65 protein-coding genes, 3 tRNA genes and 1 pseudogene (1 of these 69 only partly in view) are annotated in these 52,709 nt (G+C 68.1%); 25 read left to right on the top strand and 44 right to left on the bottom strand.

Translation table 11 applies throughout. The features are described 5' to 3' along the window. On the bottom strand, positions 1–800 hold the 5' portion of the coding sequence (locus tag DOS48_RS23105; protein ID WP_127117963.1) for a hemolysin family protein. Its footprint begins 652 nt before the window's first position; the window shows 800 of its 1,452 coding nt (coding positions 1–800); the start codon lies at positions 798–800; its stop codon lies off the left edge, out of view. A 136-nt stretch (positions 801–936) separates the two neighbouring features. On the opposite strand from DOS48_RS23105, the gene tmk reads away from it, so the two are divergent. Further along, the gene (gene tmk, locus DOS48_RS23100) at positions 937–1,530 is read left to right on the top strand and encodes a dTMP kinase (protein WP_127117962.1); all 594 of its coding nucleotides are present in this window, start codon (positions 937–939) and stop codon (positions 1,528–1,530) included. Between the two features lie 33 nt (positions 1,531–1,563). Here the strand turns inward: tmk and DOS48_RS23095 are convergent, their stop codons facing one another. The 3 genes from DOS48_RS23095 to DOS48_RS23085 all read right to left on the bottom strand — a co-directional run bounded on the left by DOS48_RS23095 (position 1,564) and on the right by DOS48_RS23085 (position 2,970). Continuing rightward, the gene (locus DOS48_RS23095; protein ID WP_127117961.1) at positions 1,564–1,887 is read right to left on the bottom strand and encodes a hypothetical protein; all 324 of its coding nucleotides are present in this window, start codon (positions 1,885–1,887) and stop codon (positions 1,564–1,566) included. Between the two features lie 65 nt (positions 1,888–1,952). Beyond that, complete coding sequence (locus DOS48_RS23090) at positions 1,953–2,495, bottom strand: DUF5813 family protein (RefSeq protein ID WP_127117960.1); 543 nt, start codon at positions 2,493–2,495, stop codon at positions 1,953–1,955. A 196-nt stretch (positions 2,496–2,691) separates the two neighbouring features. Next, complete coding sequence (locus DOS48_RS23085; RefSeq protein ID WP_127117959.1) at positions 2,692–2,970, bottom strand: amphi-Trp domain-containing protein; 279 nt, start codon at positions 2,968–2,970, stop codon at positions 2,692–2,694. A gap of 305 nt (positions 2,971–3,275) precedes the next feature. Here DOS48_RS23085 and DOS48_RS23080 point away from each other — a divergent pair, with 305 nt between their 5' ends. The 6 genes from DOS48_RS23080 (at position 3,276) to DOS48_RS23055 (ending at position 7,649) form a co-directional block, all read left to right on the top strand. After that, positions 3,276–4,187 carry a hypothetical protein gene (locus DOS48_RS23080; protein ID WP_127117958.1) on the top strand — a complete coding sequence of 304 codons (912 nt, stop codon included), beginning with the start codon at positions 3,276–3,278 and terminating at the stop codon, positions 4,185–4,187. 1 nt (position 4,188) lies between these two features. Continuing rightward, positions 4,189–4,980 (top strand): hypothetical protein, encoded by a 792-nt coding sequence (locus DOS48_RS23075; protein ID WP_127117957.1) that lies wholly within the window; start codon positions 4,189–4,191, stop codon positions 4,978–4,980. A gap of 3 nt (positions 4,981–4,983) precedes the next feature. Beyond that, positions 4,984–5,142: a hypothetical protein gene (locus DOS48_RS23070; protein ID WP_168654256.1), complete on the top strand. Its 159-nt coding sequence runs from the start codon at positions 4,984–4,986 to the stop codon at positions 5,140–5,142. Next, positions 5,139–5,558 carry a metal-dependent transcriptional regulator gene (locus DOS48_RS23065; RefSeq protein WP_127117956.1) on the top strand — a complete coding sequence of 140 codons (420 nt, stop codon included), beginning with the start codon at positions 5,139–5,141 and terminating at the stop codon, positions 5,556–5,558. The genes DOS48_RS23070 and DOS48_RS23065 overlap by 4 nt, the downstream gene beginning before the upstream one ends. 180 nt (positions 5,559–5,738) lie before the next feature. After that, positions 5,739–6,065: a NifU family protein gene (locus DOS48_RS23060; protein WP_127117955.1), complete on the top strand. Its 327-nt coding sequence runs from the start codon at positions 5,739–5,741 to the stop codon at positions 6,063–6,065. Positions 6,066–6,410: 345 nt separating this feature from the next. Further along, a complete protein-coding gene (locus DOS48_RS23055; RefSeq protein ID WP_127117954.1) occupies positions 6,411–7,649 on the top strand; it encodes a PAS domain S-box protein in 1,239 nt (412 codons plus the stop codon). A gap of 99 nt (positions 7,650–7,748) precedes the next feature. Here DOS48_RS23055 and DOS48_RS23050 read toward each other — a convergent pair whose 3' ends face one another. The 5 genes from DOS48_RS23050 to DOS48_RS23030 all read right to left on the bottom strand — a co-directional run bounded on the left by DOS48_RS23050 (position 7,749) and on the right by DOS48_RS23030 (position 10,257). Beyond that, positions 7,749–8,639 carry a DMT family transporter gene (locus DOS48_RS23050; protein ID WP_127117953.1) on the bottom strand — a complete coding sequence of 297 codons (891 nt, stop codon included), beginning with the start codon at positions 8,637–8,639 and terminating at the stop codon, positions 7,749–7,751. Positions 8,640–8,742: 103 nt separating this feature from the next. Continuing rightward, complete coding sequence (locus DOS48_RS23045) at positions 8,743–8,952, bottom strand: hypothetical protein (protein ID WP_210755376.1); 210 nt, start codon at positions 8,950–8,952, stop codon at positions 8,743–8,745. A 239-nt stretch (positions 8,953–9,191) separates the two neighbouring features. Beyond that, positions 9,192–9,276, bottom strand: a tRNA-Leu gene (locus DOS48_RS23040). Between the two features lie 92 nt (positions 9,277–9,368). Then, positions 9,369–9,719, bottom strand: a complete 351-nt coding sequence (locus DOS48_RS23035; RefSeq protein ID WP_127117952.1) for a ferredoxin — start codon at positions 9,717–9,719, stop codon at positions 9,369–9,371. 79 nt (positions 9,720–9,798) lie between these two features. Beyond that, positions 9,799–10,257, bottom strand: a complete 459-nt coding sequence (locus DOS48_RS23030) for a DUF5796 family protein (RefSeq protein ID WP_127117951.1) — start codon at positions 10,255–10,257, stop codon at positions 9,799–9,801. Between the two features lie 142 nt (positions 10,258–10,399). On the opposite strand from DOS48_RS23030, the gene DOS48_RS23025 reads away from it, so the two are divergent. The 5 genes from DOS48_RS23025 (at position 10,400) to DOS48_RS23005 (ending at position 14,157) form a co-directional block, all read left to right on the top strand. Then, complete coding sequence (locus DOS48_RS23025; protein WP_127117950.1) at positions 10,400–11,761, top strand: hypothetical protein; 1,362 nt, start codon at positions 10,400–10,402, stop codon at positions 11,759–11,761. Beyond that, positions 11,761–12,222 carry a hypothetical protein gene (locus DOS48_RS23020; RefSeq protein WP_127117949.1) on the top strand — a complete coding sequence of 154 codons (462 nt, stop codon included), beginning with the start codon at positions 11,761–11,763 and terminating at the stop codon, positions 12,220–12,222. Before DOS48_RS23025 ends, DOS48_RS23020 begins: the two co-directional genes overlap by 1 nt. Positions 12,223–12,224: 2 nt before the next feature. Further along, positions 12,225–12,854: a hypothetical protein gene (locus DOS48_RS23015; protein WP_127117948.1), complete on the top strand. Its 630-nt coding sequence runs from the start codon at positions 12,225–12,227 to the stop codon at positions 12,852–12,854. 98 nt (positions 12,855–12,952) lie between these two features. After that, a complete protein-coding gene (locus DOS48_RS23010) occupies positions 12,953–13,858 on the top strand; it encodes a shikimate kinase (protein ID WP_127117947.1) in 906 nt (301 codons plus the stop codon). A gap of 5 nt (positions 13,859–13,863) precedes the next feature. Further along, positions 13,864–14,157, top strand: a complete 294-nt coding sequence (locus DOS48_RS23005) for a chorismate mutase (RefSeq protein ID WP_127117946.1) — start codon at positions 13,864–13,866, stop codon at positions 14,155–14,157. Position 14,158: 1 nt separating this feature from the next. On the opposite strand, the pseudogene DOS48_RS23000 reads toward DOS48_RS23005, so the two are convergent. The 3 genes and pseudogenes from DOS48_RS23000 to DOS48_RS22990 form a co-directional block, all read right to left on the bottom strand. After that, a pseudogene (locus DOS48_RS23000) lies at positions 14,159–14,323 on the bottom strand (type II toxin-antitoxin system PemK/MazF family toxin); the annotation flags it as partial. A 335-nt stretch (positions 14,324–14,658) separates the two neighbouring features. Then, positions 14,659–15,843 (bottom strand): MFS transporter, encoded by a 1,185-nt coding sequence (locus DOS48_RS22995; RefSeq protein WP_127117945.1) that lies wholly within the window; start codon positions 15,841–15,843, stop codon positions 14,659–14,661. Between the two features lie 119 nt (positions 15,844–15,962). Beyond that, positions 15,963–16,205, bottom strand: coding sequence for a HalOD1 output domain-containing protein (locus DOS48_RS22990; RefSeq protein ID WP_127117944.1), 243 nt, complete (start codon positions 16,203–16,205; stop codon positions 15,963–15,965). Between the two features lie 44 nt (positions 16,206–16,249). Between DOS48_RS22990 and DOS48_RS22985 the strand changes: the two genes are divergently transcribed. Further along, a complete protein-coding gene (locus DOS48_RS22985) occupies positions 16,250–17,005 on the top strand; it encodes a methyl-accepting chemotaxis protein (protein ID WP_244629327.1) in 756 nt (251 codons plus the stop codon). A gap of 157 nt (positions 17,006–17,162) precedes the next feature. Here DOS48_RS22985 and DOS48_RS22980 read toward each other — a convergent pair whose 3' ends face one another. From DOS48_RS22980 to DOS48_RS22960, 5 genes are all read right to left on the bottom strand, one after another. Continuing rightward, positions 17,163–19,349 carry a PAS domain S-box protein gene (locus tag DOS48_RS22980; RefSeq protein ID WP_127117943.1) on the bottom strand — a complete coding sequence of 729 codons (2,187 nt, stop codon included), beginning with the start codon at positions 19,347–19,349 and terminating at the stop codon, positions 17,163–17,165. Then, positions 19,346–20,827, bottom strand: a complete 1,482-nt coding sequence (locus tag DOS48_RS22975; protein WP_127117942.1) for an ATPase domain-containing protein — start codon at positions 20,825–20,827, stop codon at positions 19,346–19,348. Before DOS48_RS22975 ends, DOS48_RS22980 begins: the two co-directional genes overlap by 4 nt. A 120-nt stretch (positions 20,828–20,947) precedes the next feature. Further along, positions 20,948–21,247, bottom strand: a complete 300-nt coding sequence (locus tag DOS48_RS22970; RefSeq protein ID WP_127117941.1) for a DUF3006 family protein — start codon at positions 21,245–21,247, stop codon at positions 20,948–20,950. Next, a complete protein-coding gene (locus DOS48_RS22965) occupies positions 21,244–22,695 on the bottom strand; it encodes a lamin tail domain-containing protein (protein ID WP_127117940.1) in 1,452 nt (483 codons plus the stop codon). Before DOS48_RS22965 ends, DOS48_RS22970 begins: the two co-directional genes overlap by 4 nt. A 68-nt stretch (positions 22,696–22,763) precedes the next feature. Then, the gene (locus DOS48_RS22960; RefSeq protein WP_127117939.1) at positions 22,764–24,833 is read right to left on the bottom strand and encodes a helicase HerA domain-containing protein; all 2,070 of its coding nucleotides are present in this window, start codon (positions 24,831–24,833) and stop codon (positions 22,764–22,766) included. A 125-nt stretch (positions 24,834–24,958) separates the two neighbouring features. Between DOS48_RS22960 and DOS48_RS22955 the strand changes: the two genes are divergently transcribed. Then, the gene (locus tag DOS48_RS22955; protein WP_127117938.1) at positions 24,959–25,330 is read left to right on the top strand and encodes a DUF5518 domain-containing protein; all 372 of its coding nucleotides are present in this window, start codon (positions 24,959–24,961) and stop codon (positions 25,328–25,330) included. Between the two features lie 46 nt (positions 25,331–25,376). On the opposite strand, the gene DOS48_RS22950 is transcribed toward DOS48_RS22955, so the two are convergent. Further along, entirely contained in the window at positions 25,377–26,954 is a 1,578-nt protein-coding gene (locus DOS48_RS22950) for a tryptophan--tRNA ligase (protein WP_127117937.1), read from the bottom strand. 163 nt (positions 26,955–27,117) lie between these two features. Here DOS48_RS22950 and DOS48_RS22945 point away from each other — a divergent pair, with 163 nt between their 5' ends. The 3 genes from DOS48_RS22945 (at position 27,118) to moaA (ending at position 29,553) form a co-directional block, all read left to right on the top strand. Continuing rightward, positions 27,118–27,543 carry a universal stress protein gene (locus DOS48_RS22945; protein WP_127117936.1) on the top strand — a complete coding sequence of 142 codons (426 nt, stop codon included), beginning with the start codon at positions 27,118–27,120 and terminating at the stop codon, positions 27,541–27,543. 82 nt (positions 27,544–27,625) lie between these two features. Continuing rightward, on the top strand, positions 27,626–28,414 hold the full coding sequence (locus tag DOS48_RS22940) for an MBL fold metallo-hydrolase (protein ID WP_127117935.1): 789 nt from the start codon (positions 27,626–27,628) through the stop codon (positions 28,412–28,414). 137 nt (positions 28,415–28,551) lie between these two features. Further along, positions 28,552–29,553, top strand: a complete 1,002-nt coding sequence (gene moaA, locus DOS48_RS22935) for a GTP 3',8-cyclase MoaA (RefSeq protein ID WP_127117934.1) — start codon at positions 28,552–28,554, stop codon at positions 29,551–29,553. A gap of 65 nt (positions 29,554–29,618) precedes the next feature. Here moaA and DOS48_RS22930 read toward each other — a convergent pair whose 3' ends face one another. The 3 genes from DOS48_RS22930 to DOS48_RS22920 all read right to left on the bottom strand — a co-directional run bounded on the left by DOS48_RS22930 (position 29,619) and on the right by DOS48_RS22920 (position 31,168). Then, positions 29,619–30,017: a DUF1648 domain-containing protein gene (locus tag DOS48_RS22930; protein ID WP_127117933.1), complete on the bottom strand. Its 399-nt coding sequence runs from the start codon at positions 30,015–30,017 to the stop codon at positions 29,619–29,621. 64 nt (positions 30,018–30,081) lie between these two features. Continuing rightward, complete coding sequence (locus tag DOS48_RS22925; protein WP_127117932.1) at positions 30,082–30,972, bottom strand: mechanosensitive ion channel family protein; 891 nt, start codon at positions 30,970–30,972, stop codon at positions 30,082–30,084. Between the two features lie 121 nt (positions 30,973–31,093). Continuing rightward, a tRNA-Arg gene (locus DOS48_RS22920) sits at positions 31,094–31,168 on the bottom strand. A gap of 106 nt (positions 31,169–31,274) precedes the next feature. On the opposite strand from DOS48_RS22920, the gene DOS48_RS22915 reads away from it, so the two are divergent. Then, positions 31,275–31,886, top strand: a complete 612-nt coding sequence (locus DOS48_RS22915; RefSeq protein ID WP_127117931.1) for an AAA family ATPase — start codon at positions 31,275–31,277, stop codon at positions 31,884–31,886. Then, positions 31,883–32,335, top strand: coding sequence for an RNA-binding domain-containing protein (locus DOS48_RS22910; RefSeq protein WP_127117930.1), 453 nt, complete (start codon positions 31,883–31,885; stop codon positions 32,333–32,335). The genes DOS48_RS22915 and DOS48_RS22910 overlap by 4 nt, the downstream gene beginning before the upstream one ends. 48 nt (positions 32,336–32,383) lie before the next feature. On the opposite strand, the gene DOS48_RS22905 is transcribed toward DOS48_RS22910, so the two are convergent. The 4 genes from DOS48_RS22905 to DOS48_RS22890 form a co-directional block, all read right to left on the bottom strand. After that, positions 32,384–32,962: a transporter gene (locus DOS48_RS22905; RefSeq protein ID WP_127117929.1), complete on the bottom strand. Its 579-nt coding sequence runs from the start codon at positions 32,960–32,962 to the stop codon at positions 32,384–32,386. An 82-nt stretch (positions 32,963–33,044) separates the two neighbouring features. Next, positions 33,045–33,638 carry a GNAT family N-acetyltransferase gene (locus DOS48_RS22900; RefSeq protein WP_127117928.1) on the bottom strand — a complete coding sequence of 198 codons (594 nt, stop codon included), beginning with the start codon at positions 33,636–33,638 and terminating at the stop codon, positions 33,045–33,047. An 89-nt stretch (positions 33,639–33,727) separates the two neighbouring features. Further along, positions 33,728–34,648, bottom strand: coding sequence for a DMT family transporter (locus DOS48_RS22895; RefSeq protein ID WP_127117927.1), 921 nt, complete (start codon positions 34,646–34,648; stop codon positions 33,728–33,730). An 85-nt stretch (positions 34,649–34,733) separates the two neighbouring features. Further along, the gene (locus DOS48_RS22890; RefSeq protein WP_127117926.1) at positions 34,734–35,405 is read right to left on the bottom strand and encodes an ArsR family transcriptional regulator; all 672 of its coding nucleotides are present in this window, start codon (positions 35,403–35,405) and stop codon (positions 34,734–34,736) included. A 141-nt stretch (positions 35,406–35,546) separates the two neighbouring features. Here DOS48_RS22890 and gpmI point away from each other — a divergent pair, with 141 nt between their 5' ends. Together gpmI and DOS48_RS22880 are read left to right on the top strand one after the other, a co-directional pair. Further along, a complete protein-coding gene (gene gpmI / locus DOS48_RS22885; RefSeq protein WP_127117925.1) occupies positions 35,547–37,109 on the top strand; it encodes a 2,3-bisphosphoglycerate-independent phosphoglycerate mutase in 1,563 nt (520 codons plus the stop codon). A gap of 69 nt (positions 37,110–37,178) precedes the next feature. After that, positions 37,179–38,321 carry a thiolase family protein gene (locus DOS48_RS22880; protein ID WP_127117924.1) on the top strand — a complete coding sequence of 381 codons (1,143 nt, stop codon included), beginning with the start codon at positions 37,179–37,181 and terminating at the stop codon, positions 38,319–38,321. Positions 38,322–38,389: 68 nt separating this feature from the next. On the opposite strand, the gene eif1A is transcribed toward DOS48_RS22880, so the two are convergent. Next, the gene (gene eif1A, locus DOS48_RS22875; protein WP_127117923.1) at positions 38,390–38,674 is read right to left on the bottom strand and encodes a translation initiation factor eIF-1A; all 285 of its coding nucleotides are present in this window, start codon (positions 38,672–38,674) and stop codon (positions 38,390–38,392) included. Positions 38,675–38,912: 238 nt separating this feature from the next. After that, complete coding sequence (locus DOS48_RS22870) at positions 38,913–39,485, bottom strand: AAA family ATPase (protein ID WP_127117922.1); 573 nt, start codon at positions 39,483–39,485, stop codon at positions 38,913–38,915. 139 nt (positions 39,486–39,624) lie between these two features. Here DOS48_RS22870 and DOS48_RS29560 point away from each other — a divergent pair, with 139 nt between their 5' ends. The 3 genes from DOS48_RS29560 to DOS48_RS22860 all read left to right on the top strand — a co-directional run bounded on the left by DOS48_RS29560 (position 39,625) and on the right by DOS48_RS22860 (position 41,939). Next, complete coding sequence (locus DOS48_RS29560; protein WP_256370852.1) at positions 39,625–39,759, top strand: hypothetical protein; 135 nt, start codon at positions 39,625–39,627, stop codon at positions 39,757–39,759. A 196-nt stretch (positions 39,760–39,955) separates the two neighbouring features. Continuing rightward, complete coding sequence (locus DOS48_RS22865; protein WP_127117921.1) at positions 39,956–40,657, top strand: carbonic anhydrase; 702 nt, start codon at positions 39,956–39,958, stop codon at positions 40,655–40,657. 46 nt (positions 40,658–40,703) lie between these two features. Then, the gene (locus DOS48_RS22860; RefSeq protein WP_127117920.1) at positions 40,704–41,939 is read left to right on the top strand and encodes a PQQ-binding-like beta-propeller repeat protein; all 1,236 of its coding nucleotides are present in this window, start codon (positions 40,704–40,706) and stop codon (positions 41,937–41,939) included. Between the two features lie 155 nt (positions 41,940–42,094). Here the strand turns inward: DOS48_RS22860 and ndk are convergent, their stop codons facing one another. Genes ndk through rpl7ae form a run of 4 tightly spaced genes read right to left on the bottom strand, consistent with a single transcriptional unit; the run spans position 42,095 to position 43,360 of the window. Then, positions 42,095–42,574, bottom strand: coding sequence for a nucleoside-diphosphate kinase (gene ndk / locus DOS48_RS22855; RefSeq protein ID WP_127117919.1), 480 nt, complete (start codon positions 42,572–42,574; stop codon positions 42,095–42,097). Beyond that, on the bottom strand, positions 42,575–42,763 hold the full coding sequence (locus DOS48_RS22850; protein ID WP_008008468.1) for a 50S ribosomal protein L24e: 189 nt from the start codon (positions 42,761–42,763) through the stop codon (positions 42,575–42,577). 3 nt (positions 42,764–42,766) lie between these two features. Beyond that, complete coding sequence (locus tag DOS48_RS22845) at positions 42,767–42,991, bottom strand: 30S ribosomal protein S28e (RefSeq protein WP_004046478.1); 225 nt, start codon at positions 42,989–42,991, stop codon at positions 42,767–42,769. A gap of 6 nt (positions 42,992–42,997) precedes the next feature. Continuing rightward, positions 42,998–43,360 carry a 50S ribosomal protein L7Ae gene (rpl7ae, locus tag DOS48_RS22840; RefSeq protein ID WP_127117918.1) on the bottom strand — a complete coding sequence of 121 codons (363 nt, stop codon included), beginning with the start codon at positions 43,358–43,360 and terminating at the stop codon, positions 42,998–43,000. Positions 43,361–43,645: 285 nt separating this feature from the next. Here rpl7ae and DOS48_RS22835 point away from each other — a divergent pair, with 285 nt between their 5' ends. Continuing rightward, positions 43,646–45,073 (top strand): bifunctional UDP-sugar hydrolase/5'-nucleotidase, encoded by a 1,428-nt coding sequence (locus tag DOS48_RS22835; RefSeq protein ID WP_127117917.1) that lies wholly within the window; start codon positions 43,646–43,648, stop codon positions 45,071–45,073. Between the two features lie 8 nt (positions 45,074–45,081). On the opposite strand, the gene DOS48_RS22830 is transcribed toward DOS48_RS22835, so the two are convergent. The 13 genes from DOS48_RS22830 to DOS48_RS22770 form a co-directional block, all read right to left on the bottom strand. Next, positions 45,082–45,399: a DUF5785 family protein gene (locus DOS48_RS22830; RefSeq protein WP_127117916.1), complete on the bottom strand. Its 318-nt coding sequence runs from the start codon at positions 45,397–45,399 to the stop codon at positions 45,082–45,084. A 121-nt stretch (positions 45,400–45,520) separates the two neighbouring features. Continuing rightward, entirely contained in the window at positions 45,521–45,847 is a 327-nt protein-coding gene (locus DOS48_RS22825; RefSeq protein WP_127117915.1) for a hypothetical protein, read from the bottom strand. After that, positions 45,844–46,887: a P-loop NTPase gene (locus tag DOS48_RS22820; protein WP_127117914.1), complete on the bottom strand. Its 1,044-nt coding sequence runs from the start codon at positions 46,885–46,887 to the stop codon at positions 45,844–45,846. Before DOS48_RS22820 ends, DOS48_RS22825 begins: the two co-directional genes overlap by 4 nt. Before the next feature lie 45 nt (positions 46,888–46,932). Continuing rightward, positions 46,933–47,715: an isopentenyl phosphate kinase gene (locus tag DOS48_RS22815; RefSeq protein WP_127117913.1), complete on the bottom strand. Its 783-nt coding sequence runs from the start codon at positions 47,713–47,715 to the stop codon at positions 46,933–46,935. Then, entirely contained in the window at positions 47,712–48,728 is a 1,017-nt protein-coding gene (gene mvk / locus DOS48_RS22810) for a mevalonate kinase (protein WP_127117912.1), read from the bottom strand. Before mvk ends, DOS48_RS22815 begins: the two co-directional genes overlap by 4 nt. Positions 48,729–48,857: 129 nt before the next feature. Further along, positions 48,858–49,643, bottom strand: a complete 786-nt coding sequence (gene rpsB / locus DOS48_RS22805) for a 30S ribosomal protein S2 (RefSeq protein WP_127117911.1) — start codon at positions 49,641–49,643, stop codon at positions 48,858–48,860. Between the two features lie 16 nt (positions 49,644–49,659). After that, on the bottom strand, positions 49,660–50,862 hold the full coding sequence (eno, locus tag DOS48_RS22800; RefSeq protein ID WP_127117910.1) for a phosphopyruvate hydratase: 1,203 nt from the start codon (positions 50,860–50,862) through the stop codon (positions 49,660–49,662). Then, a complete protein-coding gene (locus DOS48_RS22795) occupies positions 50,862–51,041 on the bottom strand; it encodes a DNA-directed RNA polymerase subunit K (RefSeq protein ID WP_127117909.1) in 180 nt (59 codons plus the stop codon). The genes eno and DOS48_RS22795 overlap by 1 nt, the downstream gene beginning before the upstream one ends. 2 nt (positions 51,042–51,043) lie before the next feature. Next, complete coding sequence (locus DOS48_RS22790; protein ID WP_127117908.1) at positions 51,044–51,238, bottom strand: DNA-directed RNA polymerase subunit N; 195 nt, start codon at positions 51,236–51,238, stop codon at positions 51,044–51,046. Positions 51,239–51,250: 12 nt separating this feature from the next. Further along, positions 51,251–51,649, bottom strand: a complete 399-nt coding sequence (locus DOS48_RS22785; protein ID WP_127117907.1) for a 30S ribosomal protein S9 — start codon at positions 51,647–51,649, stop codon at positions 51,251–51,253. Next, entirely contained in the window at positions 51,643–52,092 is a 450-nt protein-coding gene (locus tag DOS48_RS22780) for a 50S ribosomal protein L13 (RefSeq protein WP_127117906.1), read from the bottom strand. Before DOS48_RS22780 ends, DOS48_RS22785 begins: the two co-directional genes overlap by 7 nt. Beyond that, a complete protein-coding gene (locus tag DOS48_RS22775; protein WP_127117905.1) occupies positions 52,089–52,442 on the bottom strand; it encodes a 50S ribosomal protein L18e in 354 nt (117 codons plus the stop codon). The genes DOS48_RS22780 and DOS48_RS22775 overlap by 4 nt, the downstream gene beginning before the upstream one ends. A gap of 39 nt (positions 52,443–52,481) precedes the next feature. Further along, positions 52,482–52,566 (bottom strand) — tRNA-Leu (locus DOS48_RS22770). Between the last annotated feature and the right edge of the window lie 143 nt (positions 52,567–52,709).

Genomic DNA, 52,709 nt, shown 5'->3' with positions numbered 1-52,709 from the left:
CCGACCACGCGGTCCGCGTCGTCGGCCGCCACCACCGGGTACCGGGTGTGCCCGGCTTCGAGGACGGTGGCGCGGATCGCGTCGAGGTCGGCGTCGGCGGGGATGCTCGCCACGTCAGGCCGGGGGACCATCGCCTCCCGGACCACGGTGTCGTCGAGTTCGAAGACGGCGTTGACCATCTCCACCTCCTCGTCGTCGACGTGCCCCGCTTCTCCGGAGCGCGCGAGCACGCGACGGATCTCCCGCTCTTCCATCGTCTCGTCGGTCTCGGAGGCCGGCGGCACGCCGATGGCGCGCGTAAACAGGTTCGCCGTCCCGTTGAACACGACGATTCCGGGGGCAAAGAGGTAGTAGGCGAGCTTCATCGGGGGCGCGAGAAGCATCGCGACGCGCTCGGCCTGCGCGATGGCGATGGTCTTCGGCGCGAGCTCCCCGAAGACGACGTGGAGGAACGTGATGACGCTGAACCCGATCGCGAACGCGACGAGGTGGACGATGTTCGCCGGCAGCAGCGATCCCAACACCGGCTCGATCAGCGCCGCGACCGCCGGTTCGCCGATCCACCCGAGCCCGAGCGAAGCGATCGTGATCCCGAGTTGCGTCGCCGCGAGGTAGTCGTCGAGACTCCCCATCACGTCCGCCAAGGCGTTCGCTCCCGGACGCCCGTCGGCGACCAGCTGGTCGACCGAGGTCGAGCGGACGCGGACGAACGCGAACTCGGAGGCGACGAAGAAGCCGTTCAACACGACCAACACGAGCGCCGCGACCACCCGCGAGACGGAGAGCGCGACGGCTACCATCGGCGCCTCCGGGGCGTTCGAGCGCGACGGGTGCGGTCCACGTTGGTGACCATGCCGGCCGGTTCTCCCGGCGCCGTTAAAAAAGGTCTCCGTCGCAAGCCGGGCGGTTTATTTCTCGCCGCGCCGGAGCGCGACCATGCTGATCACGCTGGAGGGGCTCGACGGCAGCGGGAAAACCACCGTCTGGGAGGCGCTCCACGACGTGTATCCGGACGCGACGTTCACCCGCGAGCCGACCGACAGCTGGTACGGCGAAGCGGTCGACCGCTCCATCGCGGCCGACGACGCCGACCCGCTGGCCGAGCTGTTCTTACTGACGGCCGACCACGCGGACCACCTCTCGGGGACCGTCGCCCCCGCGCTCGCCGAGGACGCGCTGGTCATCTCGGACCGGTACTCGGACTCCCGATTCGCGTATCAGGCGGCGACGCTGGAGGCCAGCGACGTCGACCTCGACCGCCCGCTTGAGTATATAAAGGGAATCCACGCCGCGTTCTCGCGGCCGCCGGACGCGACCATCTACCTCGACTTGGACGCGCGGGAGGCCGCCGAGCGCGCGGGCCGCACCAACAAGTTCGAACAGGACGGCTACCTCGCCGCGGTCCGGCGAAACTACGAGCGGCTGATCGACGCCGAGCCGGACCGGTTCGTTCGGGTCGACGCCTCGCGGTCGCCGGAGGCGGTGCTCGACCAGGTAGAGGCGGTCCTCGCAGACCTGACGGCCGAGTAGCGATCGGGGCGCGTCGTCGCCGCGTCGCCGAGGTTAGTTCGTGTCCGGGAGCTCCACGTCGTCCGGCGAGGGGACGTAGAGGTAGTCGATGGTCGCCCCGAGGACGGCGGGGAGCGCGACGAGCAGCGCGATGACGAGCGTCGGGCTGCCGAGGTTGATCCCGGCGCCGACGTTGAGGACGCCGGCGAACACCAACATCGAAATCAACAGCAACATGGGAGTCAACACGAGCGTGTACACGATCGACCCCCACGACGTGTTCAGTCGAAGCCGGAAAAAGCGGGTCGCCACCCCGGCGATCACCGTGTGAACGACCACGAGTGCGGCCAGGCTGACGAACCCGAACAACGCGAGCATACTCCTCGTACGGGCTCCCGGCATTTGCCCCTATCGGCCGGCGAACGCGTCAGTCGCCCGCCGACTCAGAAGCCGGTGTCTCCCTGCTGGCGGGCCGCGTTAATCAGTCCCGTGAGCGGCGCCGTGTACTCGTAGCCGGGGATGACGCCCTGGACGTAGGTTCCTTCCACGAAGTCGATCAGCGCGCCGGCGTCGTTGACGCCCCGCCGCTCGTTGATGTCCGTCAGTTCGAACGCCACCTCGATCGCGTCGTCGCCGACGGTGACGCTCGGATCGAACTCGTGGTCGCCGCGGGTCACGCCCCCGACGTCGACGACGCGGAGCTCGAACGTCTCGGCCCAGCCCGCTTCGACCACGTCCGCGATCTCGTCGGCCGCGGTCGCCGAGAGGGTCGGCACCTCGACCCGCACGGTGAACTGCGTTCGGCCGTCGGCGGCGGGTTCGGCGCGAACCGACGCGTCGAACGGGGTCGTCTCTGCGGTCCACACGTCGTCGCCGGCGGACTCGAAGGAGCCGTGGTCGGCGAACGCGCGGCGCACGCGGCCGGGAAGTTCGGCGTCTCCCTCGGCTCCGGTCCCGCCTTCGGCCTCGCTCTCGCGGTCGCTCATACTCGAACAGTGGCGTCACGCGAGTAAAAACGCGTTGTGTCGGGGCTCGCCGGGCCGCGTTCCGGCCGCCGTTTGCAACCCACGCCGACCGGGGATCGATCGTCGGCCGTAGTCAAAGCGTCGCCCGCGGGCCGGCTCCACCCTCGGCTCGGCGTGCGGGCTGGTTTATACGGCCCGGCACCGGTTCCGGGGCAGTTCACTCGATGCTGAGGTCGCCGGCGTCGCCCGCGCTTTCGTCCCACTCCAGTTCGATCTCGAGTTCGATCTCCGAAGCGGATCCGGACTTCGACGTCTCTCGTTCGACTTCGATCTCGAACGCGACGCGTCCCGGCGGAGTGAGCGTCACCGACTCGGTACCGGCCTCAAGCGTGAACTCGGAACCGGAGTCGAGGCGGTCCGCGACGGTTCGCAGGTACGCTGCGACATCGGCGGCGGTCATGTCTCGCTCGAATTCGAATAGCGTCTCTTCGGGCATACCCCAGAGAGGGGGTTCGAGATATTGAGGTTATGCATGCGTCTGAAACGCTGGCCTTGCGCTCCGACGGGCTCGCCCGTGTCGACCCGCACGAGCGCGTGAGGCGGTTCGCGAGCGGTTCGTCGGCCGACGACCCGACGCAACGAAACGGGTCGCCGGTGGCGGAAAGGCTATCTGTCACGCAGCCCTCCGTTTTAGGCAGATCAAAAGGCAACGGATTTTTATACTTTTAGGCCGGCCTAAACTATATGCAACAGACACGGCGAACCCGTTTCGAACCCAACAGACAGACCTGACCGGTGACGATGGTTGGTCCAACACTCGTCGATATCAGGGAGCACATCGAGACCTTGGCCACCAGCGACGGCCGGTATTACGTCGCCTGCGGCCGTACTGGCGACCGGCCGGTGCCGGCGACCGGCAGTCGGTTCCCGGACCGGGCGACTGCGCGGGCCGCCGCTCGGGCGACCGAGCAGTATCGTTCGGCGCTGCGACGCTACGACCCGCAGGTCCCCTTCTACGACTTGATCGTCTGCGAGGAGTCGCCCCGAGACGGGGTGTTGACACCGGGCCGGAACTCGGAGAGCGAGACCCCACAGCGCCATCAGTCCGTGTGTACCGAGAACACCACGCCGGAGCGCCGCGAACTCGTCGAGTTCTGTCACCGCGTCGCCGGTGCGGTGTTCGAGTCGCTCCCCGAGACGGGGTACGACAGCGTCGAGCGCGCCGTGATGGACACCTACTTCGAACTCGCAGAGAGGGTCGGCGACCTCGACGAGCTCTGTCTGTGCCTGCTTGAGAGTCTCGCCGGCGAGCTTGACGAGCGCCTGTCTCCGGTAGACCAGGCCGAAGTCCTCGCCGACGCCGCGGTTCGGCTGGAGACACAGACCGACGGTGATGGCTCGCTCGACGGGACGCTCGAAGCGCTCAAGCGGCACGGATTCCTCGAGAGCTACACCCGCCCGCCGCACGCGGGTGAACGCGACGGCGAGACCGGCCCCGTCGTCGTGCAGGTCTCGGGGTACGCACTCTCGGCGCAGAACGACCGGCTCCCGGTGTTGCCGTTGACGCTCGAACTCTACCGGAACCAGGCGAAACGGCCTCCGCGGTCCGTTGCGGTGCGTACCGTCGACGAGGGGTGGCAGCTCACGGTCGTCCGCGGCGACACGGGCGCACACGGCGGGCTCGTGAGCGCTCCGATAGACGGGGTGGCGTGAGATGGCCGTCGAGACCTACATCGAGCAGGCGCAAGCACGCGTTCGCACCGAGCAAGCGGCCAGCGACGACCTGTTAGACGGCTACGAGGCGTTCATCCGGCGCATCCGAGAGCTACACGCCGATCGCACGCCGTCGTCGGCTCCGGGCTTCACCGCGACCGCCGGCGTCGCGTCCCCCTCGGTGAACGCCTCCGGCCCCGACCGCTGTCGAGCCGTCCGGACGGCGTTCGCAGAGACCGTTCGCCCCCACAGCGTTACACACGTCGAGGGAACCGAATCCCTGCTAGAAACGATCCGGCAGGAGCTTTCCGACCCCATCGCCGTGGCTCTGGCCCCGACGACCGACGCCTCGTTTACGCCCGAACTCAAACGGATGGTCCTCACAGAGGCGCAGTCTCGGCAGTCGGAAGCAACGGCGTTACAGAGCGCACTCGAACGCGAGGAGGCGGACCTGGAGGAGGCCGGCGCCGCGGTCGGCGAAATCACCGGCTGGATCGCCGAGACCGACGAGACGCCGCTAACCGTCGACGGGTTCGACGCGCTCCGACAGCGTCACCAGACGTTGGCCGCGCACCGCGACGCCTGTGGAGACGTGGCTCGCAACCGACAGCGGTTCCTCGCGGGGACGACGAACAACGGTCTCGACGCCGGTGTCCGTCACCGAAGCCTCACTCAGTACCTGTATCGAGAGTTCCCGGTCGACTATCCCGTGTTGGCGACGGTCGCGACACTCGAGGAAACGCTACGGGAGTGTCAACGCGCCGTGCGAGACCACGTGGTTCGGAGGGCCTGACCGATGCGGGACAGCGCACGTCGTCAGCGGGCGAACGCCTGGGCATGGGTGTACCGGTCTCTGTTCGGCTCCGAAGGTGGTGCTGCTGACGACTCTACGGAGGCGACCGACGGCGAACCGACCGACTGCACCGTCTCACGGGCGCAGTCCGACGAGCGATGAGCGGGGCGGCACAGTACCTGCTGGCCGTATACATTCTCGACCACCGGGACGACGAGCCGGTTCGAACGAGCGACGTGGCCGACACGCTGGACCGCTCGCCGGGGACCGTCACCGAGACGTTCCAGCGACTCGACGCGGACGGACTCGTCGAGTACGAGGCCTACGAAGGCGTGACGCTGACCGATGCAGGACGCGAACGTGCGACGGAACTGCACGAGGCGTACGTGGCACTGTCGTGGTTCTTCCGACGCGTTCTGGAGCTCGACGACTACGAAGCGGAAGCGATGGAACTGGCCGGGCTCGTGAGTCCGGACGTTGCGGAACGGCTCGCAGACACGTTGCTCGCGGAGACGGACGCACCGTCACCCGCTGACAGCGAGAGCGCCTCGGAAGGGTCCGACGAGGAACGCCGCTAGCGCAGTCGACGGACGAACCTCACGACCGAGCGGGGAGTTTAGGCGATGCGAAAAATTGGCTATTTGTGAATCCAATTCGGGCCTAAATTCGAGAAGTCAATAAAGAATCCCCGAGAAACTGGTTTTAGGTGGACCAAACAGCATAAATTTATGTCACTGTGATTCCAACCTGAAGGCGTAATGAGCGCAGAAGGACTCGAACGACAGACGCGTAGTTACCTGAGCAACGAAGTGCCCCAGATTCAACAACACGGCGGCAACTTCGAAATCCGCGACATCGACGAGGAGGCAGGGACCGCCACGGTCGCGATCGGCGGCGCCTGTTCGGGCTGCGGTATCGCCCCGATGACGATGAAGGCCATCGAGCGTCGACTCCCCGACAGCGTCGACGGTCTCGAGTCGGTCGAGGTCGTCCGGTCCGGCGGACCGAACGCCGCGGTGATGCCCTCGAAGACCGACGAGATGGACGAGATGGACGAGTACAAAGACTACAGTCCGCCGTTCTAGACGGCCACCGCTTTTGGCCGAGTGCAATCCACGCGGCAATCCGTCCGCGGGTTCCCTCGCGAGGCAGGTCGCTCACTCCGCGGGCGCTTCTGACACGAGTCCGAGACGGTCACGGGGGTCTCGTCCGTTCGTCGGTCGCCCCCGGTCGCTCGCTGGCCGCGGACCACCGGCACCACGACTCAGAGACCGTCCGACCCGACCGGTTTGGTCGGGTATCGAACGTGCCGAGCCGGAATCATCGTCACGTTCCCTCTCCTCGCACTACTCTGCGAGGTGGACGATGCCGCTTTTCGAGAGGATTGAACTGAAGTTATTAAATAGAACGCTATTTTAGGTCTACCTAAAATGTCTGAACACGTCGAGCAACTCGTCGGAATCTTGTTCCGAACCCTCGCCGAGGAGGGTCACTCGGAGGCGCAGACGGCCCTGTTAGACGCGTACCAATACAACTCAGAGACCGACAGGGAAGCGCTGGCAGAAGACCTCTTCGCCGAAGTGGTGGGCGGTCTCGACCGTCACCTCGAAACCGAAGAGGAGGTCGGGGTGCTGACGGCGGCGATAGAACAGCTCCTCGACCGGTTCGCCACCGTCGTCGAGGCGGCGCCCGTTGCGATTCTCACCGTCGACGCGCGCGGCCAGATCGAATTGTGGAACGACGGCGCCAAACGAATATTCGGCTGGAGCGAGTCGGAAGTCCAGCAGCGGTCGTATCCCGACGTGCTCGCGGACTCCCCCGAGGAGATGGCGGCGCATTTGACGCAGTTACGAGAGGGGAGCCAACTCACCGGAATCGAGACGCTGCATCGTCACAGAAGCGGCTCGGCTCTCGACGTCCGTATTTGGGCGTCCCCGTTTCACGAGCGTGGCGAGGGATTTGAGGGCGCGACGTTTGTGATAAGTGATATCACAGAACAGAAACAGCGCGAACAGCGGCTCGCCGTGCTCAACCGGGTGCTGCGACACAACATCCGCAACGACGTGGGGATAATCCAAGGGCACCTCGATCTGCTCGCCGAAGGCGGTACCGAAGGGACAGAACATATCCAGGTGATGGACGACCGGCTCTCGAACATCGTCGAACTGAGCAACGCCGCGCGGTACATCGAAACGCTGCGCGACAAAAGCGAGAGCGAACTGACGACAGTTGATCTACGACGCGTGATAAGAGAACGCGCGGACCGGCTGCAACGGGAGTTTGCGGACGCGGAGATCGAGATGACGGTTCCGGAGTCGGCGTCCGTCATGGCTCACACGCTGTTCCCGTACGCGCTGGACAACGTCTTAGACAACGCCGTCGAGCACAACGACGCCGACGCCCCGCTCGTGGATATTACCGTGTCGAGGAGTCGGGAGTCCGCCCGCGACCAGACCACGGTGAGCGTTGCCGACAACGGCCCGGGGCTCCCCGAATTCGAACGGGAGGTACTGACGGCAGAGAAAGAAACGCCGCTCAATCACAGCAACGGGCTGGGCCTCTGGTTGACTCGCTGGATCGTGCGAAACTCGGACGGAACCCTCGTCGTCGACGAGAGCGCGTGGGGTGGCACTCGGATCGTGATCCGGTTGCCGTCGCGGCGCAAGTAGGTTTGACAGCGCGACCGCGTCGTCGACAGAGCACCAGTCGAACCGGAAGGCCTTCACCGCAGAGTGGAAGCCTCCACCGACGACGGCGGACCTCGCGCGTCAGATCCCACGCAGCGCTCGCCACTTCGCGGCGAGAAATCCCGCCAGGATGAACGCGAACCCGACGACGGTCGCCGGCGTCGCCTGCTGCCCGAGCACGATCCACCCCGCCAGCGCCGCGAACACGGGAATGACGTACTCGATGAAGCTCATCTCGATGGGGCCCAGATCGTCGAGGAGCGTGAAGTACAGCAGGAAGCCGCCGACGCCGGCGACCGCGGAGAGGTACGCGACGGCCCCGAGGGCGGACGGCGTCCACGTCGCGGCCGCGAACGACTGTCCGGGCAGCGCGAGCACGGCGACGTGGAGGACGACCGCGCCCACGGCCATCACCCACGCCTGGGTCGAGAGAAATGGCATCGACGGCGACCGGCTGTGGGTGACGACCGCGGCGACGGCGAACGCCAGCGCGGACGCGAGCACGAGCGCCACGCCGACGACGCTGTCGGCGAGGTTCGCGGGGTCCGGATCGGCGATAACGACGACCCCGACGAAGCCGAGCGCCACGCCGATGGCGGTGGCGAGGGTGAACTCCTCGTCCGTGGAGACGAGTCGCGTGAGTGCGGGCGTCACCACGGGGACGAGCCCCAAGAGGACGGCGGCGACGCCGCCGGTGACGTGTCGCTGGCCGGCGAACAGGAAGGCGTGGTGCGCGCCGATGATGAGGGAGCCGCCGACGAGCACGTACACGTAGTCGTCCCGCGTCCGGGGACGGACGTCGACCCCGGAGGCGAACACGGCGGCGAACAACAGCACGGCGGCGACGTCGAAGCGCACGGCGGCGAACGGCACCGCGGGGAGGTCCGCGAGGCCGACGTCCGTCGCCATGAACGCCGTCCCCCAGACCGCACAGAGCAACAAGAAGCGGCCAGCCGTCCGGTAGCGACTCATTCACGAGAGAGTCGCCGCCGACCGCGAAATATGCGTCGAACCGCCCCGGCTGTCGGAGTCTCCGAACCCGCGCTCGGGACGAACTCGGACGAAAAAGCGAGTCTCAGCCTCGTCGCCACTCTTGAGGGAACCGTCGCCAAAGCGGCATGAACACGCCGTAAAACGATCCGATGACGACGGCGGCTGTGAATGCGGCGAACTCCGTACTCGAGACTGCCAACACCTCGAACGCAGCACGGACGACGACGATGACTCCGAGCCCCCAGACCGCTAACGCGGTTCGCGCTCGAAGCGACAGGTTGTAATTGATCACACCGTGGACACTTGGCAAATCGACATATGATTTTTGTCCTTTATATACTGCCAACTCTACTCGATCCGCGGCGCTCATGACGTGTGAGCGAAGCGAGAATGCGGCGGAAGGGATTCGAACCAACGAAAGACGGTCCGGGCGTGCGGCTCGCTTCGCTCGCCGGTCCGGGCTGCGACTTTCTGGGTTCGAAACCATTCCTAATCAGACACCTGCGGCTCGCGAGATGCTCGCCGCAGGAGTGCGGGGGAAGGGATTCGAACCCTCGAACCTCTACAGGAGCGGATCTTAAGTCCGCCGCTTTTGGCCAGGCTCAGCCACCCCCGCTCGAATCTGGATACCCGCGGCGGGGTCAAACCCCTTTCGAATGTCGGTGCCGCACACCGCGGGTGAAACGCGCTCGCGTGGACCGGTCTCGTCTACCAGTCCACCGAGAGCGTCCCGTCACCGTGCGGGTTCGGGGCGATCTCCTTGTCGGTCCGGCGATCGACGACGTGAATCACGCCGCGCTCCTTCTTCGCCGGGCACACCTCGGCGGCGCGGACGTTCTCCTCCAGTTCGTCTTCGCCGATGTAGTAGGATCGCGGTTTGGCCATGCCGCTCTGGATGTCCATCTCCCAGTTGTCGCCGACCTCGGCGCATTTGCCCGCCCCGAAGCATTTGTTTGCCTCGAAGACGATCTTGTACGGTTTCTCCTCGATCGGCGGCCCCTCGCCCCCGATATCGCTCGCGCGCAGCACCTCACCGTCGGCGTCCGCCTCGTCGCTCATACCGGCGATCGGCGCCGACCGGCCTTTCCTCTGTCGGTCGTTTTCAGCCGGTGGGCCTCTCGCGCCGCCCGCGCCGCGATCAGCGATACGCGTCGAGGCCGTCCTCGGGCGCCTCGACGATCTCGTAGCTCCGTTCCGTCCACCCGTCTTCGACGAAGACGAACACGCGGCCGCCGGCGATTTCGGGGTCGGCTATCACTTCGTTGCGCTGCCCCTCGCGGCCGACGATCACGCCGGGGAACACCTCGTCGCGGTCGCCGTCGTCGACCATGACCCGGCCGACGCCGGAGTCTTCGAGAATCTCGTCGTCGGTGTTGTAGTCGTTGACGTACGTCATCACGCCCTCCGTCTCGGTCGGATCGGTGACGAGAACGTGGGTCTCCTTACCGGGGCCGGCCGTCACCGACCCCTCGGCGGCGTCCGGGACCCCGCGGTAGAGCGTGGTTCGCCCGTCGAGGTACTCGACGACGACGCCCTCCTCGCGGAGGTCGATACCGATCGACGTGGGAGGGACGTCGCTGCGTGAGGGTGCTGACATGCGAGTCACTCGGTGCGCGCGCCTCAAAAGCGACGCGTTCGGCGGACGCCCCGCCCGACCCCAGCGTCGTGGTGCGGTGTCCGGGCGCGAGCCGACCGTCAGGGATGGTACATTTAAGTTCTCTCCGGCGGGAGAGTATCTCATGCAACGGACGCGACGGGGACTGTTGGGCGTCGGCGCCGCCGCAGTCGCCGGACTGTCGGGGTGTCTCGGCGTCCAAGGCGTCGAGTATCCCGACGCGGCCGCGCCGGACCCGCCGGCCGTCGACGACGGGGGAGACGGCGGCGAAGGAAGCGACGACGACCCCGGTGAGACCGTCGACGACGGCGACGCCGACCGAGTGCCGAACGAGGCGCTCGCAACCGCGACCCGGAACGTCGTCGACGACGTGGTGTGGTTCGCGAGCGAGTACCCGTCGGCCGTCGAGACGTACCAGCAGGCGGTTCAGACGGTTCTCACCGAGATCGACGCCGTCAGCGAGGCGGCCGACGCGGGCGACGCGGTGCGCGTGGAGATGGCGGACCGGCTCGAAGCGGTCGGCCTCGCGGCCGCCGACACCGCGGCCGACGCGTTAGGGCCGCACTTTCACCCCCGCTCGCGACTCGCCTCGCGCACCGAACGCCACGTCGAGAAGCTGCGGACGTTCGCCCCGCGCGGCGACGTCGACCGCTTCTTAGAGGAGTTGTCGCGGATGCGGCGCGGCTTCGCGGGCATGGCGACCGGCCTCTACGTCGACGCGGCGTTCTCCCGCGACCTGATCCACAACCGACTGCTGAATCGGCTGTTGTACCCGCTCCCGAGGGACACCGAGGAGCGCGAGGAGACCCTCGACGACGCGTTCGTCGAACTGGCGCTCGCGAACCGCGGCTTCGCGACGGTCGCGCGGGAGCCGTACGACACCGACGAGTACGATCGCGCCCGGATTCCGAAGGTGTACGGCTCGGCGTTCGACGGCGCCCGCCGCAGGGAACTGCGCGCGCGATTGGGCCCGATACCGCGGTCGGCAGACCGGACCGAAGAGCTGTTCGTCGCGTTCGCGACGCGGCCCGAAGCCGGCAACCGACCGACCGAGACGTTCACCGGGTGGGCCCACGAACTCGACGGCGTGACGCTGTACGTCCAGCGGTACCCGAACGCACGGATCGCGAGCGACCGCCTCGAAGCCGCCCTCGGCGACGCCGCGACCGAGGGGCGGGCGCCGATCGACCCCGACGCGACCGCGGCCGGCTCCGACTTCTCCGGCAACGCGACGACCGGGGGCGACGGTGAGGGTGCCGACGACGCGAGCCGGTCCGAATCGAGTCAGGGGCCGACGCGGTGGCACCGGGTCTATCATCAAGAGGCTGACGGCGAGCGGTACGGCTACGACGACCACGCCGGGATACAGTACGGCTACGCGGTACAGGCCGGCGAGTTCGTGCTCGCGACCGGCTTCTCCGGGGACGCCTGGGAGGAACGGGCCGGCTGGCAGGGTCCGCTCGCGGACGGGTGGGTGGTCGTCTGATGGACGGAAACGGAATCGGTCTCACGGCGGGCGTGTTCGCAGTCATCGGCGTCGGCGTCGGTCTCGCCGCCGCCGCGACGACGGGGTGGGCGGAGGCCGCGCTCGTCACCGCGGCCACCGGCGAGACCGCGCGGTTCGGCCCGGTGTTCGTCGCCCAGTCGTACCTCGCCGTCACCGCTTCCGCGCTGGCGTTCGCGCCGGTTCTGGCCGGCGTCCTCGGCGTCCTCGTCGGCTCCCGAGCCTACGGCGCCACCGAGGCGGCGACGACCTGCGGCGTCGGCGCGGGCGTCGGCGCGGTGATCTACGGGCTCGTCGTCGTCGTCCTCGTTGTCGCGTCGCAGGGGGAAGCGGCGACGCAGGCGCACGGCATCGCGGACGCGCTCGGATCGCTTCTCACGACCGCGGTCGTCGCCGCCGTCGTCGGCGCGGTGACCGGGGTTCTCGGGTCGGTGACGGGGTGACGATGACGGACCCGTTACGCCCCCGTGACCGAGACGCGAACTCGACGCCCGCCGTCGGCCGGCGACGGCTCCTGGCGGCGACCGTTCCCGCGCTGCTCGCCGGCTGCCTCGTGGAGTCGAGCGAGGGCTCCGCCGACGGGACGGGAGGGGAGACAGGGGCCGGCGAAGCCGACGCCGGCGGAGCCGAGACGGACGGCGCCACCGAGTCGCTGTCGGACGGCGACGAGCCAGCCGCGCAGTCAGAAGGGGAGTCCGACGAGGAGTCCGTCCCGGAGTCGGTCGGACCGGACGGGTCGGGGCTCGTCGTGACCGCGACCGAGATCTTCGAGGTGACGACGGACGGGTTCGAGACGACGGTCCGGGCGCGGTTCACCGTCGAGAACCGCGGGCGGTTCACCTACGGAACCGTGCTGTTCCGCGTGGACGCCTACGCGACGCGGCCGAGTTCCTCCGAGCGCGAGGCGGTCGGCGAGACGTACGTCCGACAGCAGTACACGTCGGACGACCGCTTCGTCGACGGCACCGAGCAGTTCGTCGTCGACATCACCTTCCGGAATTCGGCGAGTGCGGCGCGGGCCCACCCGGACTGGTACGAGGTCGACGCCGCCGTTCGCCGGGCGGAGCCGGTTTAAACCCCCGCGAGGCGAGGGGGCGGCTCCCCGCCCCTCTCGTCATCGAGAGACTCGCCGTGATCGCTACCTCTTTGTCCGCGCTCGCGAGCCGTGAGTGCATGGAGGGACGCGCAGCGGCGCTCGGCGCGGGAACCGTGTCGAACGCGCTCGCGACGGGTACCGGCGCGGCCTTCGGTATCGACGTCGAGACGCGCGCAACGGTGACGCTCGACCCGGACGCGAACGGTGTCGACGGACGGATCAGCGAGGCCCCCGACGCCGACACCGCGCTGATCGAGCGCTGCGTCGCGCTCGCGACCGAGCGATGGGGCGACGGCGAAGGCGGGGCCGTCCGAACCGACAGCGACGTACCGCTCGCGGCGGGACTGAAAAGCTCCAGCGCGGCGGCCAACGCGACCGTGCTGGCGACCTGCGACGCGCTCGGGCTGACCGTGGGAGACGAGGCCGGCGACGCGGCCCCGGCGGTCGACGTCACCCGAATCGAGGCCTGCCGGCTCGGCGTGCGGGCCGCCCGCGAGGCGGGCGTGACGGTCACGGGGGCGTTCGACGACGCGACAGCCTCGATGCTCGGCGGCGTCACCGTCACCGACAACGGGGCCGACGAACTGCGCTCGCGGGAGGCCGTCGACTGGGACGTGCTCGTGTGGACCCCGCCCGAGCGCGCCTACAGCGCCGACGCCGACGTGGCGCGCTGTGAGGCCGTCGCGCCGATGGCCGACCTCGTGACCGACCTTGCGCTCGACGGGCGCTACGCCGAGGCGATGACGGTCAACGGGCTCGCCTTCTCGGCCGCGCTCGGGTTCGACGCCGACCCCGCGGTCGAGGCGATGCCCCACGCGACCGGGGTGTCGCTTTCGGGCACCGGTCCGAGCGTCGTCGCCGTCGCGGACCCGACCGACCCCGACACCGACCTCGACGCGGTCGCCGACGCGTGGGGCGAGCGCCCCGGCACGCTGCGAGAGACTACGACCAGAAACGACGGTGCTGCCGTCAGCGGAGAGTGAACCCTATGAGCGAAACACCGAACCCCGAAGAGATGAGTCTGGACGAACTGCGCCGAGAGATCGAAGACATCGATCAGGAGATCGTCGAACTGATCGCGCGCCGAACCTACGTCGCCGACACGGTGGCGGCCGTGAAAGAAGAGCGCGACCTCCCGACGACCGACGAGGGCCAAGAGGAGCGCGTGATGGAGCGCGCCGGCGCGAACGCCGAGCGTTTCGACGTCGACGCGAACCTCGTGAAAGCGATCTTCCGCCTGCTGATCGAACTGAACAAGGTCGAGCAAAGAGAGAGCCGGTAGCTCAGTCGAGGCCGAGACTTAGCTGTAACGCCTCGTCGACTTCAGCCATCGTAGGTCCGTCGAGTGAACCGACGACCGAGTGAATCCGTTCCGGAACCGAGACGGTCCGAATCTGGTCGAGCCGGATTGACGAATCCTTTTCGAGCGGTGACCCGTCCGCGTCGACTCACGTGCGGCTCACCCACGACGAACTCGCCGACGCTCGCCGCCTGTGTCCCCGCGAAGACCGCCGCGGGCGACGAGCCCGTGTTCGTCACCGTCGACGCAACTCGATGCAGGCACCCGGCGAGCGAGCCGACCGCGACGGCACCGCTCGCCGCGAGGAGGCGCCGACGACTAACGGTACCATGTGACACGGCCCGTCGGGTACCGGGGGGTGTTGGTGTACTCATAATCACGTCTCAGAGGAGCGGCACAAACTTAATTATAGTTATATTTCTGAATTGGCTTTTTGTGCCGGGGACTTAAAAAGCCGATCGACGCACGGCTGCTGCGACGGCCTCACGACTCAGTGGCGCCGGTGACGCGGTCGGCCGCGGGGAGTCGGTCGCGTCGGTAGAGCCCCGCGGCGACGACGAGGACGACGACGAGCCCGCCCGCGAACCCGCGGAACACCGTGGTGAACGGGTAGCCGGCCTCGACGAGCGCGCCGACGACGCCGCTTCCGGAGGCTTCGAGGGCGATCGAGAGCCCGCTGAACGCGGCGAACGTACCGGCGCGCGTGTCGGCCGGGAGCGCCGAGAGGACGTAGGTGTCGAGCGCGGGGAACAGGCCGTGGATGGTGTAACCGAGGACGACCGACACCGCGCCGAGCGCGACCGCGCCGCTGAACAGGGTCACGCCGAACACTCCGGCGGTGAACGCGCCGACGAGTCCGAGGATGTACGGGATCGTCGGCAGCCGGTCGACGAGCGCGCCGCTGGCCCAGAACGCCGGTATCCCCGCCGCGAACGTGATCGTCAGGAGCGCGTTCGCGGTCCCCGGATCGAGTCCCCGACCGAGCATCACGGAGACGTAGAAGTTGAACAGCCCCTGCCAGACGAACCCGGCGGCACTGATAAACAGCATCCCCGTGAGAACGACCCGCCAGTTGCCGAGCACGCCGCGGAAGTTCCGCGCCGGCGGCGCCTCCGGGGATCGTTCGGTCCCTCGGAGGCCGACGGCGAAGACGAGGGTGGTCAGGAGGCCCGCGGCCGCGAGCAGCCAGAACACGGCCCGCCAGGTGGTGACGGCGACGACCGACACGACGACCGTCGGGGCGGCCACGGCCGCGAGTTGCGCCGCAGTCCCGTGAATCCCGATGCGCTTGCCGACCCGGTCGGGGTACAGCTCCCCGATGAGCGGCACCGCGGAGACGAAGTACGTGCCGGAGGCGACGCCGACGGCGAGGACCCCGATCCGAAACGTCCGGATGTCGGGCGACGACGCGGTGAGGGCGGCCGCCGCGGTGAGCATCACGCCGGACGCGACGACGACCCGTCGCCTGGAGACGCGCGTGAGCACGTAACTCAGCGGGAGCCGGGGGAGCGCGGTGCCGAACCAGACGAGCGAGACGATGGCGCCGACGGTCGCCGGCCCGACGTCAAACGCGGCTTGGAGCGGCTCGACGAGCGGCGCAAAGACGACGCGCCCGAAGTTGACAACGAAGACCATCCCGAGCAGGCCCCCGTACAGACGGCGAGTCATGACCTAGTAGTCACCGGACGGCGGTGTAGTTCGTTGTGGTTGCGACGGCACTCGGCGTCGGCGGACTCGTCACACCGAGCGGTTCGTCTGAAACGACGGTGCTGAATTGTGGATACCGATCAATCAGTAGGCTGCGTCTGTGTTTCCTGACCGTCGACGAGAACCCCGCCGTCGGACGTGACAGAGACCGTATGTTCGGGGAGTTCGAATTCGAGTTGCCACGTGCTGGTCTCGTGTTTCGCGAGCTGTTCGATAGCGTGTAGATCGACGTGTTCGGCGAGAATGACTTCGAGATCGCTCGGATCGACGTCCTTCCTCTCAGAAATCGCTGCAATGATACTCGTCGTGAGATCGTCGTACATCCTACTGGTAAACACATACGACGGACGATAATAAAAACCAGACGGTGAGCCACGCGGCGTCGCTTGCGACCGACGAGATCGAGTCGATCGAAGCGCAGGCGAACGAGGCGGCCGGACAGGTCGCGGCGCTCGAAGCGGACATGAATGAGATCGGCGAGATCGTCGAGATGATCTCCGGGATCGCGGAGAAGACGAACATTTTGGCGCTCAACGCGTCGATCGAGGCGGCGCGTGCCGGCGAGGCCGGGGAGGGGTTCGGCGTCGTCGCCTCCGAGGTGAAGTCGCTCGCGGAGGAGGCGTCGGAGGCGACGGCCGCCGTCGAAGCGCGCATCGAGAACGCACAAGCAAGCACGACGGAGACCGTCGCGGGGATGGAGCAGATGAGCGAGCGCGTCGAGCGCGGGTCGGAGACGATCGAGAGCGCGATCGAGATGTTCGACGAGATCGCGGACGCGGTCCAGGAGGCCGAAAGCGGGATCCGAGAGATCAGCGACGCGACCGACGACCAGGCCGCCTCGACGGAGGAGGTCGTCTCGGTGGTGGACGAAGTGGCGAGCGTGAGCGAACAGACCGCCGCGGAGGCGAGCAACGTCTCGGCGGCGACCGAAGAGCAGACCTCGTCGCTCGCGGAGACCGCCGAGACGATTCAAGAGCTCTCCGCGTTGGCCGGAGACCTCAACGACCAGGTGGCGGGGTTCGAAACGACGACGGAGATGACGGTTCAGGTGACCCCACAGACGCAGGCAGCGACCGACGGCGGCGCAGCGTCCGCGTCCCGCTCCTCGGAGCGGTCCGACTGATTCCCGGTCGCGGGGAGCCATCTTCGCGGAGGTGTTTTAAAACGACGACCGTGCCACGGTGACCGGACCGGCGCGGTCACGGACGCCTCCGTGCCGGACTTGTAAGCGTTTAAAAGTGACCGCCTGCGACGACGCAGCGGTTTCGGTGTGAGTCGGGTCAGTCCGTCGCGTCCTCGTCCGCGAGGGGCAACTCGACCGTGACGGTCGTCCCCTCCTCGGAGCCCTCGAACGTCACGTTCCCGCCGGAGTGTTGCACGATGAGGTACACCATCCACAGGCCGAACCCCTGTCCGTGGTAGGTGGGGTTTTCGGCGGTTCGGTTGACGAGGACGTTCACCTCCATCTCCGGGATGCCGGGACCGCTGTCCGAAACGATCACGCGAGCGGTGTCGGCGCCGACCTTGACGGCGACATCGATCGTCGGCGACTCGCTGTCGGTGTGTTGGATGGCGTTCTCGATGAGCTCCCCGAGCGCCTCCGCCAGTTTGGGCAACGCGTCGACCCAGATGTCGTCGGGGCCGGAGAGCGACACCGTCGCGTGCGGGTACGCCCCCTCGAACTCGTCGACGATCGATCGGAGCAGCGGCATGAGTTCGATCGTCGTCGGGTTGAGCGGCGACCGGAGCAGTTCCGTGATCGCGCGTTCCTTCTCCACGTTCTGGAGGAGCGTCGTGCTGGTCCGTTCGATGATCGCCCCGTACTCCGCGACCGGCGGGTCGGCCTTCTGCTGGACGAGTTCGGCGTGTCCCTGTACGACGTTCAACGAGTTTCGGAGGTTGTGACGCAGGTAGCGGTCCAAGATCCCGAGCTGTCGCTGCTGTTGCATGAGGTCGCTCACGTCCTCTTGGAACCCGATGAAGTTGGTCAACGAGCCGTCCTCGTCGTACACGGGCGAGACGGTCAGACGGTTCCAGAACAGCGATCCGTCTTTCCGATAGTTTCGGAGCGTGACCGTCACCGTCTTCTCGGCGTCTATCGCCTTGCGGACGGTGCGGACGTGTTCTTCGAGCGTGTCCGTTCCCTGGAGAAACCGGCAGTTGCGGCCGAGCGCTTCCTCCCGCGTGTACCCCGTCATGTCGAGGAACCCCTCGTTCACGTATATCAGCGGGTTGTCCTCGCGGTCGGGGTCGCTGAGCGTGATCCCGATGGGCGCGCTCTCGACGGCGTTCGACATGCGCTTTCGCTCCACTTCCCGCTTTTTCCGGTTGGTGATGTCCTGTATCGCGCCTCGAACGCGGAGGACCTCGCCGTCGTCGCCTTGCGGCTCGCCGAGGGTCCGAACCCAGCGCTCTTCCCCGTCGGGACGAGTGATCCTGAGTTCGAGGTCGTACGGCTCGCCCTCCTCTACGGCCCGATCGAACGCCTCGCGGATGGCCGGGCGGTCCGTGGGATGGTATAACTCGAAGTGTTCTTCGATCGGGATATCCGCCGCCGACTGCACTCCGAGAATTCGGTCGACGCCGCGGCTCACCCACTGCTCACCGGTCTGAACGTCGTACTCCCACGCCCCGAGGCTGGCGATCTCCTGTGCTTGCCGGAACAGGTCCACCTGTCGTTCGAGCCGCGCCGACTGCGCCCGCCGAACCGTGATGTCTTCGAGCGTCGCGACGACGTACTCGATCGACCCGGACGCGTCCCGAACCGGCGCCACGTTCACCGACACGTTGGTCTCGGGGCCCTGTGGGTGCCTGATCGTGTACTCGCGTCCGTAGACCGGTTTGTTCGTCTCGAACACGCGGGAGAAGGGCAGTTCCTCGGCAGGGATCTCGGTGCCCTCGTCGTCGACGGCGACCCAGTCGCTCTCGTTGTAGACCGTTCCGGCGATGCTCGCCGGGTCGGCGTCGAACAGCTCTCCGGCGCGCTCGTTCGCCTGGACGATGGTACCGTCCTGCTCGATGACGAGTTTCGCCAGCGGGCTGGACTGAAACACCAACTCCGAGAACTGTTTCTGCTCGTTCACCGTGCTGGTGAACTCCCGCATCGTGAGCAGCTTCTCGATGCGCGAGGTGAACTCGGCCTTCGAGACGGGGATCTGCAGGATGTCGTCGGCCTCCGCCAACAGCGACTCGTCGAACGACTGCCACGGGTCGGCGGTCGTCGGCTCCGAGAGCACCGCCACCGGAGCGAACAGCGACCCCTCCTCGGCCTTCCACGTGACGAACCGCTCCGGCGATCGCTGGAAGGCCCGCTCGTCGACGATACAGAGGTCGGTTCCGTCGGGAACCGCCCCGGAGAACTCGACGATTTCGAACGCCGCGAACAGGTCCGTGAGTAGCTCCCGGTTCTGATCGCGCTCGATGTCGAACGCGAGGTGAACCGGACCGCGCTCACGAGCCAGCGTCATCTCTCGGCGTCGCCTGGGTCGTCGTCATCCGACCGACTGGCCGGGTTAGCCATCCCAGTGAGCAGGCCGTGGTACTCCGAGAGCGGGCCGCCGATCGTGAGGCCGTCGCTGGATATCCGCAGTTCGCGCAGCGAGTTGTCGAAGTCGCCGTACCGCATCTTCAACACGCCGATGGCCTTCTCCAGCCGGCCGTCCACTTCGAGGTACCGGAGGAAGACGATGTTGTCCGCGAGGTAGCTGATGTGGTGTTCCGTCGGCGAGAACTCCCCGGTCACGTACGACACCTCTTCGAGGAGGACCACCGTCACGCCCACGCGCTTCAGGTATCGACAGAGCGCGTGGAGTTCGCGGGTCAACGCCCCGTCGGAGTCGTCGCCGCGGAGCCCCTGTCGGTACCCCGTAACGCCGTCTAACATCACGAACTCGATGTCGCGCTCTTCGACCGCCTCCCTGACGTGCGTGGCGAACTCGTCGGGGCTCCGTTTCAACGCCTCCACCTCCTCGATTTCGAGGGTACCTTCGTCGACGAGCGATCGCACGTCCAGCCCCAACTGCTCGCTCCGATAGAGGTAATCCGCGCGCAGTTCCTCGAAGAGGTAGCCGATGGCCCGCTCGCCCCGCTTCGCGGCGGCCTGCAGGAACAGCGAGCCGGTCGTCGTCTTGCCGACGCCGGAGGGGCCCGAGATGACCGTCACCGAGCCGCGGGGGATGCCGCCGGAGAGCAGGTCGTCGAGGTTCGGGACGTCGGAGGGCAACTGCGTGCGCTCGTAGTCCTCGTGGTAGTCGCCGGGGACGAGTTTCGGATAGACGACCGCCCCTCGTCCGGCGTGGATCCGCAGGGTGTGATAGCCGCTCGCGAAGTCCGACCCGCGGTACTTCGTCACTTCGAGGGTCCGGCGCTCCGTGGTCTTCCGGAGTTCGACGACCGTGTTCGCGAGGAACTGGAGGTCGTCCTCGGCCGGTCGGTCGCCCAGTTGGGCGGTACAGAGCGTCGTGATGTTCCGCTCCGTGAGCGCGCTGAAAAGCGCCGCGACCTTGCGCCGAAACTGGAAGTCGTCGGGGAGCAGCGCCCGCAGTTCCGAGAGCGGGTCGATCACGAGGCGGTCGGCGTCGCTCTCCCGGAGCCGCGACCCGATCTGGCCTAACAGCTCTTCGCCGTCGACCTCCTCGGTCGGGAAGACGGTGTAGGAGTCGTCGTCGAAGAACTGCTCGCCCGCGGGGCTTAAATCCAGCACCGAAACGTCCGAGAGATCGATTCCCAGCGCCTCGGCGTTTCGCCGGAGCTGGTCTTCCGCCTCTTCGAACCCGACGTAGAGCCCGGAGTCGCCGGCGGCCAGGAACTGCAAGGCGACTATCGTCTTCCCGGACCCCGGTCCGCCGAACACGACCGTCGTCTGCCCCGCTGGGACGCCGCCGGCCAAGACGCCATCGAAGCCGGGCGTCCCGGACGGCGTCTTCGGCAAACTATCGGGAGTCATAGATGTTCTTGATGCGGGTAATCCACATAATAATAACGGGTCCGCTCCCCCGTCCGGCCGGTCCGAGCGCGTTCGCTCGCCGTCGACTGACGCCGTCTCCACCTCCTCGTCCGACCCGCCTCACTCCTCGCTGTCGCGTCCCGGCGGTCGGCGGGACAGCCGGTCGAACCGGTCCTGTGCGGCCTCCGCGCGGGCCGCGGTTCGCTCGGCGTCGTACGTCGCGGTCGCGATGGCGTTGTCCTCGATTTCGACGGCCACGATCGCGTCCGCGTGTCGGCCCGCCTTCGGGAGTTGAGCCGCGTCGACGACGGCGTCGCCGACCGTCTCCTCGTCCGCCTCGAAAAAGAGGGTCGCAAGGCCATCTTCCACCGAATCGACGACCGCCGTGTACGCGCCGTCGGCGAGGTCGATGCGGGTCATTCGTACGACTCCGCGAGGACTCGCTCGCCGGTCTCGGTCGTGACGAACACGGTGTCGCCGGCGTTGTTCCAGACCGGCGAGCCGGCGCCCCAGTAGAGTTCGCGGTCGGTGTCGGCGCCGCTTCCCGTGTACAGCGTCAGCGTCTCGCCCGGCGCGAGCGTTACGCCGTCCGGGATCACGTAGCGTTTGTCGGCCTCGTCGGCCACGGTCCACCCGGACAGATCGAGGGCGTCGCTCCCCGCGTTCTCGAAGACGACGTACTCGTCGTTGAGGTTCGCTCCGTCGTCGCCCGCGGCGTCGGCGTTCACCCTCGCGAGTTCGAGCCCCCCGTCAGATTCCGCGGTCGACCCCTCGTCGGCACCGCCCTCGGGCGTCTCGCTGCCGCCGTCGGCGACGGCGACGGTCTCGCCGCCGGTTATCTGGACCCGTTCCGCGACTCCGTCGCTCGTTCCGGGTTCGACCGGGTCGCCGTCGCGGAGCGCCAGCGGGGCCGTCGGAGCGTCGCGCTGCGTGCGCACGGAGACGGTCGCGCCGTCGCTGACGAAGACGATGTCGCCGTGCGTCGCCGTCCAGTACGTCGGGATAGATCGGTCGGCGAAGCGCCGGAGGACCTCCTCGTGGGGATGGCCGTACTGTGAGTCGTACGCGCTGGAGACGACCGCGACCCGCGGGTTCACGGCGTCGATGAACGCGCCGCCCGAGGAACTGCTCGACCCGTGGTGGCCCGCCTTCAGCACCGTCGACCGCAGCCGGTCGCCGTACTCGTCGACGAGATACGCCTCCTGGTCGTCTTCGGCGTCGCCGGACAGCACGAGACTCGTGTCGCCGTGCGTGAGTTTGAGAACGATGCTGTTCTCGTTTCGGTCTCCGCCTTCGAGGTACGGCTCCGGCGGCCCGAGCACGTCGACGGTGGTCTCGCCGAAGGGGATCGTATCGCCCGCCCGCGTCTCGTACAGCGTCACGTCGTGTTCCTCAACGGCGTCTAAGTACTCGCCGTAGGTGCGCGTACTCGCCGCGATCCCCGGATCGTAGATCGCACCGATCCCGTCGGCCTCCGTCTCGTAGTAGTCGATGACGGCCCCGTTCCCGCCGATGTGGTCCGCGTCGTTGTGCGAGGTGACGAGGTGGTCGATCCGCTCTATCCCGTGCCGTCGGAGGTACGCGAGGACGTGTTCGCCGTCGTCGTTGTAGTGGCCGGTGTCGACGAGCAGCGTCTCGCCGCCCGACCCCACGACGAGCGTGCTGACCGACTGCCCGACATTTATATAGTGGACTTCGAGCGTGCCGTTCGCCGTCGCCGGTTCCGCCGCGTCGTCCAACGGCGCCTCGGACGAGCCGTCGGTCGCGGTCGGGTCGCTGACCGGCGCCCCCGTACAGCCGGCGAGGACGATCACGACGGCGAGGGCGACGACGACGAGCGCGTGTGACGCTCGTCGAGATCGGTTCATCACCCAAGGTGAGCGACGTTACCAGATAAAGTTACGCAGGGCCGCGACGGCGACGCGCCGAAACGGCCCTACGCGTCGCCGTCGCGGTTCGTTCCGCGCTTCGCCAGTCGGCGGGCGGCCTCGCTCAGCCCCGAGCGGCGTCGGTCCGGCTCCGCCTCGGCGTCGGCCCGCTCAGCCTCGGCCCGGTCCGCGTCGGCCCGCTCGGCCTCGGCCGCTCCGCGTTCCGCGTCGCCACTGCCGTCGATCAGTTCGTCGAAGGGGGAGTCGGCGTCGGTCGGGTCGGTTGTGCCGGTTTCGTCGGTTCCGCCGGCCTCGCCGATTTCGCCGATTTCGCCGGCGGCGCCCGGATCGTCCGTGACTTCGGCCGGGTCGGCGTCGGGCGGGTAACTCCGCTCGGCGGGCGGGACGAACTCGGTCTCGACGGCCCGCACAATCTCCTGGACGCGGTCCTCGTCGAGCCGGTCGGCGTACGCCTCGCGGATCAGGTCGGGGACCGCGTAGGTGTAGTGTCCCCGGCCCGCGTGTCGGATCAGTCCGGCCCGGCGAATCGGCCGATGACGGCTGTACGCGTGGCCGGAGTCGCCGTCGCCGCCGGCGTCGATGTGCGCCGCGACCGGGTCGCTGACGCCCTCGCGGCGGTAGTGGCGGAGCATCCCCTGAGAGAGCTCCGGCAGTCGCTCGATCCGGCGGCGCAACTCCTCGATGACCGCCTCCCGCGTGCCGAGTTCGACGGCGTCGTCGAAGCGGAGCGCGCTCTCGGCTACGTCGGCGCGCGTGACCGGGTCCACGTCCTCGACCGGCGGCTCTTCGGGGGCGTCGGCGTCGGGTGTACTCGTAGCGACCGCCTCGGGGGCGTCGGTATCGGCCTCGCCGTCGTCTTCGTCGGCCGCCGATTCGACCACGGTGTCGTCCTCGTCGGCGACTTCGCTGTCGATGGCACCCTCGGTACGGTCGTCGTTGGCACTCTGTTCTGTCGCGGCGACAGCCTCGTCGTACGATTTAAGTACGGATTGGTCGGCGCTGCCGTCGGCGGCCGCTTCGTCGCCAGCGGGCATCGGCCGCCCGGTTCCGCCGCGGTACGGGGCCTCGGCCTTCCCGAGGAGCGCCTGCGCGAACTGGTCGGCCATGTTGCTCAGGTCTCGGGCCTCCTCCAACTCGCGTTCGAGGTCGGCGATCCGCTGGTCGCGTTTGTCGAGTTCCTGTCGGAGGTCGGCGAGTTCGGACTCGCGGCGCTCCTGCTCGTCGGAGATGGACTCCAGTTCGCCGACGAGGTCGCTGGAGACGGACTTGAGCTCCGGGCGCTCGAAGTCGTCGAGTCCGGGCGTCGCGCCCGCGTCGAACGTCTCCTTGCGATGGAACTGGATCCGCCGGATCGACTCGTCCCAGTCGGTCATCAGGAACGCCTCGCCGTCGCCGAGGTCCTCGACCGCGCTCGCGTACTTCGAGCCGAGGATGCGCCCGACCACCTTCGTGTCGTTGTCCCAGGTGAGTCGGTGCCAACAGAGCCAGTCGCACTGGGTGATGAAGTCCTTCTTCACGTCGGCCGGGCGCTGGCTGATCCCGACGATGCCGAGGCCGTGTTTCCGACCGCGCTTCCCGACCTTGATCAGCATCTTGCCCGTCTCGTCCATCCCGCCGCCCTCGGGGATGTACTCGTGGCACTCCTCGACGACGAGGAGGAAGGGTTTCTTCAGGCGCTTCTCCTTCGCGAACAGCTGTTTGACGACCTCCAAGAGGAGTTCGTTCGCGGTCTCCTCTTCGAGGTAGCCGGAGACATCGAGGATGATCGGGACGTTCTGCTCTAAGGCGAGGTTCGCGAGTTTCTCGGCGTGTTCCGGCGAGACGACGATGTCGCACTCGTCGTCGGCGCCGGCGTGGAGAATCTCGTACTCCTCTTTTAAGCCGTAGTACTCCCCGTCCGTGTCCACGATCATGACGGGGAAGCCGTTCGAGAGCAAGTTCTCGATGACGACGCTCGCGGTGTTGCTCTTGCCGGACCCGCTTTTTCCCGTTATAAACGAACGGCCGGTGAGCACGTCGACGACCGGGAGTTTCACCGGCGATCCCGGCTCCGCCGTCGCGTCGCCGCCGATCCCCTCGCTGACGTCCGCGACGTGGATCGTCTCCTGCTCGGTCATACTCGTGACAGGTAGCGCACGCCTCATAAAGTATCGGCTCGCGGGCGTCGCTGGCCGGAACGACCGGCCGATTCGAGGGGGTCGGACCCGCAAGACGTATGCCGTAGCCACGAGTCGGCTCGGGCGTGAACACCGAAAGCACCCTCCTCAACGCGTTCATCGGCGCCGTCGCGACGGCCGTCCTCTCGTTTACCGGTATCTCACCCGTCCTCGGCGGCGCGCTCGCCGCCTACCTGGAGGGCGGCGACCGCGAGGCCGGGCTTCGCGTCGGCGCGTACTCCGGACTGATCGCGTCGATTCCGGTCGTCGGGCTCCTCCTGCTCGGGCTGGTCTTCCTCCCGTTCTTGGGATTCTTCGGGTTCCCGCTCGAAGCCGGCCTCGCGATCGGTGGGGTCGTCGTCTTCGGTGCCATCATCGTGGTCGGTGGAATTGTATACACCGTCGCGTTGAGCGCGCTCGGCGGCTACGTCGGCTCCTACCTACACGACGAACTGTAGGGACACGCAAAAATCGGCATCAACAGCGCGCGTCCCGTCGCCGAGGTCAGTGTTCGCCGCCGGTGCCGCGCCGGTCCGAGTTCAGGTCGATGTCGAGGTCGTCGAGGAGCGCTTCGGCCTCCTCGCGCTTCGCCTGGTGGTCTTCGAGGAACTCGCGCATGAGTTCGGCGGCCTGCTCTTTGCAGCCGCCACAGAGGCGCTCGCCGTTCACGCACTCCGAGTAGACCTCCTTGGTGAGCTCGTCGTCGTCGCCCGCGAGCAGGTAGGCGTACAGCTCGTAGACGGGGCAGTCGTCGGCCTCGCCGCCCAACTCGCGCTGCTCGTCGGCGGTGTCGCGCCCGCCGGTCGTCGCGGCTTTCACCTTGTCGTACCCGTCCTCGGGGTCGTCGAGCAGCGAGATGTGGCTCGCCGGGACCGACGAGGACATCTTCCCGCCCGTGAGCCCGGTCATGAACCGGTGGTAGATCGAGGAGGGCTGGCGGAAGCCGAACCCGTCGTGGTCGATCTCCACCTCGCGGGCGAGCGACTCGGCCTCGCTCCGCGTGAGGTCGAAGGCGTCGACGTGCCCGTCGAAGACGCGCTTGTCGCCGTCGACCGCCTCGATCAGGGCCTCGAACGCCGCGTCAGTGGCGTTGCGGTCGAAGAAGCGCACGCGGGGGCGGAGGGGCTCCTTGCCGCCGGCGTTGAGTTTGTCGAGGGCGCCGGGCTTCGCGTCGGCCACCGACTCGGGCGGCTCGTAGTCGTCGAGCCACGCGGCGGCGTCCTCACACCGCACGTCGGTCTCGGCGTCGTCGACGTCGGCCGCCAGCGCGTCGTAGGCCGCCCGGACGAGCCGCCGCTCGTCGTCGTCGAGTTCGAAGCTCGCGAACGCCTCTGTCACCTTGAAGTAGCGCACCCGAGTCGCCAGATCGCGGGTCAAGCGGACGTGCGGGTCCTGGTCCGGGCCGACGGGGATGACGGTCGGCTTCGGCTCGTCGACGAGCTGCGGGTAGAGGATGTCGGCGGTCTGGGTGATCACGCTCTGCATGTGCGAGATGTTGGTCTCGCCGTCGAAGCCGTAGATCGCCTCGAACTCGGAGAAGTTCGCCTTCGAGCCGAGTTCGAAGCCGAGGTCCTGGACCGCCCGGTTGTCCGACTGTCGATAGAGCTCGCCCGCCTCGGCGTCGAAGCCGAGCGCGAGCAGCGAGAGCAGGTAGTTGCGGGCGTGCTCGTCGATCTCGTCCCACGACATCCCGCGGGCCGAGTGCGCCTCCAGGTCGGCGATCAGCCCGAACGCGTCGCCGCCCTGCTGTTGGTGCCAGATGATCTCGTCGAAGACGAGCTTGTGACCGATGTGCGGGTCGCCCGTGGGCATAAAGCCGGAGAGCGCGGCGAAGGGTTCGTCGTTGGCCATCGCTTCTGCGACCGCGTCGTACTCGCGGTGTCCGAAGATGACGCCGCGGCGCATCAGGTAATGGGGGTCGGCCACGTCGTCGGCCACGTCGTCGAACGCCTCGATGCCGAACTCCTCGAATAGCTCCGCGTAGTCGCCGACCGACGCCGACCCCCACGGGTCGAGCGCGACGTCTTCGGTCGGTTCCGCGCGCTCGGTCCCGCCGTCCGTACGGGGGGTGTCCTCGTCCATACGTCCCCTCCAGTCGGTCGACGCAAAAACCGTTCGCTTGCGCGGGAGCGAGTATCACGCCCGTTCTCTCGCTCGGCGTCTCGCCCATCGCCCCCGGAACCGCCTTCCCACCGACCGACCGAACGGGCGTACCGTTATTTGTCACCGGGTCGAACGGCCGACCATGTACGACGACCTGCTGGTGCCGACCGACGGAAGCGAGGCGGTCGACCGCGCGCTCGATCACGCGATTCGACTGGCGACTGACCACGACGCGACGGTTCACGCGCTGTACGTCGTCGACCGGCGCATCGCGACCGCGAGTTCCGGCGACCTCCACGACGAGGTCGTCGCCGACCTGGAAGCGCAAGGCGAGAGCGCGGTGGCGGCCGTCGCCGACCGCGCCGCCGACGCGGGCCTCGACGTCGAGACCCACGTCGTCGAGGGGACTCCGGACACGGAGATCGTCGGTTACGCCGACGAGCGCGACATCGACGTGATCGTGTTGAGCCCCGAGGGGAAGTCCCCCCGCGAGCGCATCCAGTCGCTCGGCAGCGTCTCCGACCGCGTGGCGGCCGACGCGAACGTGCCGGTCTTTTTGATAAAGTAAGGCGGTCGGTCAGGCGCTTCGGCGCCCCCCGAGCGCGGCCTCGTCCGACCGAGTTAGGTGGGTGGGCACACGGAGAGTGACCATGGAACTCACCGTCCTCGGCTCCGGCAGCGCGATGCCGGTTCCGGACCGCGCGCAGGCCGGCTACCTCCTCGCCGACGGCGACCGCTCGCTGCTCGTCGACTGCGGCAGCGGCGTCCTCCAGCGACTGGCCGCCACCGAACCCGGCTACGAGGGCGCGTCGACCGTCCTCCTGACTCACCACCACCTCGACCACGTCGCGGCGCTCTTGCCGCTTATCAAGGCCCGCTGGCTCGCCGGCGAGGAACACCTCGAAGTCGTCGGCCCGGCGGGGACCAAATCGCTCGTCGACGGCCTCCTCGACGTGCACGACTACCTCGACGGGCGGATCGATCTGGCGGTCCGCGAGGTGTCGGCGTCGCGCCCGTTCACCGCGGCCGGGTTCGACGTGACCGCCCGCGAGACGCGGCACTCGATGGACGGGTTCGCCTATCGGTTCTCGCCGCCGAGCGCGGCGGTAGACCCGGCGGAGGGGCCGCTCACGCTCTCGGGCGACACCGAGGCGTTCGCGGGCATGGCGTCGTTCGCGGCCGGGAGCGACCTGCTGGTCCACGACTGTTCGTTCCCCGACGGGACCGACGTGTCGAACCACCCGAACCCCACGGAACTCGGCGCGTCGCTCGCCGGGATCGACGTCGACACCGTGCTGCTCTCTCACCTGTACCCGCACACCGGGGGTCGCGAACGCGAGATGGCACGGAGCGTCCGGGAGGCCGGGTTCGGCGGCGACGTCGAGGTCGCGAGCGACGGGCTTCGCGTCGCCGTCGGCGCGGCGAGGGAGGGGCGCTAACTCGCGTGTTCGATCGCTTTCACGCCGGGGCGCTCCACTCTCTGCGCCGATCGAGCGGGCCCGACGTAACCGGGAGTAGTTACCTCGTGTCATGATCGACCCAGATATTTAAGCGAACCCGGTGGATCCGTTCGGGTATGACCGGCCCACTCGCTGACGACTTCGGACGGGAGGTGACGGGGGTGCGAATCTCGCTCACCGACCGGTGTAACTTCGACTGCGTCTACTGTCACAACGAGGGGTTAGGCGACACGCGGGGGCCGATGGAGCCGAGCGACGAGGAGATGAGCGCCGACGACGTGGTCCGATTCCTGGAGGTCGTCGAGGGGTACGGCGTCGACTCGGTGAAGTTCACCGGCGGCGAACCAATGCTCCGACAGGACTTAGAGGAGATAATCGAGCGCACGCCGGACTCGATGGAGGTGTCGATGACGACCAACGGGACGTTCCTCCCCGGCCGCGCCGTGGACCTGAAGGAAGCCGGACTCGACCGCGTGAACGTGTCACAGGACGCGCTCGACCCGGAGGACTTCGCGGCGGTAACCAAATCCGGCGCGTACGAGCGCGTTCTCGAAGGAGTCAAAGCCGCCGTCGACGCCGGCCTCGACCCGGTAAAGCTGAACATGGTGGTGTTCACGCACACCGCCGGCTACGTCGAGGAGATGGTCGAGCACGTCGCCGACAACGAGGGGCTCCAGCTCCAGCTCATCCAGTACATGCCGGAGCTGACCGGGAAACCCGAGTGGAACGTCGACATCGAACGCGTCCACGACTGGCTCGCGGAGATCGCGACCCGCGTTGAGCGACGCGAGATGCACGACCGGAAACGGTACTTCGTGGGGGGAGACGGCGACGACGCGGGCGGGATGGTCGAAATCGTCGACCCCGTCGAAAACGAGGAGTTCTGTGCCAACTGCGGCCGCGTCCGCGTCACCCACGAGGGGTATTTAAAAGGCTGTCTCAACCGCAACGACGACCTCCGGTCGATGGGGGAGATGACTCGCGCCGAGATCGCGGAGACCTTCGAGGCGGTGGTCGCCAACCGAGTCCCCTACTACGGCGAGTACCTGGTCGAAAACGACGACGGAGAGTACGAACTCAACGAGGCGTACCTCGGTACGCCGACCATCGCGGACTGACGCCGGCGAGGGGCCGGGGTACGCCACCGATCGACGCAGCGAGGCGGATCGACGCAGCGAGGCGCCTACTCGCCCCCGTATTCGACCCAGAACGCCGCCGCCACGACGACGCCGGCGAGCGCCAGCGTGATCGGGACGATCGGCACGTCGTACCCGAGATTCACGGCGAACACCATGATCTGGACGACGAACAGCAACAGCATCGCCAACGAGCCGACGATCCGCTCGCCGAGGTCGCTTCCGGAGACCTCGAACAGGACGCTCATGAACACGACGACGGCGGGCATCGCCAGCACGGCGATCGCCTTTCCGACCGCGTTGTCCGGGTTGCCGGCGGCGTTCCAGTGTATTACCATCTGGTCGGGGAGAGTCGCGTAGAGGGCGACGCCGACCGCCAACAACGCACCGGTTACGACCGCGGCGACCGCTCGCTGCCGCGCCAAGAGACGGAGGAGGACGTTCATACTCGTCTCCAACGCGCCCGACGGACAAATGCGTTCCCGCGCTCTCGTGTTCGCGCTCCGCCGCTCACTCGTCGCTCGGCCCGCCCGACTCGCCGCGGGGCTCCGTCACGGTGAGCGATCCCGTGACCGACTGCGCCGACGGGGGTGCGAGCGTGATCCCCTCCTTGTCGAACCGCCGTTTCACCAGCCGCCGGAAGTCAGATCGCAGCGACCGGATGTCCTGATTGCTCGGGTCTCCGACCCAGAGGTTCGCCTGCAGGGTGATCGCGTTCTCGCCGAGTTCGACGACGCGAGCGTTCGGTGTCGGGTCGTCGAGAACCGACTCCAGCATCGGTGGGATCTGTTGGAGCGTCAACAGCGCCTGCTCCGTGTCCTCGCCGTAGGCGACGTACACCTGCTCCGTGATCCGATACCGGTCGCGACCGTACGGCCGGGTGATCGCGTTGGTCGTGAGTTCGGTGTTCGGGACGGAGACGGTCTCGTGGTCCGGCGTTCGGATGCGGGTGACGCGGAAGTCGACCGCCTCGATCGTCCCTTTGCCGCCCGACCACTCGACCCAATCGCCCACGTTGAAATCGGGGTCCGCGACGAGGAACATCCCGCTGATGAGCGACCCGAACACCTGCTGGCCGGCGATGCCGAGCGCGAACGTCAGCGCCGCGATGATCACCGCCGACTCCGAGAGGACCCGGCCGTAGCCGGCGGCGATGACCCCCGTGAGCGTCGCGAACCCGATCATCGTGACCCGCAGGTACGTCTCCGTCGCCGTCTCGATGGTGGGGTTGTTCCGGTTGCGAGACCGAACGGCTCGGACGCCGAACGGGATCAAAACGAGGTGACCGAGGAGGTAGACGCCGCCGAACCCGACGAGGAACCAGAAGAGCTCCGACAGCACTTGGCTGTACACCGACACGACATCAGTCACCAACTCCGGGACGGGCGTTTGCTCGACCATGTGTCCGGGTCGGCGGCGCGTGGTAAAAATCCCGATTCGAAATTCCGTCCGCGAGCCGCCGAGCGTGTCCTCCGAACCGGACCGGCCGCGTGGCACGCGTTGCGAGACGATAGTGAGCGAACGGGCACAGTGGGATTCGAACCCACGACCGTCGGATTAGAAGTCCGACGCTCTATCCGGGCTGAGCTATGTGCCCTCGTCCGCAACTGACTCGGCCAGCGTAAAAAACGCCCCCGGTTCGCGGCGGGCGCGTCCACGCCCCAACAGCAGACCTAAGTCCGGCACGAGACTACTCGGCGCTAATGAACGTCATCGGAACCGTCGGTCTCCCCGGCAGCGGAAAAGGGGAGGCGGCGAACGTGGCCGAGAACGCGGGTATCCCGGTCGTCGTGATGGGCGACGTGATCCGCGCCGAGTGCCGGCGACGCGGGCTCGACCCCGCCGAACACCACGGCCGGATGGCCGGGACGCTCCGCGAGGAGGAGGGCGCAGACGCGATCGCCGCCCGGACGTTGCCGCGCATCCGCGACGCGGCGGCCGACGGCGAGCGCGACACCGTCCTCGTCGACGGCCTCCGGTCGACCGTCGAACTGGAGCGCTTCCGCGAGGCGTTCGGCGACGACTTCACGCTGGTGGCGGTCAACACGCCGTTCGAAGTCCGCGCCGAGCGACTCGACGACCGCGGCCGCGACGAGTCCGACTCCGATCTGGAGGCCCTCCGCGAGCGCGACGCCCGCGAACTCGACCTCGGGCTCGGCGAGACCCTCGACCGGGCCGACGTCGAGATCGACAACACCGGGACGCTGGCCGAGTTCCAGCGCCGCGTCCGTGAGGTTCTCGGCGTCGACGACGGCGCGGAGGCCGGCGACGAGTCCGCACCCGCGACCGCAAACACCGGAGGTGACGGCTCGTGATCTACAGCGTCGACGTACGCATCGAGGCCCCCGTCCGCGACACCGAGGTGACCGACCGGGTCGCCGACGCGGTCAGGAACGTCTTTCCGGACGCGGAGCCGGTCCACGAGGACGGCCGCTTGGTCGCCGAGGCGCACACCCTCGACGCCTTCTCCGACGTGCTCCACGAACAGGAGATCCTCGACACGGCCCGCCGGGTGTTCTTACAGCGCAGCACCGACGACGGGTTCTCGTTCGCCTTAAAAAAGCAGGCGGCGTTCGAGGGCGTCGTCAACTTCGCCGTCGGCGAGGCGGACGAGCTCGGCGAGATCACCGTCGACGTGCGCGTCAGGGAGCCGGCCGTCGACGAGTTCATCGACTACGTCGCGCCCGAGACGGACGAGGGGCGTCCCGTCGACCCCGTTCGGGAGTACGGCGACCGGATCGAGCCCGACCCGGACGACTACTGAGCGCTGTCAGTCGACCCGCGTCTCGTCGCGCTTCGCGTCGGCTCTCTCCTAGTCGCTCACGAACGTCGCGGCCGCGCCGCCGATGGCGCCGAACGCCGCCGGGTACACCGCCCCCGCGAGGAGGACAGCCGTGATCACGTCGGGCGCGACCGTCCCGTCACCGACCGAGTACCGGAAGAGGAACGCGCCGAGCACGGCCAGCGGGAGGTACCCGACGACGACGAGCGCGCCGTTCTTCGCGCCGTCGATCGGGTCGGTTCCGCCGGCGAACCGCCCCGCGACGACCCCGGCGAGAACCAGGAGGACGGGCGGAACGACGAACAGGATCGACAGCGTTCCCCCGTCGGCCTGCGAGATGAGATTCGTCATCTGGTCGCCTCCGATCAGCGACGGCACTCGCGTGTCGACGAAGTGGCCGTTGTAGAACAGCCAGCCGACCGCCTGCCACGTCGGGATCGGATCGCCGCCGAAGAGGTCGGCGAGCGCGTTGAACCCCGCTAACTGCTCCTCGACGGCGCCGTTCTGGGTGACGTAGGTGAACAGGTAGCCGAGGACGTACGCGGCGACGCCCGCGCCGGTTCCGGCGACGATTCCGCTCGTACCGTTCGATCGGTCGGAGACGGACATGCGTCCGGCATCGTTTCGTCGTTCATAAGTGTTTGTTGGCTCGGGGCGGCGGTCGAAGAGAATCTGAAACGCCCGAAATCGGTTAGTTTGTCGCCTCTCGCCACTCTTTCTGTGTGATCGAGTAGCGTATCTCGTCGTGGACGCTCCCGTCCGCGAAGGTGATGTGGTTTCGCAACAGCCCCTCGCGCCGCCCGCCGAGCCGGTCGACGTACTTCTCGATGGCGCGTCGCGACTGCTCGTTTTCCGGAAGGTGGCTCACGGTGACGAGGGCCAAATCGAGGTCCTCGAAGGCGACGGCGGCGAGCGCCGCGGCGCGCTCGCCGGAGTACCCGCGGCCCCAGAAGCGCTTGCGGAGCCACGTGCCGAGGGTCGCGGTCCGCTTTTCCCAGTCGACGGAGAACCCGCCGAACCCGGCTATCTCGCCGGCTCCGTCCTCGCCCTGGCGAGGGCGGATGACGTAGCCCGCCGCCTCGTTGTCCTCCCAGCGTTTCCGGCCGCGTTCGAGGAACTCCAGCGTCTCTTTTTTCGTTTCGTGGGGGTCCCACGTGACGTGTTCGGTCACTTCGTCGATGGCGGGGTCCGACGAGCAGATGCGATAGCAGTCGTCGAGGTCGACGGTCTCCGGCCATCGAGGGTCCAATCGGAGTCGCTCCGTCTCGATCGTTTCGGGGAACACAGCCGAGCGTCTCGCGGACACGTATAAAAGCCACCGCGGGCGTGAGACGCGCTGCCGTGTCTCCGAAGGGCTCGCCGATCGCGACCCGATCAGTCGAGCAGGCCGTAGTCGCGGAGCGCGTCCCCGAGCGCCGCCCGCTTGACCAGCGCGAAGCCGACACAGATGATCAGGAAGCCGGCGACGGTGTTCGGCGTGATCGCCTCGCGGAGGAACAGCCAGCCCGCGACCGCGGCGAACGCCGGCGCGACGTACGAGACGAGGTTGATCTCTATCGGCCCGAGCCGGTCGAGCAGATCGAAGTAGATCAGGAAGCCGAGCCCGCTGGCGACGATAGCGAGGTAGCCGAGCGCGAGCACCGCCTCCGTCGACCACGTCACGTCGGCGACCGACTCGCCGAGCGCGAACGACACCACGTGCGTCAACAGGGCGCCGACGAGCATCGACCACGCCTCCATCGTCTCGATCGGCAGGTCGTCGTCCGCGGCTCGGGTCAACACCGATCCGAGCGCGAACGAGGCCGCCGCCAACAGCACGAGCAGTTTCGCGACCGTGCCGCCGGCGGCGAGGTTGTTCGGGTCCGGCGCGGCGAGTACGACCGCGCCGACGAGGCCGACGACGAGACCGACCACGCCGACCGCGGTCAGTCGCTCGGAGGGGAGGAACGCGCGAGCGAAGACCGTCGTCAGCACCGGCGAGAGGCTGACGATGACGGCGGCGACCGCGCTCGTGACGGCCGGGTCGCTCTCGCCGATGAAGAGGAACACGTGATAGGCGGCGATGATCAGGGTCGCGCCGACGGCGACGGTGGTCCACTCGTCGCGGCCCCGCGGAATCGGGTCCTCGACGGCGTACGCCGCGTACGCGAGCATGACCACGCCCGCGATGTCGAACCGAAACGCGGCGAAAAGCACCGGCGGGAAGTACGCGAGGCCGGCGTTGATGGCCATGAACGCCGACCCCCACACCGCGGCGAGGACGAGAAACAGCCCGAGGTTCCGTGTTCGGCTCACACATCGACTCTCCCCGCAGCGCGCCAAAAGGTTCCGGAACCGGCCGCCCGTGCAGGGATCGGCGCGGCGGGCGTCCCGTTCGTCGCTATCGGATCCGGTAGCGATCCACGTCTGCGGAGCCGTCGCGGGCGACGACGCCGACGTCGGCGAGCCGCCGGAGGGCGTCGGCGACCGTCCGCTCGCGGGCGCCGACCTCGTCGGCGACGGCCGACGGCGTGCCCTCGGTCTCGACCAGCGCGGCGAGGACGGCGGCGAAAAATCGGCTGTCGGACTCGGTGCCGAGCCGCTCGTCTATCTCGGCCAGCGTGTCCTCCACGCGCCCCTGCACCCACCGCTGGGCCAGCGAGAGCTCCCGGTCGAGGTTCTGGAGGCGGCTGTACTCGCCGGCGAGGTCGGCCAGCCCGTCCGCGCCCTCGCTCTCCTCCGGGTCGTCGATCGAGAGGTGTTGACACCGGGACGCCATATCGAAGCTGTTCTTGGCGGGGTACGCGCTCTTCGCGCCGAAGCCGTACGGGGAGACGCTCACTTCGAGCCGGAGGCTGCGAGCGATCCGGAAGTACTTGCGGCGCTGATCGTCGGTGGTCGACTCGATGAGGCCGGCCTCTTCGAGCTTGCGCAGGTGGTCGATGACGGCCTTTGGACTGACGTCGAGGTACTCCGAGATCTCCGTGACGTAGCAGGGCTTCGTGGCGAGCAGCCGGAGGATGCGTCGCCGGTTCTCGTTCCCGAGGAGATCGAGCAGTACCGCAGAATCCATTAACGTATGGTTAGCGTCGTGAGTTGAAAAGGCTGACTTCTGGTGACGGACGCGCATGCCTCCCCGCGGGCGGTTCCCGCGTGACGCTCGCGCGGTGTCCGGAGCGAAGAGTAGTTAGTCCACCACGGTGAAACGGGGCGTATGGAGACGGCACTCGTTATTCTCGACGGATGGGGCCTCGGCGGCGGCACGGCGGAGGACGGCGGAGAACCGGTCGATCCCTCGGGCCGACCGGCGGGCCGCGACGCGGTCGCTGCGGCGGACACGCCGACCTTCGACGGGGCGACCGACCGCGGCGCCAACGGCGAACTCGTAGTTCACAGCCGGCGCGTGGGGCTCCCCGAGGGGCAGATGGGGAACTCCGAGGTCGGCCATTTAAATATCGGTGCGGGGAGAGTCGTCAAGCAGGCGTACACGCGGATCACGGACGCGCTCGCGGAGGGGTCGCTCGCCGACATCGACGCCATCGCCGACGCGCTCGACCACGTCGAGGCGACCAGCGGGCGGGTCCACTTCATGGGCCTCGTCTCCGACGGCGGCGTCCACTCCGACATCGAACACCTGCTCGCGCTGATCGACGCCGCCGCCGACGCCGGGGTGCCGGCGACGACCCACGCGTTCACCGACGGGCGCGATACGGCGCCCGAGATCGCCGACGGCTTCCTCGCCGACGTGACGGCGAAGGCGGACGAGCGCGGCACGGGCCACGTCGCGACCGTGATGGGTCGGTACCACGCGATGGACCGCGACGAGAACTGGGAGCGGACGCGGAAGGCGTACGACGCTATCGTCGACCGCGAGGCGCCACACACCGCCGACACGGCCGTCGAGGCGGCGACGGCGGCGCACGCCCGCGGCGAGACCGACGAGTTCATCGAGCCGACGCTCGTCGACGACGCGCCCGCGCTCGCCGACGGCGACGCGGTCGTCTTCTTCAACTTCCGGGCCGACCGCGCCAGACAGCTGGTCCGGATGCTCACCGACACACAGCCGGCGTGGGCGTTCGACCTCGACCAGCCGGACGTCGCGATGATCACGATGACCGAGTACGACGAGACGTTCGCGTTCCCGGTGGCGTTCCCGCCGGAGATGCCGGAAAACACCATCGGCGAAGTCGTTTCCGACGCTGGGCTCACCCAGCTTCGGCTCGCCGAGTCGGAGAAGTACCCCCACGTGACCTACTTCCTCAACGGGGGGCGCGAAGTCGAGTTCCCCGGCGAGCGCCGGGAGATCGTCGAGAGCCCGGACGTGCCGACCTACGACCTCCAGCCGGAGATGTCGGCGCCGGAAGTGACCGATACGGCCGTCAGCATCATCGAATCCGACGACCCCGATCTGTTGGTCCTCAACTACGCGAACCCGGACATGGTGGGCCACACCGGCGACTTCGACGCCGCGGTCGAGGCGGTCGAAGCGGTCGACGCCCAACTCGGTCGGCTCCTCGACGCGATCGCCGACGCCGGCGGGCACGCCATCGTGACCGCCGACCACGGCAACGCCGACGACATGGGCACCCGCGAAGAGCCACACACCGCACACACGTTCAACCCGGTCCCGTTCGTCTACGTGAGCCCCGACGGTGACGACGGTGGCGCGACGGTGCGCGAGGACGGCTCGCTCTGTGACATCGCGCCGACCCTCGTGGAGCTCATCGGACTCGATCGGCCCGCCGAGATGACCGGCGAGTCGCTGCTCGTCGAATAAACGGTAAACTACGGTCGGATTGTCTCTGGTTCCAGCCGTTTTAAGTCCCTGACCGGCGAGTCATCTTTCATGACAGACGGAACCACTCCGGTTATCGCCGCCGCCTATCGAACGCCGCAGGGACGAGACGGGGGCGTCTACGCCGACACTCGCAGCGAGGACCTCTCGACGACGCTCATCGACCACACGCTCGCGGAGACGGGGCTGACAGGCGACCACGTCGACGACCTGATGTGGGGCGTCGCCCAGCAGCGCACCGAACAGGACAACAACGTCGCGCGCGTCATCGCCCTGCTCTCCGAGCTGGGCGAGTCGGTGCCCGCGACCTCCATCAACCGCTGGTGCGCCTCCTCGATGCAGGCGGTCATCTCCGCGTCCGACGCCATCGCGGCCGGAAACCGCGACTGCATCATCGCCGGGGGCGTCGAGAACATGAGCCGGGTCCCGATGGACGGCGACTCGTACGAACACCTCCACCCGGAGCTCTCCGAGCAGTACAACATCTTCCAGCTACAGATGGGGATGACCGCCGAGAAGGTCGCCGAGGAGTACGACGTGAGCCGCGAAACGCAAGACGAGTACGCCGCGCGGAGCCACCAGCGCGCCGCCGAGGCGACGGAGTCGGGCCGCTTCGACGACGAGATCGTTCCCGTGGAGACCGACGACGGCCTCGTCGAGGAAGACGAGGGGATCCGCCCGGACACGACCGCGGAGAAGCTCGCCGGCCTCTCGCCCGCCTTCACCGGCGACGGGTCGGTGACCGCCGGGAACTCCTCGCAGATCTCCGACGGCGCGTCGCTGACGCTCGTCACGAGCAAGGCGTTCGCGGAGGATCACGGCCTCGACGTGCTGGCGGAGGTCGGCACGAACAACGTCGCCGGCGTCGACCCGACCGTGATGGGGATCGGTCCGGTCCCCGCGACGCGGGGCTTGCTCGACCGCGCCGGGACGACCATCGACGACTACGACCTCGTCGAACTCAACGAGGCGTTCGCCTCCCAGTGTGAGTACTCGCGGCGCGAACTCGGCATCGACGAGGAGCAGTACAACGTCAACGGCGGCGCCATCGCGCTCGGGCACCCGCTCGGGGCCTCCGGCGCTCGGCTCCCCGTGACGCTGGTCCACGAGATGCAAAAACAGGACGCCGACCGCGGGCTCGCGACGCTGTGTGTCGGCTTCGGGCAGGGCGCGGCGATCGAGTTCAGTCGGTAATCGGTCGGCGCCGTCGCTGATTGATTGTTAAGAGCATACTGCGTGTGTCGCGGCCGCGCGCTGCGGAGTTACTGAATGTGGCCTTCGCGCCGGAGCTGGTCCGCGTCGTCGTCGTCGTACCGCCACTCGACGTTCGCCTTCTCGTCTTGCCAGTCCCAGGGTTCCGCGAGGACCACGTCGCCCTCGCTGATCCAGGTGCGGTACTTCATGCGGCCGGGGATCCGGCCCATTCTCGTTTCGCCGTCGACACAGCGCAGTCGCACGTGATTCCCGCCGAGGTGCTCTGTCACCACGGCGAACACTTCGTCGTCCGAGGGCATTCGGAGGTTCTTGCGTCCGGATTCTTCGCTCATACAGGGAGTACGACCGTCGCCCGTATAAGTGATGGGAGATGCGTGTGCGCGTATGTCGTGAGGTGTGTCATCACTCGACACGTACACGATACGACACCACAAGACGCGCGTCGCGGAGCCTGCCTTCGGGCGGTCGCAGACGCTCTCTGCCCGCGATTCGCGTTCCGTTCGGTCGTCGCGCTCGGACCGGGTTCCCCGCTAACCTGCTCGCTCGCAGAGCGTTCGCTCGCCGGGCGACTCACTCCCGGCCCGTCGTCGGCCCGATTCCGCCGAACGCGTCGTCGACCTGCGCGAGCGTCTCCGCCTCCGCACCCGCGTTGTCGATGACGACGTGGTCGGCGTCGATCTCGTCGAACTCCCGCTTAAATTGGAGGTGGACCTCGAAGTCGGCGTCGCTGATCCCGTCGCGACGCTCGATCCGTCGTTTGACGACCGATTCCTCGCATATCACCTCGACGAGGGTGAACGACCCGGCGTCGCTTTCGCCCACCTCGCGGGCGTCGGCGCGGAACTGCGCGTCCGCGAACGTCGCGTCGAGGACCACCGACGCACCGCTCGCGACCCGCTCGCGGGCGCGGTCGAGCAGCGCCGCGTAGACGGCCGCCGTCTCCGCGTCGGTGTACGACGGCTCCTCGAACAGCTCCTTCCTGACCACGTCGGTTCGGAGCCGCTCGCCGTCGACGCGCTCGGCGACGCGCTCCGCGACGGTCGATTTGCCGACGCCCGGCAGCCCGCAGACGACGACGAGGTCGCCGGCGGCCGACGCGTCCGGCGACGCCCGGTCGGCGTCGGTCTCGTCGCCCGCTGTCATCGGCGGCCCCCCGCGTGCCGGTCTCCGTCGTGCATTCGTCCGCACGATCCGTCGAGATCCAAATGAAACTTCCTTTCGGCGCGGGCCGAGCGCGCCGTCGAGCGAAGCGTTCAAACCCCGCGCCGACGAGATTCGGGACATGAGAAACTTGGAGTCGCTCGCGCTCGACGAGAACGAGGAGATGCTCGCGCCGGCGGTGGTGCTCGCGACGATCGCCCTCCTCGCCGTCTTCGTCGTCGGATTCTTGGTGTTTGCCGTCGGGCTGATCGCGTAATCGGCAATCGACAGGCAATGACAGCTTTATAAGCAACGACCAATCGACCAGCCGGCGCACGGGCGCTCGTCGCGCCGGTGACGCTCGGCCCGTTCGCGTCCCCTTCTCGGCCCGTTCGCGTTCTCTTTTTGGCCCGTTCGCGTCCCTTCTCGCCCCGTTCGGGTCCCTTTTGAAACTCGGGAGCGAGTCGGTGCGTATGAGCTTCGATCTTCTGCCGGAACTTCTCGAACGCAACGCAGACCACGTTGCGTCACTCGACGCCGACGCCTTCGAGAACCGGCGCGACGGTCAGCGCCCGCCGGTGGTCTCCGTCTGCTGTTCCGACTCCCGCGTGTCACAGGAGGGCATGTGGGCGGTCGACCGGCCCGGATTTCTCTTTACCGCCGGCAACATCGGAAACCGCGTCAGCGACACCGTGGACGGCGAGCGCGTCCTCGACGGCAGCGTCGCCTACCCGCTCGTGTACACCGAGACGGAGGTTCTCGCGGTCGTGGGCCACACCGGTTGCGGGGCGGTCGGCGCCGCGCTCAACGCGGTCGAAACCGGCGAACTGCCGGCCGACCCCGGCGTCAAAGCCGACGTGTCGACTCTCGTGCCGATAGTCGAGGCGGGGCTCGACGCGCTCGACGGCACCGGGGATGGCGACGCCGACGCCGCGACCGCCAGCGTCCGGAACCGCCTCGTGGAGTACAACGTTCACGAACAGGTGGCGATGGCCCGCGAGACCGACGCGGCCGCCGACGCGTCGGTGTACGGCTTCGTGTACGACTTTCACGGGGCCTACGGAGGGCCTGACGGGGCGGTCTACCTCGTGAACGTCGACGGCGAGCGCGACCCAGACGCCCTCCGCGACCGCGTCGGCCCCGAACACGCGGCGCGCGTGGCGACGCTGCTATAACGGGCATCCGACAGCCGTATCACTCCGACGACCGAACGGAGTGGTAATGGACCGCCGCGTTCTGTTCGCGAGTCTGATTCTGCTTGCCGGCGGCGCGACCGGGGTCGGCGTCGCGCTGTTCGCCTTCGTCGGCGTCGACGACGCCACCATCGACGCCGAGGTCGTCTGGGAGTCTGGCCCCGTCGCCGGCGACGGCGACGACGGCAGCGGCGCGGTCGTCGCCACCATGGACGGCGACCCGCTCGTCCTCCAACCGGCCGTCGCGGACGGCGATCGGACGATACGCGCCACCGTCGCCGGCGGAACAGTTGCGTGGGAGACGCCCCTCGGCGGCGGCGTCGGTGCCGGCGACGGCACGGACCCGCCGACCGTGAGCGGGCTGGTCACGGGCCCGCTCGGTGACGGCGACGCCGTCGCGTTCACGACCGACTCGGGCGCGCTCGTGGTGCTCGATGCGGCCGACGGAACCGACCGATTCACCGTCGACCTCGGCGGAGCGAGCGGGCTTCGCCCGGCGATGGGCGACATCGACGGCGACGGCGATACCGAAGTCGCCGCGGCCACGACCGACGGTCGGATCGTCGCCGTCGACGCCGCCGGCGAGACGGTCTTCCGGACCGAACTCGACGGATCGATCGAGCGGCGACCGCTGGCCGTCGATTTCGATGGGTCCGACGCCGACACCGAGGCGAGCGTCACCCGCGGCCTCGCGGTCGCGACGGCGACCGACGGCGGTCGGACGATCAGCCTGCTCGACGGGTCGGGACGGGCGCAGTGGACGACGACCCCGTCAGTGACGCCGTTCACGTGGAGCGCGGCCGACTCCCGCGACGGCCCGGTAATCGCCATCGGCGGGACGAACGGGAACGTAGAGACCGTCGATGTCGCGGACGGAGGCACTCGCTACGAGATTGGGTTACAGGACCTCCCGGTCGCCGTGGGCGACGCGGACCCCGGTCGCGTCCACGTCGCCGGCAGCGGGAGCGTCTGGGCCGTCGACTTACTCGACGGCGAAGTGGTCTGGAAACAGCAGTACGGCGGCGACACGCGGGTGAACACGCCGTACATCGGCGACGTGAACGGCGACGGGTCGCCGGGACCGGTCGCGGTGAACCGGGACGGCGGGATGCTCGCGTTGAACCAGCAGGGCGAACCGATCGCCCGCGGCGACGTCGGGGGAGTCGTCTACAGCGGCCCGCTGTTCGCCGACGTGACCGGCGACGGCAGCGACGACGTACTCGTCGTCACACAGACCGGCCGAATCGTGGCGTTTTCCGACTGAGAGCCGCGACGGAGCGGACGCCGGTTTATCAGAACGACACGTCGCACACCCGTTCGCGGGCCGGCGTTTTGAAAACGGATTTCACCGGAAACGCGGTGTGTCGGAATAGCTACCGCTCGGCGGCCGAGAACACGGAAAAGCGAGCGTTCGCGCGCTCAGTGCTGTTCGTCCTCGTACACCCAGGCGGCGGTGTCGAGGCCGTAGTCGACGAGCTCGTCCTCGTCGAAGAACAGGTCGATCTCGCGCTCGTTCGCGCCCTCGTCCTCGTGGTCCGACGCGTGGATCACGTTGTGGCCGAGGTCCAAGCCGAAGTCGCCGCGGATCGTGCCCGGTGCGGACTCGGCGGGGTCGGTCTCGCCGACCATCGCGCGGACCTGCCGGGTCGCGTCGGCGCCTTCCCACACCATCGCGAAGACGGGTCCGGAGGTGATGAACTCGACGAGACCGTCGAAGAACGGCTTGCCCTCGTGTTCACCGTAGTGGTCGTGTGCGAGGTCCTCGTCGATCTGCATGAACTTCCCGCCGACGAGCTTCAGCCCGCGCTCCTCGAAGCGGGAGACGATTTCGCCGATGAGCCCGCGCTGGACGCCGTCGGGCTTGACCATCACGAAGGTGCGCTCGTCGTGGTGGCTCATCTACTCGCCACCCTGGTTGCGCCCTTCCTCGGTCCACTCGAGGTCGCGCGCCTCGCGGCCGAGGAAGTAGTTCTTCTCCGCCTTCGAGTCGACGAAGTGGAGGATCTGTCCGTTCGTCTTGACGTACATCGTGCCCGTGCCGGGCTCGATCTCCTCGCCGGTGTAATCGCAGGTGCGTGTCTCGACCATTGGTTATCGACCTCCGATGGAGTCGGCGTCCCGCTGGGTCTCCCGGAGCTGGAGCACGTCGCCCATGCGGACGGGGCCCAGGACGTTCCGGGTGATGATCCGGCCCTGGTTCGATCCCTCTTGGATGCGGCATTTGACCTGCATGGCCTCGCCGTGCATCCCGGTCTTGCCGACGACCTCGATGACCTCCGCGGTCGTCGAGTCGCCGGTGCCCTCTTCTGCGCTCATGGGTGGTTATCGAAGCTCCGCGACCTTCTCGCCGATGTCCTCGACATCGTCGGCGGCGTCGCCGGCGTCGACGACGGCGGCGGCGGCCGAGCCGACTTCGAGGCCGGCGGCGTGGCCGACTTCGTCCTGCGTGTCGACAAAGACGACCGGGATGCCCTTCTCCTCTGCGAGCTCGGGGAGGTGCATCACGATCTCCTCGGGGGAGACGTCTTCGGCGACGATGACGAGGTCCGCGTTGCCGCGCTCGACGGCCTTCGTGGTCTCGTTGGTTCCTTTCTTCACGGTACCGGTGTCTCGGGCGACCTCGAGCGCCTCAAGCGATCGCTCGGCGAGGTCGGCTGGGGTTTCGTAGTCTACGTAAACGGGCATATGTTGTTCTCCTACCCTCCGTGCGGGCTCGCGTGTCCGTACCGTGGTCGGTCCCTAACGGAACGGCACATCATCAACCCCACAGAGGCTGTGACCCGACGTTATCCGGACATCCATAAAAGCGCTTTCAATGTCGTGCGGGTGTGCGAGCGGGGCTCACGGGGTTCCGTCCGGCGTTCGCCGTCTGCGTGACGGTTCGATCGGGGTCGCTCGTCGCGGCCCGCCGGGGGTCGGCGTCGAACTCCGCGCTTTTTAAACGGGGCTCGCCCGTTCTCCGCGTATCGAATGCCCCGCCTCGTTCACTACTCCGACATCGAGAACGTCTTCGACACGCCGGAGCGGGCGGCCCGGCTCGCCGGGCGCATCCGCGAACTCTCCGGACCGGACGCGGCCGTCGTCGCCACCGGCGACACCACCGCGCCGGGCGTCCTCTCGCTCGTCGCCACCGGCCGGCAGATTCTCGACTTTTACGCCGCGACCGACACCCTCCTCGACACCTTCGGCAACCACGAGTTCGACTACGGTCCGGACCCGCTTCGCTCGTTGATCCGTGACGCCACCGCGACGTTCGTCTCCGCGAACGTCCGGGACGAGTCCGGCGAGCCGTTCGGTCGCGCCGAGGGCGTGGTCCCCTGGACGATCCGTCGCGTCGACGGCGCCGCCGTCGGGTTCGTCGGCGTCACCGACCCCGCAACGCACTCGCTGAACCCGATGGCCGCCGAACTCTCCTTCGACGACCCGGTCGTCTCCGTCCGAGACGCGCTCGCGGAGCTGCGCAAAGCGGCGGCCGAAGCGGGCGACGGGCTCGACCACACGGTCGTCCTGTCGCACCTCGGCGCCGGCGACGACGACCTCGCCCGCGAACTCGACGTCGACGTGATCCTCGGCGGGCACGTTCACAGCCCGCGAAACGAACGCGTCGCCGACACCCTGCTCGTCCGTCCCGGCGTCAACGGCGAAGCGGTCGTCGAGGTCGAACTCGGCGAGGCGGCGACCGCCGACGGGGAACCCCGCCCCGCCGCGACCCTCCACGAGCCGGACGGCGCCGAGCCGGTCGACGGACTCGCGGGCGCCCTCGAAGGCCGGATGGCCGCGGCAGACCTCGGCGAGGTCGTCGGTCGGGTGACGGAGCCGATCGAACGGACCGGGGCGGTCGTCCACGGCGGCGAGTGCCGCGTCGGCAACTTCGTCGCCGACGCGTTCCGCTGGGCGCTCGACGCCGACGTGGGGCTGTCGAACGCCGGCGGGCTCCGTCAGGGCGACCCGTGGGCCGGCGACGTGACGAAGGCCGACCTGATCAGTCTGATCCCGTTCGAGGAGCCGGTGGCCCTCGCGTCGATCACCGGCGCGGAGCTTCGCGACGTGTTGCGCGAGATGGCCGCTCCCGACGTCGACTTCGGCGAGGACGCGTGGTGGCACGGTCACGTCTCGAACGCGCAGGTCGTCTGGGACGCCGACGCCGAACTCCTCTTGGAAGCGACGGTCGGCGGCGAACCGATCGACCCCGAAGCGCGTTACACGGTCGCCGTCTCCGAGTACCTGCTCCACTCGGACCACGAGTTCCCGACGCTCGCCCAGCGCCACCGGGTCGACGAGGCGGGCATCCAGTACGAGGTCCTCGCCGACTACGCTCGCGAACACGGGATCGACCCCAGAATCGAAGGCCGAATCGAGATCCGCAATCGAGACGCGATCGCCGAACCGCGTCGATAGCCCGCAACCTACGCGCTGCCGTCGACGAACTGCTCTGCGCCCTCGTAAAACCAGTAGCCGTTCTCGCGCATCGCCCGTCCGAGCTCCTGGTGGAACTCGACGAAGTCCGCGAACTCCGCTTTCTCGACGTTCTCGAAGATCTCCTCGACGGAGACCACCGTCTCGAAGTCGATCCGAATCGGGTGGTCCCCGTACGCCTCGACGTAGTCGTCGGCCGACAGCGGGAAGTCCTCCTCCTCGTTGACCTTCTTCGCGAGCACCGCGTGTCCGTACTGCCGCATGCCCTCGCTGCCCTGTTCGCCGTCGGGGTCGTGTGGCCAGTCCATACGTTCCGTTTACCGTGCCACAGGAAAGTCGTTGCGCTCCGCGAGACCGTTGCGGGGGCGGCGACGACGGGACGAGTCCGACGCCGTTCCATCGCGTCTCACACGCGCCGAGGGGCGCCGCTCACCGTTCGATGCCGCCCTGCGCTTTGATCCGCATGATGTGCCGGACGTTGAGGTAGATCTCCTCGGGCGAGGTCTGCTCGTCCGGGTCGTACAGGTCGGAGACGCGGTAGAGGATCGCCGAGAGCTGTTTGCTCTCGGAGCTCTCACCGCGCACGTCGGTCGCGATCTCGCGGAGGAACGACCGAACCGCGTCGTCGTCCGGGAACGACTCCTCCGCCGCGTCGGCGACCGCCTCCGACACGACTGGGTCGACGCCCGCGGCGGCGAGGGGGTCTGCGGGGTCGGGCTCGCCGTCTGCGGGCGCCCCCTCTTCTCCGTCGGTCATCGCTCTTCAGTCACCCCGCGACGCCGCACGACGCCGGCGTTGTTCGCGACGTTCTCCACGATCACTTTAAAAGCGTCCGCGGTCTCACCCTCCTCTAACACGGCCGGCTCCCCGTCGTCGCCGCCGGTCCGGACGGCGGGGTCGAGCGGGACGCCCCCCAAGAACGGTAAATCCTGTTCCTGCGCCAGCGCCTTCCCGCCGCCGGAGCCGAATATCTCGTGGAACCCGCCGCAGTCCGGACACCGGAAGCCGGCCATGTTCTCGGCGATGCCGAGGACGTTGGTGTCGTGTTTGCCGAACATGCGTAACCCCTTCACCGCGTCGTCGAGCGCGACCTCCTGCGGCGTCGTGACGATCACCGCCCCGGTCAGGGGAAGCGTCTGGAGGATCGTCAGCTGGGTGTCGCCGGTCCCCGGCGGGAGGTCCATCACGAGGTAGTCGAGCTCGCCCCACTCGACGTCTTCGACCAGCTGCGTGATGATCTTGTGAACCATCGGCCCGCGCCAGATGACCGGGTCGTCCTCGCCCGTGAGAAAGTCCATGCTCATCAGTTTCACGCCGAAGCGCTCGGGCGGAACGATCGTCTCGCCGTCGGTCTGCGGGCGCTCCTCGGCGGACACCATCCGGGGGACGTTCGGGCCGTACACGTCGGCGTCGAACAGGCCGACCCGCGCGCCGAGCGCGGAAAGGCCCGCCGCGAGGTTGACGGCCATCGTCGACTTGCCGACCCCGCCTTTTCCGGAGGCGACGGCGATCACGTTTTTGACGCCGGGCAGCACCTGTTCGTCGACATCCAACTCGTCGGGAATCGACGCCGACAGCTCCACGTCGAGACCGGTGTCGGCGAGTACCGCACGCACCTCGTCCGCCATCGCCGACTCCTTCGGCGAGAAGGGAGCCCCGAGCGCCAGCGAGATGTGCACCGTCTCCGCGGCCTCGTCGACTGCGACGTCGTTCACGAGGCCGAGCGAGACGATGTCGTCCCCGAGGTCGGGGTCTTGCACGTCGGCGAGTCGCTCTCGCACGTCCGCTTCGTTCATGCTCGAAGGAAGGGCGGTGGCTCGAATAAGGGTTCGGTCAGCCGATCAGTCGATCCGGGTGCCGGCGGCCTCGCCGCGTAAGAACGGCGCCAATCCGTCGGCGCCGAACACGTGTGCCGGCGCGTCGAGCGCGAGCAGCTCGCGGACCTTCGCGGCCATCCCTCCCGATACGTCGGTCGCGTCGCTCGCCCCGAGCGCGCCGGCGACCGCCTCGAACGAGTCGATCGACGGGATCACTGCGCCGTCGCCGTCGAGGACGCCCGGCACCGTCGAGCAGACGCCGACCCGGCGCGCACCGAGGCCGGCGGCCAGTTCGACGACGAGTTCGTCCCCGGAGACGACGGTGACGCCGACGTCCGCGGTGGCGACGCCGTCTCCGTGCAACACCGGGACGAACCCCTCACCGAGGAGGGTCGCCGTCGAGGTGAGCGGCAGGTCGAGGTCGCCGTCGGCCCCGTCGGGGCGAGCCGAAACCGAGAGCGGGTGGACGGGGATCGCCGGCACGCCTCGGTCGCGGAGCCGGTCTATCACCGCCCGGTTCAGTTCCGTCATCGCGCCGTGGATGTCCATCACGGCGTCGGCGTCGTCGGTCCCCGCCGTCGTCGAGACGCCGTGCTCGCTGGCGTGGTGGTGCCCGAAACTCCCGCCGCCGTGGACGACGACGAGCCTTTCGACCGCCCCCTCTGCGAGCGCGCTCGCGACCGCGTCACAGGCCGCGTCGAGGGCGTCGGCGTCGAGGGTCTCCGGCCGATGCTTCTCCGTGATCAGGCTCCCGCCGAGCTTGAGCACCACCGGGGGCGTCTCGGGGGCCTCCGTCTCCTCGGTCACGGCTCCACCACCCGGACGCCCTCGGTCGCGAGCTCCGCGCGGAACGCCTCCTCGCAGCCGTGCGTGAACGAGAGCGCGGTCTCGGTCGCGTCGCTCGCGTCGAGCGCGACGATACAGCCGCCGCCGCCCGCCCCGGTGAGCTTCGCGCCGTGAGCGCCGGCGTCGCGAGCGGCCCAGACCATCGCGTCGAGCGAGCGGGCGGAGACGCCGAGCGCGGCGAGCAGCCCGTGGTTGAAGTCCATCAGATCGCCCAGTTCGGCGAGCAGCGCCGGCGAGGGTTCGGACTCGGGCGCGGCGTCCGCGAGCAGGTCCTCGCCCGCCCGCACCAGATCGCCGATCGATTCGACCGTGTCGGCGGCGAATCCGTACTCGTCTCGGAGTTCGCCGACGCCGGCGACGAGTTCGCCCGTGTCGCCCGCGCCGCCGTCGAACCCGACGACGAAGGGGAGGTTGGGCGCGTCGATGGGCTCGCAGTCGTCTCCCTCGACCCTGACTGCCCCGCCCATCGTCGAGCAGAACGTGTCGGCCCGCGACGCCTGCCCGTCTTGCACCTCGAACTCGGCGCGGTACGCGCGGTCTGCCAGTTCTCGGCGGTCGAGCGGGTGGCCGAGCGCGCGGGTCGCGGCGTCGATGCCCGCGACGACGACGGCGGCCGACGATCCGAGGCCCGCGCCGAGCGGGATGTCGCTCTCGACGGTGATGTCGAAGCCGGCGTCGGGGGCGTCGGCCGCGTCTCGGGCCTGTCGCACCGCGGCGTCGACGTACCCCATCGCGGCCTCGACGAGCGGCGTCGGGACGTCAACGTCGGGCCGGTCGCCGGACTCGCCGGCGTACTCGACGGTGAACCCGTCGAGCGAGAGGTCCTCGGCCTCGACGCGGACGTGGTCGTCCGACCGGGGCTCGGCGGTCACCGTGGCGCGTCGCTCGATCGCCGCCGGGACGGCCGGCTCCCCGTAGACGACGGCGTGTTCGCCGAAGAGGTACACCTTCCCCGGCGCTTCACAGACGGTCATACGCGTTCACTCTCTCCGCGGGCTTACAGGCGTTGCGCTTGGCGGGCCGCTCGCGGAGGCGCGGCGAACGGCCTCGCGGCTCACGGAGCGAGGCGGGCATAAAAGTCGAACTCGGCGTCGAAAGCCGCCTTACAGTTCGTCCTCGAAGTCGTCGAGGGCGAAGACCGTGTCGGCGCCGCGGCGGTCGAGCGTCTCGTTGGCGAGGAGCCAGTAGACGACCGACAGCGCGCGTCGACCCTTGTTGTTCGTCGGGATGACGAGGTCGACGTTCGACAGCTGGTTGTTGGAGTCGCACATCGCGATGACCGGGATGCCGACCGTGATGGCCTCTTTGACGGCCTGCGCGTCGCCGATCGGGTCAGTGACCACGACGATGTCCGGCTCGATGTAGCCGGCGTAGTCGGGGTTCGTGAGCGTACCGGGGATAAAGCGGCCGGTGCGAGCGCGGGCGCCGATGGCGTCCGCGAACTTCTCGGCCGGGAACCGACCGTACTGCCGCGAGGACGTGACGAGGATCTGCTCGGGGTCGTAGTTCCCGAGGAAGTCCGCGGCGGTGCGGATCCGCTGGTCCGTCGTGCTCACGTCGAGCACGTACAGGCCGTCGTCGCGAACGCGGTGGATGAACCGCTCCATGTCGGACGTCTTCTGCTGGGTCCCGATGTGGACACCCGCGGAGAGGTAGTCCTCGACCGGGATCAGCAGGTCGACGTCGTCGTCGGGCATGACGTCGTCGTCGAACGGGGAGGCGTCCTCCTCTTCGTCGTCGACAGTCGCTTCGGGTTCGGCGTCGGCGGCCACGTCGGCCGCGTCGGCGGTCGGTTCCTCGGTCGTGTCGGCCTCCTCCTCGACCGCCGCGTCGACCGCCTCGGTCTCCGCGTCGTCGTCGAGTTCGACCGCGTCGTTGTCTTCGCTCATGCGTGGTGTGGGCCCGTCATACTGCGTCGTCCGCGATACGGACCAGTTCGTTCAGCTTGGCGGTGCGCTCGCCGCCGACCGTGCCGGTCTTGATGAACCCGGCGTCGGTCGCCACAGCGAGGTGTGCGATGGTGGTGTCTTCGGTCTCGCCCGAGCGGTGGGAGATGACCGTCTCGTAGCCGTTGCGGGCGGCGAGTTCGACCGCGTCGAACGCGTCCGACAGCGTCCCGATCTGGTTCGGCTTGATCAGGATGCTGTTTGCCGCGCCGGCGTCGATCCCGTCTTGGAGCCGCTCGACGTTGGTGACGAACAGGTCGTCGCCGCAGATCAGCGTCCGGTCGCCGACCCGGTCGGTCAGCTCCGCGAACGCCTCGTAGTCGTTCTCGTCGAGCGGGTCCTCGACGTACGCGAGGTCGTACTCCTCGACGAGGTCGGCGACGTAGTCGATCTGCTCGTCGGCCGATTTGGTCTCGTCGCCGTACACGTACGCGCCCTCGTCGGCGTCGTACAGTTCGGCGGCGGCCATATCGAGCCCGAAGCGGATCTCGAAGCCCACGTCGTCTTCGACGCGGTCGACCGCCTCGTCGACGACCTCGAACGCGTCCGCGTCCGAGATCGGGGGCGCCCACGCGCCCTCGTCGCCTTTCGCGGCCGGAACGCCGCGCTCGTCGAGCACGTCCGCGACCGCCGCGTGGACCGCGGCGTTCGCGAAGACGGCCTCCGAGACGCTCGGCGCGCCGACCGGCGCAGCGAGGAACTCCTGGATGTGGGTCGCCTCCTTGGCGTGTTCCCCGCCGCCGACGACATTGCCGAGCGGAATCGGGAAGTTCTCGCCGCGGAACGCGCCACCGAGGTGCTGGTACAGCGGCGCACCGAGCACGTCGGCGGCGGCCTTCGCGGCCGCCATCGAGATCGCGACCGCGCTGTTGGCGCCGATCGCGGAGAAGTCGTCCGTGCCGTCGGCCGCGCGGAGCGCGTTGTCGACGGCGCGCTGGTCGCCCGCGTAGAGCCCCTCGAGGCGAGGGACCGCGTGTTCGCGAGCTGCCGCGATGGACTCGTTGGCGGGGAGCTCTATCGCTTCGTACTCGCCGGTTGAGGCCCCGCTGGGGGCTGCCCCGCGGCCGAAGCCGCCGGACTCGGTGAGCACGTCGGCTTCGACGGTGGGGTTGCCTCGTGAATCGAGGACGCGACGCAGCGAGATTCCGGTAATTCGTGTCATTAGTTGGATTCCCTCCGGACGGTAAAGGGGAGCGCCCCCGCGTCGTACTCTTCGGCGGCGACGAGGATCGGCTCGGTCTGGTCGGTGTCGATAAGCACGGGCGCCCCGTAGGACACTTGCAGCGCTCGCGCGCCGAGGATTCGTGCTTTCTCGTACCGATTGTATCGCTGTTCTGGCATAGTTACTGGTACGGTGAGACGACGTCCACGAGGTCGCGGTGACTGACTAACATCCGGCGACAGCAGTGCCGGTCGACGCCGAGGTCGTCGAGCACTTCGCCCGGATCCTCGTCGCCCTCGCGGGCGCGCTCGCTGAATTCTTCCCAGTGTTCACCCACGACGTTGCCGCACGTGAAACACCGGACGGGGATCATCATGACTGGATCACCTCAGCGGTAGGACTTCTGGTAGCGGGCACGCGCGCCGGGTCCGCCCCACTTCTTGGGTTCGGACTGGCGCACGTCGTTGACCAGCAGGGTGCGGTCGAAGTTCATGTACGCGTCGCGCAGCTCGGCGTCGCCGAGGTGCTGGACGAGACCGCGCGCGATGGCGGTCCGCGTCGCGTCTGCCTGCCCGCTGAAGCCGCCGCCCTCGACGTTGATGTCGATGTCGACGTCGGCGCGGAGCTCCTCGCCCGCGATGCGGAACGGCTCTAACATCTTGAGCCGTGCCTGCTCCGGTTCGACCAGCTCGACTGGCTGGGAGTTGATTCGAACGCGACCCTCGCCGTCGCGCACGGTGGCGCGGGCGACGGCCGTCTTCTTCTTGCCTGAGGTGTTAGTTACCATGTGACGTTGGCTCCCAGAGACTCGGAGATGTCCCCGAGCGTCGTGAATTTGATGTTCGAGAGGCGGTCGAGCGACGTGCCGTCGAGGACGACGCTTTCGGCGTCCTCGTCGCGCTCGTAGGGGTTCCCGACGTACACGCGAACGTTCGCGAACGCCTCGCGACCGTCCTCCGTCTTGTACGGTAACATGCCGCGGATAGCACGCTTGAAGATGCGGTCGGGACGCTTGGGGTAGTACGGCCCGCTGTCGGAACCGAGGTTCGCGCGGGTGTGGTACGTCTCCATCGTCGCCTCTTCGTTGCCGGTGATGACCGCGCGCTCGGCGTTGACGACGGCGACCGTCTCGCCGTCGAGGACGCGCTGGGCGACCTTCGACGAGACGCGACCGAGGATGCAGTCGCGAGCGTCGACGACGACGTCCGCGTCGATTTTCGCGAGACTCATCGAATCACCCGGACGTTGCTTCCTTCGGGATTCTGTTCAGCGAACTGTTCGAGTGACACCGCTTCGCCGGCCTGGTCGATCTTCGTTCGGGCGGTTCCCGAGAAGTCGACGGCGGCGACGGTGACGTTCTTTTCAAGCACACCGCTGCCCAGCACCTTGCCGGGGACGACGACCGTCTCGTCTTCCTGAGCGTACCGCTCGATGCGGCCCAGGTTGACCTCAGCGTGCGTGCGCCGTGGCTTCTCCAGTCGGTCGGCGACGTCCAGCCATACGTTGGCACCGGAGTCACGCGAGACCGACTTCAAATGGGCGATGAGGTTCTGTAGTTTCGGATTCGTCTTGCTACTCATAGCTGTCCCTCCTGAAGTGGAGAGTTAGTGAAAACGGAGTGCAGGGAGCAGGATTTGAACCTGCGGACCTCTACAGGACAGCGCCCTGAACGCTGCGCCGTTGGCCTGACTTGGCTATCCCTGCGTGCACTCCTGCGTAATCCGGCTCCCTTCAAACCACTTTCGGTCCCGCGGTCGGGACAGTCCGCGTCGGCATCGGTTCCGTTCGAACCGAGATGACGCTGGACCGCGGCGCCGCGGCTCCGTGCAGGGGCGAGCGCCGTCCGT

It is taken from the genome of Halorubrum sp. PV6, from assembly GCF_003990725.2.
Classification (GTDB): domain Archaea; phylum Halobacteriota; class Halobacteria; order Halobacteriales; family Haloferacaceae; genus Halorubrum.
This window is presented reverse-complemented; position numbering and strand designations above follow the sequence as displayed.

Excerpts from the sequence above, each read along its gene's own strand:
- tmk (WP_127117962.1), top strand. The coding sequence starts at position 937 with ATGCTGATCACGCTGGAGGGGCTCGACGGCAGCGGGAAAACCACCGTC.
- DOS48_RS23095 (WP_127117961.1), bottom strand. The coding sequence starts at position 1,887 with ATGCTCGCGTTGTTCGGGTTCGTCAGCCTGGCCGCACTCGTGGTCGTT.
- DOS48_RS23090 (WP_127117960.1), bottom strand. The coding sequence starts at position 2,495 with ATGAGCGACCGCGAGAGCGAGGCCGAAGGCGGGACCGGAGCCGAGGGA.
- DOS48_RS23085 (WP_127117959.1), bottom strand. The coding sequence starts at position 2,970 with ATGCCCGAAGAGACGCTATTCGAATTCGAGCGAGACATGACCGCCGCC.
- DOS48_RS23080 (WP_127117958.1), top strand. The coding sequence starts at position 3,276 with ATGGTTGGTCCAACACTCGTCGATATCAGGGAGCACATCGAGACCTTG.
- DOS48_RS23075 (WP_127117957.1), top strand. The coding sequence starts at position 4,189 with ATGGCCGTCGAGACCTACATCGAGCAGGCGCAAGCACGCGTTCGCACC.
- DOS48_RS23070 (WP_168654256.1), top strand. The coding sequence starts at position 4,984 with ATGCGGGACAGCGCACGTCGTCAGCGGGCGAACGCCTGGGCATGGGTG.
- DOS48_RS23065 (WP_127117956.1), top strand. The coding sequence starts at position 5,139 with ATGAGCGGGGCGGCACAGTACCTGCTGGCCGTATACATTCTCGACCAC.
- DOS48_RS23060 (WP_127117955.1), top strand. The coding sequence starts at position 5,739 with ATGAGCGCAGAAGGACTCGAACGACAGACGCGTAGTTACCTGAGCAAC.
- DOS48_RS23055 (WP_127117954.1), top strand. The coding sequence starts at position 6,411 with ATGTCTGAACACGTCGAGCAACTCGTCGGAATCTTGTTCCGAACCCTC.
- DOS48_RS23050 (WP_127117953.1), bottom strand. The coding sequence starts at position 8,639 with ATGAGTCGCTACCGGACGGCTGGCCGCTTCTTGTTGCTCTGTGCGGTC.
- DOS48_RS23035 (WP_127117952.1), bottom strand. The coding sequence starts at position 9,719 with ATGAGCGACGAGGCGGACGCCGACGGTGAGGTGCTGCGCGCGAGCGAT.
- DOS48_RS23030 (WP_127117951.1), bottom strand. The coding sequence starts at position 10,257 with ATGTCAGCACCCTCACGCAGCGACGTCCCTCCCACGTCGATCGGTATC.
- DOS48_RS23025 (WP_127117950.1), top strand. The coding sequence starts at position 10,400 with ATGCAACGGACGCGACGGGGACTGTTGGGCGTCGGCGCCGCCGCAGTC.
- DOS48_RS23020 (WP_127117949.1), top strand. The coding sequence starts at position 11,761 with ATGGACGGAAACGGAATCGGTCTCACGGCGGGCGTGTTCGCAGTCATC.
- DOS48_RS23015 (WP_127117948.1), top strand. The coding sequence starts at position 12,225 with ATGACGGACCCGTTACGCCCCCGTGACCGAGACGCGAACTCGACGCCC.
- DOS48_RS23010 (WP_127117947.1), top strand. The coding sequence starts at position 12,953 with ATGGAGGGACGCGCAGCGGCGCTCGGCGCGGGAACCGTGTCGAACGCG.
- DOS48_RS23005 (WP_127117946.1), top strand. The coding sequence starts at position 13,864 with ATGAGCGAAACACCGAACCCCGAAGAGATGAGTCTGGACGAACTGCGC.
- DOS48_RS22995 (WP_127117945.1), bottom strand. The coding sequence starts at position 15,843 with ATGACTCGCCGTCTGTACGGGGGCCTGCTCGGGATGGTCTTCGTTGTC.
- DOS48_RS22990 (WP_127117944.1), bottom strand. The coding sequence starts at position 16,205 with ATGTACGACGATCTCACGACGAGTATCATTGCAGCGATTTCTGAGAGG.
- DOS48_RS22980 (WP_127117943.1), bottom strand. The coding sequence starts at position 19,349 with ATGACGCTGGCTCGTGAGCGCGGTCCGGTTCACCTCGCGTTCGACATC.
- DOS48_RS22975 (WP_127117942.1), bottom strand. The coding sequence starts at position 20,827 with ATGACTCCCGATAGTTTGCCGAAGACGCCGTCCGGGACGCCCGGCTTC.
- DOS48_RS22970 (WP_127117941.1), bottom strand. The coding sequence starts at position 21,247 with ATGACCCGCATCGACCTCGCCGACGGCGCGTACACGGCGGTCGTCGAT.
- DOS48_RS22965 (WP_127117940.1), bottom strand. The coding sequence starts at position 22,695 with ATGAACCGATCTCGACGAGCGTCACACGCGCTCGTCGTCGTCGCCCTC.
- DOS48_RS22960 (WP_127117939.1), bottom strand. The coding sequence starts at position 24,833 with ATGACCGAGCAGGAGACGATCCACGTCGCGGACGTCAGCGAGGGGATC.
- DOS48_RS22950 (WP_127117937.1), bottom strand. The coding sequence starts at position 26,954 with ATGGACGAGGACACCCCCCGTACGGACGGCGGGACCGAGCGCGCGGAA.
- DOS48_RS22945 (WP_127117936.1), top strand. The coding sequence starts at position 27,118 with ATGTACGACGACCTGCTGGTGCCGACCGACGGAAGCGAGGCGGTCGAC.
- DOS48_RS22940 (WP_127117935.1), top strand. The coding sequence starts at position 27,626 with ATGGAACTCACCGTCCTCGGCTCCGGCAGCGCGATGCCGGTTCCGGAC.
- moaA (WP_127117934.1), top strand. The coding sequence starts at position 28,552 with ATGACCGGCCCACTCGCTGACGACTTCGGACGGGAGGTGACGGGGGTG.
- DOS48_RS22930 (WP_127117933.1), bottom strand. The coding sequence starts at position 30,017 with ATGAACGTCCTCCTCCGTCTCTTGGCGCGGCAGCGAGCGGTCGCCGCG.
- DOS48_RS22925 (WP_127117932.1), bottom strand. The coding sequence starts at position 30,972 with ATGGTCGAGCAAACGCCCGTCCCGGAGTTGGTGACTGATGTCGTGTCG.
- DOS48_RS22915 (WP_127117931.1), top strand. The coding sequence starts at position 31,275 with ATGAACGTCATCGGAACCGTCGGTCTCCCCGGCAGCGGAAAAGGGGAG.
- DOS48_RS22905 (WP_127117929.1), bottom strand. The coding sequence starts at position 32,962 with ATGTCCGTCTCCGACCGATCGAACGGTACGAGCGGAATCGTCGCCGGA.
- DOS48_RS22890 (WP_127117926.1), bottom strand. The coding sequence starts at position 35,405 with ATGGATTCTGCGGTACTGCTCGATCTCCTCGGGAACGAGAACCGGCGA.
- gpmI (WP_127117925.1), top strand. The coding sequence starts at position 35,547 with ATGGAGACGGCACTCGTTATTCTCGACGGATGGGGCCTCGGCGGCGGC.
- DOS48_RS22880 (WP_127117924.1), top strand. The coding sequence starts at position 37,179 with ATGACAGACGGAACCACTCCGGTTATCGCCGCCGCCTATCGAACGCCG.
- eif1A (WP_127117923.1), bottom strand. The coding sequence starts at position 38,674 with ATGAGCGAAGAATCCGGACGCAAGAACCTCCGAATGCCCTCGGACGAC.
- DOS48_RS22870 (WP_127117922.1), bottom strand. The coding sequence starts at position 39,485 with ATGACAGCGGGCGACGAGACCGACGCCGACCGGGCGTCGCCGGACGCG.
- DOS48_RS29560 (WP_256370852.1), top strand. The coding sequence starts at position 39,625 with ATGAGAAACTTGGAGTCGCTCGCGCTCGACGAGAACGAGGAGATGCTC.
- DOS48_RS22865 (WP_127117921.1), top strand. The coding sequence starts at position 39,956 with ATGAGCTTCGATCTTCTGCCGGAACTTCTCGAACGCAACGCAGACCAC.
- DOS48_RS22860 (WP_127117920.1), top strand. The coding sequence starts at position 40,704 with ATGGACCGCCGCGTTCTGTTCGCGAGTCTGATTCTGCTTGCCGGCGGC.
- ndk (WP_127117919.1), bottom strand. The coding sequence starts at position 42,574 with ATGAGCCACCACGACGAGCGCACCTTCGTGATGGTCAAGCCCGACGGC.
- DOS48_RS22850 (WP_008008468.1), bottom strand. The coding sequence starts at position 42,763 with ATGGTCGAGACACGCACCTGCGATTACACCGGCGAGGAGATCGAGCCC.
- DOS48_RS22845 (WP_004046478.1), bottom strand. The coding sequence starts at position 42,991 with ATGAGCGCAGAAGAGGGCACCGGCGACTCGACGACCGCGGAGGTCATC.
- rpl7ae (WP_127117918.1), bottom strand. The coding sequence starts at position 43,360 with ATGCCCGTTTACGTAGACTACGAAACCCCAGCCGACCTCGCCGAGCGA.
- DOS48_RS22835 (WP_127117917.1), top strand. The coding sequence starts at position 43,646 with ATGCCCCGCCTCGTTCACTACTCCGACATCGAGAACGTCTTCGACACG.
- DOS48_RS22830 (WP_127117916.1), bottom strand. The coding sequence starts at position 45,399 with ATGGACTGGCCACACGACCCCGACGGCGAACAGGGCAGCGAGGGCATG.
- DOS48_RS22825 (WP_127117915.1), bottom strand. The coding sequence starts at position 45,847 with ATGACCGACGGAGAAGAGGGGGCGCCCGCAGACGGCGAGCCCGACCCC.
- DOS48_RS22820 (WP_127117914.1), bottom strand. The coding sequence starts at position 46,887 with ATGAACGAAGCGGACGTGCGAGAGCGACTCGCCGACGTGCAAGACCCC.
- mvk (WP_127117912.1), bottom strand. The coding sequence starts at position 48,728 with ATGACCGTCTGTGAAGCGCCGGGGAAGGTGTACCTCTTCGGCGAACAC.
- rpsB (WP_127117911.1), bottom strand. The coding sequence starts at position 49,643 with ATGAGCGAAGACAACGACGCGGTCGAACTCGACGACGACGCGGAGACC.
- eno (WP_127117910.1), bottom strand. The coding sequence starts at position 50,862 with ATGACACGAATTACCGGAATCTCGCTGCGTCGCGTCCTCGATTCACGA.
- DOS48_RS22795 (WP_127117909.1), bottom strand. The coding sequence starts at position 51,041 with ATGCCAGAACAGCGATACAATCGGTACGAGAAAGCACGAATCCTCGGC.
- DOS48_RS22790 (WP_127117908.1), bottom strand. The coding sequence starts at position 51,238 with ATGATGATCCCCGTCCGGTGTTTCACGTGCGGCAACGTCGTGGGTGAA.
- DOS48_RS22785 (WP_127117907.1), bottom strand. The coding sequence starts at position 51,649 with ATGGTAACTAACACCTCAGGCAAGAAGAAGACGGCCGTCGCCCGCGCC.
- DOS48_RS22780 (WP_127117906.1), bottom strand. The coding sequence starts at position 52,092 with ATGAGTCTCGCGAAAATCGACGCGGACGTCGTCGTCGACGCTCGCGAC.
- DOS48_RS22775 (WP_127117905.1), bottom strand. The coding sequence starts at position 52,442 with ATGAGTAGCAAGACGAATCCGAAACTACAGAACCTCATCGCCCATTTG.